Origin of the sequence: Gordonia aichiensis NBRC 108223 (genome assembly GCF_000332975.1) — a bacterium.
In the GTDB taxonomy this organism is placed as follows: domain Bacteria; phylum Actinomycetota; class Actinomycetes; order Mycobacteriales; family Mycobacteriaceae; genus Gordonia; species Gordonia aichiensis.
In genome coordinates, this window is sequence record NZ_BANR01000032.1 from 1 (window position 1) to 42,531 (window position 42,531).

Below are 42,531 nucleotides of genomic sequence, written 5' to 3' on the forward strand. Positions count from 1 at the left end.
CATCACACACTATCGAGTTCTCAAAGAACGCACACCCACCAGCGCCACCCCGAAAAGGGCTTGACCAGCAAGCTTGTTCCGTTTGGAGGATGTTAACCCCGTCTCCGGAGCAACTCTTCCAGCCTACCAGACGCTCTCTGCGGTCCGCAACTCCGTGTTGTTTCTCGTCGGGGAGTCATCTGGTTCCCGCCATCTCGCTCCAGGCGCACGAGGCACCCGGTGTGATTTCTCGGGGGTTGGTCTGCGCTGAACCCGGTTTCCCTTCCCCGGTACCTTCCCTCTCGGGAGGCCGTCCGGGGCGGCGCCGTGGCGCGCTGACTCGAAGAAAGTTACGCAACGAGTTCGCCCGGGTCAAATCGCCTGGTCAGCGCATGTCCTTTCAGCGTTTTCGCAGGTGAATGCAGGTCCTACCCGTGGTTGCGCTGCCGATTTCGAGCGTCAGACGCCACTTCGCATAGTGTGATCTGTGCCATTCCGGATCGTCGGCGGTTTCGCCCAGTTGCGCCAACCGTTGTGGACAGGCACCCCACCAGGCGTTTAGACCACACGCCGGTAGGCCCGGAACCCCATCCTTTCGGGCAGTGGGGAGGCCCGACAGGTCAGTTACCTGCGGAGTCGCCGCCTTCTAGCGTTCGAGTTATGTCCATGGTCGCTGAAACCAGAAGCGCAGGCATCCCCACTGCCGGCACCGTCAACGTTCGTCGAGGCGAGCTCGACGCGGTGGGGTTCCGACGGTGCGGCTCGCTGTCCTGGCGTCGAAGCACCGCACCTGATGGCAGCACGAGCGTCCAGATCCGTCACCGTCTCACCAGTGACCTGATCTCCGACGACGTCATGGTGTCGGCGCTGGTCGGCCTGGTCGAGGACGGCGCGCTGGTCGGCCAGTGGGAGTTCGAGGAGGCCGCGGTGGGACTCATCCGGTCATCCGCGTCCTCCGAAGCCGTCGCGTGGTCGTCCTTCTACGACAACTCTCTGCGCGACCTTGTCGCAGGTATTGCATCCTTCAGCCCGGTTCATCACCGGGCTCGCAGCCTGGTGTCCGGCAGCAGCGTCCTGGAGGTCGGTTGCTGCTTCGGCCTCTTCGCGCTCCAGTGCGCCGAAGCCGGACTCAGCGTCAGCGCCTGTGACATCTCGCGGGGTGCGATCAACCTCCTGCGAGCGGCGGCCGGCCGACGCGGGTCACAGGTCGACGCCGTCGTGGCCAACGCGGTCGACCTCCCGTTCGCCGACGACTCGGTGGACACCGTGACCCTGATCCACTTGCTGGAGCATCTGTCACGTGACGAAAGATCACAGGCGCTCGCCGAGGCTATGCGGGTAGCCCGGCAGCGTGTCGTCGTTGCCGTTCCCTACGAGGATGTACCGAGTCCGCACTTCGGGCACCTGACCTGCCTGCGCGAACGCGACCTCGTCGAGTGGGCGGCACACGTCGACCATGCGAGAGCGCGCATCCTCGACGATCATGGCGGCTGGTTGGTCCTGACGCCGCGGATACCGCGGGGCCGCTGAGAGACGCGACCGCGGCACGTCCCCTCGCCTGGCGACGGTCAGATCAGACCGCGCTTGCTTGCGATGTACACCGCGTCGGTACGTTTGCTGACCCCGAGCTTGCGGATGATGTTGCGGATGTGGAATTTCACCGTCGACTCGGAGATGAAGAGCGTCTCGCCGATCTTCTTGTTGCTCAGTCCGTCGGCCAACAGCCGGAGCACCTCACGTTCGCGCTCGGTCAACGCCTCAGGGCTCTCCCCTCCTCCCGACACCGTCCGCAGCACGATCGCGGCGCTGCGCGGATCGAATGCGCTACCCCCGCCGGACACGGCTTGAATCGCCCGCACCAGTTCGGTGGTGTCGACGTCCTTGACCACGTATCCGCGAGCCCCCGCCTTCACAGCGCGAACAACGAGATCATCGTCGAGGAACGTGGTGAGAACGAGACTGGCGACGTCGCCATGACGTCGAGCGATCTCGGTGATGAGTCGCAGACCCTCGTACTCGGTTCCCGCCGTCAACTTGAGGTCGACGACGACGACGTCTGGGCTGCACCGCGCGACCTCGGCGAGCGCGTGGTCGAACGAACCCGCTTCTCCCACAACGGATATCGTTTCTTCGCGCTCGAGCAGTGACCGAATGCCCGCTCGCAACAGGGCGTGATCGTCGACGAGCATGGTCCGGATGGAACCGGTGGTGACCTCGGCGGAATTCATCGGACAACCTCCTCGTGACGTGACCCCGGCATGGTCGGCGAACGACCTGTCGACGCTGATCCGGCGTCGGGCAGCACTGCGGCAATGCGTATCCCGCCGAGCCGCGAGCGGCGCACACGGAGCTCCCCGCCCAACTGACCCGCGCGAGTGGCCATGTTGGCCAAACCCCTGTGCCGACCGGCGAGATCGCCGAGCATCGCCGCGCGCATCACTCGTCGGAGATGCCCCGGGTCTCCCCCGCCGTCGTCGTCGATGGTGAGTCCGACATGGTCGTCCGCGTAGGTGAGGACGACGCGCGCCGTCCCGGCCTCGGCATGTACCGCGGTATTGAACAGCGCTTCGCCCGCGATCCGCAATACCGCGTGCTGCACGTCGTCGGGAACGTCGCGCGGGCGCCCGACCACCCGCACATCTGTGTCCAGATCGGCGGGCATGTGCATCGAACACAGCTCGTCGAGGACCTCGCCGAGACTCAGTCCCTCCACCGACGGCGACTGATTGAGTGCGTAGATGACTGATCGCAGCTGCTCGACCGCGTCGCGGGTCAGTTTTCCGGCCACTTCGAGACGCTCAGCCGTTGCCGCGTCGGAGTCCATCCGGCACACCTCGATTTGAACGCCTGCCGAGAGCACGGACTGCGTCACGGAATCGTGTAGTTCGCGCGCGATGCGTTCGCGCTCCTCCGTCACGAGTCGCTGGCGCATCACCGCCGACAACTCCCGTTGTGTCCGTTGGAGTTCGGCGTTTCGGACGGCGAGATCGGTCGCCTGTTCACGAGCCTTGGCGTAGGCGTCCTCCGCTCGTGCGAGCTGATGGCGACTCTCCTCGAGCAAGGAGGCATTGAGGAGGGCGACCATCGCCTGGCTGGCCAGAATGCGCATCACGACGAGGTCGGCGGAATCGACGACGTGATGATCGGGCGTCCAGGCCGAGAGTCCCCCGACGACGCGGCCATCGAGATGCACGGGCACATGCAGGTGGTGCTCAGCGACCACAGGGCGAGCCAGTTCGCCCATCTGATTGCGCAAGACGTCGTTGAGCCTGTTGAGCACCTCGTCGGGAAGGTGGCTCGGCGTGCGTGCGGCCTGCACGCCCTCGAACGCATAGATCGTTCCGTCGCCGTTCATCATCAGATGTCGCGGTCCCGTGCGCTCGAGTTCGCCGTCGCTCAGCGCGAAGACCACCCATTGCGCATCGAGGTGTTCACGCACGGCGCGAACCACTGAGAGCACCAGGTTCTCCGGTCCCTCTGCGGTCTGGACGAGCGCACGTGAGATGCGGTCGAGGGCGCCGACCACCCGCGTCAGGCGCTGCTCGACGCCCCGATACTGCGCGTAGTGCGAGCCCTTGACCGAATGCAACCCGACCAGCGAGTCCAGCTCCGGCGGGAATTGCTCGGATTCGTATCTGTCGGAGCGTGTACCGGTCACAGCGCCTCGCGATAGATCCGCGCGACGTCGTCGGCTGTCGGTTTGCGTGGGTTCGTCGTCATGCAGGCGTCGAGCAGCGCATTGCCGGTCAGTACGGAGACGTGTTCGTCGCGTACGCCGAGCGACCTGAGGTCACCGGGTAGTCCGACCCTGCGCGACAGCGACGCGACCTCGTCTGCGAGGCGTTCGGCGACCGAGTGCGGTGAGCCACCACGAATCCCCACCGCATCAGCGAGTTCGACATACGGCATCGGGTCGGCCTGCGCGTTGAACCTGATGACGTGTGGCAGCAGTACGGCGTTGATCGCGCCATGCGCAGCGTCGCACAGACCTCCGACGGGGTGGCTCATCGCGTGCGTCGCACCGAGGATCGCATTCGTGAACGCCATACCCGCCTCCAGCGCCGCGTATGCCATGTCGGTTCCGGCGTCGGGATCCGATGGGTCGTCGACGAACCTCTCGATACTGCGCCATGCCGTGCCGATCGAACTCAACGCGGCACGATCGCTGAGGCGGTTGTGCGCGAGCGACGCGTAGGCCTCGAGACAGTGAGCGATGGCATCCATGCCCGACTGCGCCGCGACGTCGGCGGGCAGCGACGCCAGAGTACGCGGATCGACCACCGAGACGTCGGGCACGAGCCCACGACCGATGATGGTCACCTTGGTCATCCGGTCGACATCATTGACGATGCAGAACTGCGAGACGTCCGAACCGCTCCCCGCCGTCGTCGGTGCCGCGATCAACGGAGGCAACGGCCGCCTGGCGCGATCGATCCCCTCGTACTCGAGGATGTGTCCACCGTTCGCGGCCAGAATCGCGATTCCCTTGGCGGCGTCGATCACCGATCCACCGCCCAGCGCGACGATGCCGTCGGCGCTGGTCTCCTCGTAGCGCGTGAAGCCCGCAACGATCTCGGGAGCACGTGGGTTCGCCGAGACACCGGTGAACGACGACACCGAGAGCCGCTCAGCGTGAAGTGCCTGTGCCAGTTGCGAATACCACGGTGTCGCGACCAATCCGCGGTCGGAGACGATCAACAGGCGGCGCATACCCAGGCCGGCTGCGGCTCGCGGCACCTCGGCGAGCGACCCACGCCCGATGATGATCTCGGGGGTATGGAACTTGGCGACGTGGACGCCCTCGGCTCTCCCGGCCGACCTCGCTCGTTCCTGCACCGGGTCACGGTCGCGGGGTGCCGCAACCCGACCGGCCTCGGCGACATCAGTCCGCACGCGGATCACCTGCCCATCGCAGCGTGTCGGAACGGCAGAGCACTACTCGGCTCCTCGGCACCGCACCGATCATCGCAGTGGTCGCTTTCGCGTGAATCCTACGCGCGATGGCACCGCTCACGCGCCGGAAGCCGCGACCGAGACCTGCTCCAACTCGGCCAGATCATGTACGACGTTCACGCGATCGCAGTACGTGGCGTACGCGGGCAGATCGCACGAACCCAGACCCCAGGAGTACGACGGCTCGGGCGTCAGCCAGATGGTCTCGCGCGCGCGACGGGAGATCTCCTCGAACGCAGCAAGATTGGGGTCCCGGCCATTGTTGCGGCCATCACCGAGCACGATGACCGTCGTGCGCCTCGTGACTGCGCCACCGTATTCGTCGAGAAACGTCTGCAGTGCGTTCCCGTAGTCGGAATCGGCGTCGACGTCGAGGACGCCACCCGCCGGCAGTCCGGACACCACCAGCGACAACGCCTCCTCCGCCGGGTGTTCGGCGAACAGGTCGGTGATCTCGACGAGGTCGGACACGAAGGCGAACGAACGCACGTGCGCGACCATGCTCTGCAGTCCGTGCACGAGTTGCAGGGTGAACCGTGTCGTGGCCCGCACCGACAGCGACACGTCGGCGAGGATGAGCAGACTCGGCCTGTCCTCGACCTTCGCGACCGTGACAGGGCGGAACGGAACGCCGTCGAACCGGAGATTGGCACGCATGGTCCGGGCCGCGTCGACCGTCCCTCTCGCCGCGACCTTGCGTCGCGAGCGCGGGGCGCCGTGCAGGCTGCGGATCAGTCGTCGGACGGATTCCTCGAGACTGGCACGCTCCTGCTCGCCGATCGCGTCGCGTACCGTCGCCGTGATCTCGCGGTCCTCGAGTGCGTGATCGGTCGCCATCAGTTGCTCGAGGTGATCGCGCAGCTTCTCCGGCAGCCCGTCGAGCAGTCCTGCGAGAGCACTGCGCAGTGCCGCCAGCTCGTCCGGATCGGGTTGCTCTGCGTTGAACGCGTCGGGATCGTCGAGCCAGTCGAGCAAGGCCATCTCCTGGGCGACCGACAACTCGGCGTCGAGCTGGGTGGCGTTGCCGCTCACCAACTCTCCCGGCCTGCCCGGGTTGTGCAGGCGTGACACCGTGAGTTGCACCCGCGCGGCCTGCTCGGAGTTCGGCACCGAGTCGGACGAGAGAACGATCTCGTCGGTCAACGACGCCATATCGAGCTTGTTGGACTCCTGGTGCAGGTTGTACTGCTCGGCCAGATCCTCTGGATCGAAGTACTGCCGGATGTTCGACGGCGGTCCGTGGCTGTGCCCCTGCGCCGGGGTTTTGCTGACCTCATCCGAGAGCGTGTACTCCTCGAGCTCGCCCTCGTCGGACAGGTCGTCGTGGGTGTGCGAATGTCCCTGCCCACCATCGTCTTCCACCACCGGGCGCAGCGCGAAGAACCGGTCGAAGACCCTGTCGAAGGTCGCCTCGTCCCGACGATCCTTGATCAGGCACGCCAGCAGCGCGGACCGCAGCAGTTCACGATCGTCGAGAATCTCGGCCGTGGCGGTCGCGGCCATCGCGTCCATCGCCTCCGAGACCCCGATGCGCACGCCGTGTAGTCGCAGCAGACGGATGAACCGGTGTACGGCGCCTTCCATGATCGACTCCCCCGCTAGACCGGACGCTTACGTGCGCCCCGCGCCTTGAACGATCGGCTTCCCTGCGACGCGCTCACGGCACGTGTACCCGCGTCGCTCTTCGAGCCGGGCGAGCCGTAGTAGTCGTCGCTGTGGCGCCCCGGTTCGTCCTTGGCCGCCCGACGCGCCTTGCCGGAGTTGGTCGATGCGCTCTCCTGATCGGCGTGATCATGATCGTGCGAGTGGCCCGGCCCGTGAGAATGGCCGTGCGAGTGATCATGCGAATGCCCATGGGAGTGAAGATGATCGGGTACCTCGGCATTCGGGTCAACGAGGCGCGGTAACGCGTCGAGCGCGCGGGTGAGGTCGCGGTCGTACTTCACCACGACGTTTGCCGTCTGCGACAAGACATCCGCACTGAGCTCGTCGGCTCCGAGCACCGCCAGCGTGCGCGCCCAGTCGATGGCCTCGGAAATGCTCGGCGCCTTGCGCAGATCGAGATCCCGCAGCCCGCGGACGATATCGACGAGTTTGGCGGCCAGGGTATCCGCGAGTCCGGTGTCCTTGGATCTGATGATGTCGAGTTCACGCGCGGCGTCGGGATAGTCGAGCGACAGGTGCAGGCAGCGTCGCTTGAGTGCTGCCGACAGATCCCGGGTGTTGTTGGAGGTCAACACGATCATGGGCTGATGCGTCGCCACGAAGGTACCGATCTCGGGCACCGACACCTGGTACTCGGCGAGCAACTCGAGCAAGACAGCTTCGAGCGCTTCATCGGCGCGGTCGACCTCGTCGATCAACAGCACGACGGGCGTCTCGGACCGCACGGCCTCGAGCAGCGGCCGCGGGGCGAGGAAGCGCTCGGAGAAGAACACGCTTTCCTCCGCACCGATGCGATCAACCGCCTCGGACAAGGAATCGGCGTCGGCGACGACCTGACTGATCTTCTCGCGTAGTACCTGTGTGTAGAGGAGCTGCTTGCCGTAGTCCCACTCGTAGAGGGCCGTCGTCTCGTCCTGGCCCTCATAGCACTGCAGCCGCAGCAACTCTCGACCTGTGACGTCGGCGAGCGTCTTCGCCAACTGGGTCTTCCCGACACCGGCGGGCCCCTCGAGCAGTACGGGTTTGCCGAGTCTGGACTGCAAGAACACCGTGGTCGCCAGGCGTTCGTCGGCGAGGTAGCCGGCGTCGGCGAAACGCGCACGCACGTCATCGACGTCGGCGAAGTATGAGGGATCTGCGGGACTGTCGCCCGTGGCGGATGTGGTGTCGTCTGTCGCGGCGTAGTGCACGGACATCGGCGTCTCCTGTGCTGAGAGGGTGGGATCGGTCACGGGACGTGCGTCGTCTGGTCTGGAATGGAGCCGGATGGCGAATCCCGCTATAGGGCAGCGGAATCCGCCATCCGGGGTCATACGCGCACGGGTGCCCGTGCGGGGTTCTCCCGAGCTACGGCAGCAGCTCGTCGAGGTCGCCGAGCATGCAGTGCTCGACGACCGGGCGGACCGTCTCGAACGTGCACTCCTTGGGGTTACCCGGGGTGCAGGCGTCGCCGAGGACGTGGTTGGTCAGCGCATCGATCGTCGCGGCATCGGTCGTGATGTCGGGTCGACCCTCGTAGTACTTGGTCGGGCCCTGGCCCAGCCGGTTCTTCGGATACGAGTCCTGCTTCACATCGGCGAAACGCTCGACGATGCCGACGTCACGGAGCAGACGGATCGCGGCCTCGAGCGCGGCATCGGCGGCCTGCACCTTCGTCATGCCGTGCGTGTCCACACCCATCGCCGCGGCCATATCGGCGTAGCGCTCGTACATCACGGGCATGTTGAAGGCCCACACACGCGGCAGCGCGATGGCGTTGTTCAAGCCGTGGTGCGTATCGAAAAACGCCGACACCGCGTGGCTGATCGAGTGGATGATGCCGAGTCCGCCGGAGTTGAATGCCTGGGCCGCGATGTACTGCGCGTACATCATTCCCTCGCGGCCCTTCAGGTCGACACCGTTCCAGGTGGCTTCGCGAAGGTTCTCCGCGGTCATCTTGACCGCATAGAGCGCGTTGCCCATCGACGGAGGGAAGTTCAGTCGCGAGACGTACGGCTCAGAGGCGTGCGCGAGAACGTCGAATCCGCACTGAGCGGTGAAGGCAACCGGGCAATCGTAGTAGAGCACCGGGTCGTCGATCGCCAGGGTCGTGACGGCCGCATCGTCGAAGGCAACATACTTGTGCGGCTTCTCCGGATCGGTGGTGGTATCGGTGATGACGTAGGCCCACGACGTCTCCGAACCCGTTCCGGCAGTGGTGGACACGGCGATGTGCGGCGGGTTCTTGGGGTTCTCGCTCTTGTTGAAACCCTCGAACTCGTTGACGCTGCGGCCGTCGTGCGCAACCGAGATGCGCGCACCCTTGCAAGCGTCGTGCGCCGAGCCACCGCCGATCGAGATGAACGAGTCACACTGCTCGGAGTTGTACAGCGAGACCGCATCCATGACGTTGTAGTCCTTGGGGTTGGACTCGACCTGGTCATAGAGCACGACCTCGAGTCCGTGGTACTTGCACGACTCGACGATCTTGTGGACCGTGTCGCTACCGCGGAGGCCGGTCGTCATGATGAGCGTCTTCTTGAAGCCCAGTTTGAGCGCCTCGGGTCCGATCATCTCGTGCGCGCCGGGACCCATCATGGCGCGCGGGAACGGGTGGAACTCCTTGATGGGGAACGGCTTGAGTAGTTCGTCTACCTGCATTTTCGACCTGACCTTCTCGATGCTGCCGACGCACACGTCGTCGGGAGTGGGTGAGCGATCGAGACGTTACGCGCGTCACAGTGGGCATCAGAAGTGGTTTGCGACCGAACCGTCCGATACAGCCTCGAGTACTGACCTCGGGTCGGGTGAGCACCTGTCCGGTCGGGTAGGTACTCACCCGCGATGTCAGTCGACCCGCACGCCACCCGATGCGGTCCGGCGCCCAGAGCGTTGGCGTGACTTCGCACGGGTCAGAGCTTCGGGCTCGAACCCCCAGGGCAACTCGAGCCGATGAGCCGCGAGCAGTTGCGCGTCAGCGAGAATGGCGTCAACCGAGTCGTCGGCGACGATGCGCCCGCCGTCGACAATGACCGCGCGGTCGCACAGTTGTGCCGCATAGGGCAGGTCATGTGTCACCACGAGCATGGTCGTATCGAGTCCGAGCAGCGTGTCGGCGAGTTCGCGTCGGGCCACCGGGTCGAGATTCGCCGACGGCTCGTCGAGCACCAGAATGTCTGGGCGGCACGCTAATACGGTAGCCAGAGCACCTCGACGACGCTGTCCGCCGGACAGGTGGTGTGGGCTGCGGTCTGCGTGCTGAGTCATCGACACCGCCGCGAGCGCTTCGGCAACGCGGTTCGCGAGCTCAGGCTGCATGACACCGAAATTGGCGGGCCCGAACGCGACATCCTCCGCGAGGGTCGGCATGAACAACTGATCGTCGGGATCCTGGAACACCAGACCCACCCGCCGACGCACATCCCGCAGCGTCGACTTCCCCACCGGCGAGCCGTGGATCGACACCGACCCCGACGTGGGCAGCAGGACGCCGTTGAGCTGCAGCATCAGCGTCGTCTTTCCCGCTCCGTTCGGTCCGAGGAGCGCGACGCGCTCGCCCTCTGCCACCGAGAGGTCGACGCCGTCAAGCGCGAGATGGCCGTCGGGATAGGCGAATCGGAGTCCACGGATGTCGATGGCGTTCATCGCACCCCCCACGCCGTGGCTGCCACGACCACCGCAGCCGCTGCGGGAAGTGAGACGAGTGCCCACTGCGCAGGCGTCGCGCGCGCCGAGGTCGCCACTCCCGGCATCTCGGGGATGGTGCCGGTGAATCCGCGTGACATCATCGCCAGATGGACGCGCTCGCCCCGCTCGTAGGAGCGTAAGAAGACCGATCCGACGCTGACGGCAACGGCTTTGGCCTGGTGCAACATCCGAGGAGAGTCCCCGCGGGCTGCTCGCGCGATCTGCATACGCTTGACCTCGGCGGACAGCAGGTCGACGTATCGCAGCATCATCACGAAGACAGGCGTGATGGTGCGCGGGACGCCGAGTCTGCTCAACGCGACCGGCAGCTCACGCGCGGGCGTCGTCGCGGCGAAAGTCAGCGACGCCGCGACCCCGAGCGTGCCCTTGATGACGATCCCCCACGCCGCGTACAGGCCTGCGACCGAGAGCGACATCCCGACGACGTCGATCCGTCGGCCGCCCTCGGCGAATGGCAGGAGCACCGCGAGCACGACGAAGGGGGCTTCGATCAGCATCCGTGGCACGATCCAGGCGACGGGAACCCGTGCGAGTCGCCAGACGCCGAGCAGGATCAGGGCGAAGACGAGGTACGGCCAGAACATCTCGCGTGGCGTGGCAACGACCGCGAAGACGAACACCACCAGACAGACCAGTTTGACCTCGGTAGGTGCACGGTGCACGCGCGAGGTGACGTCGCGGTAGAGCGGATGTGCGTGCCCGGCTCCCATGCTCAGTCGCCCGCCGGGACAGAATCCGGAACCGCAGCATCGTTGTCAGGCCCGCGACGACCACGTGCGATCAGCCAGAAGGCGCCGACCGCGAGCGCGAGGGTGACGATGACCCCGATGATGCCTGCGATGCCGTTGGTGTACTGCGCGCCCTTCACTGCGTACTCGGCGAGCGGCGACGACGACATCGCATGGTCGGTGGCGTGCTGTGCGATGCACGACCCCGTCAGTTCCTCGGTGCCGTTGACGGTGACGGTCTGGCAGCCCTGCTGCGTCGCGGAGTCGAGACCATCGGGCGAACTGCTTGCGATGTAGGACACGACGCCCGCGATCAACAGGGCGATCACGCCGAACCCGATGAGGAAAGTGCGCCGCCGCACATGGCGGCGCGGCTGCTGGGAAGCGGCGATACTCATACGGACACCTCGATCTTGTCTGCGCCGACGTGGGTGCGACGGAGGAGATACACCAGGTCGGGACGGGCGCGAGCCACGGCCACCACCGTCACCGCGGTGATGAGCCCTTCACCGATCCCGATCAGGACATGGGTGCCCCACATGTAGCCCGCCACCGTCGACAGCGAGGTCGTCGCAGCACCTCCTATCGCATATTCGATAACGAAACCTGTTGCAGCAGCGACTGTTCCACACAGTGCCGAAACGAAGGCAACGACGGCGAGACCGGGCAGCCTGTCGCGTCGCGCTCGCACCAGGCGATAGAGCACCACTGCGACGCCGTAACCGACGAACGTGGAGATCAGCGCCATGTTCGTGATGTTGGCGCCCAGTGCGGTGACCCCGCCATCGGCGAAGAGCAGGCACTGGACAACGAGCACGATCGCGATGCACAGAGCGCCGGTGTACGGGCCGACCAGAATCGCCGCGAGCGCACCGCCGAGGAGGTGACCGCTCACGCCGGGCAGGATCGGAAAGTTGATCATCTGCACGGCGAAGATGAACGCTGCAACAAGTCCGGCCATCGGTACGGCCTTCTCGTCGAGGTCGGCGCGAGCGCGCCACGCGCAGAACGCGAGTCCAGCGATGGCAACGACTCCGAACAGAATCGACGTCTGCGCGTTGATGATTCCGTCACTCATATGCATGGCGACGACAGTGGTGGACATGAACTGGTGTCCCTTCTGCGGTGTACGCGAATGCGGCCGCGGCGACTCGCGGTCACACGATGAGAGGAACGATAGGACCGGCTCCCATATCTGTCCACTTATTCAGATGTTGAAGCCGTCAGACTATCCGAAGGGTCAGGTGTGACCCTGACCACAGCGGAACGGGCTGTATCCGGTTGGCCGGTGGCCTACGACGGTGGATTGTGACCGGCGCCGATCCAGTGCAGTAGATCGTGCACCGTCTCGTCGGCGAGACGATAGCTCACCGATCGCCCGACACGCGTCGACGTGACCCATCCCTGATGACGCAGCACGCGCAGCGCCTGTGACACCGCCGTCTCGGTGCGCCCCACCTCTGCGGCGATATCGCCGACGATGATGCCCGGGTGACGATGCAGGAGCAGCAGGATCTCGAGCCGATGAGGGTCCGACAGCAGATCGAATCGCGTCGACCACTCGGCGATATCGACGTCGCCTGCCCCGTGGGCGTGACCGTGCGGGTGTGCGCTCGGAGTATCGGACGACTGGTCCCCGGGTGTGGCGTCGGGCATCGCCGCTACCCCGACACCCGTTCGATCACGCCACCGAGACTCCGCAGATTCTCGACGAAGTGCGGGTAGCCGCGGTCGATGTGCTCGACGTCGTGCACTTCTGTCACACCGTCGGCGACCAGGCCGGCCAGCACCAGGCCGGCCCCGGCGCGGATGTCCGAACTCCATACGGGCGCGCTGGAGAGCTTCTCGACGCCGCGGATGACCGCGTGATGCCCGTCGGTACGCGCATCCGCACCGAGGCGGACCATCTCCTCGACGAAACGGAAGCGCGCCTCGAAGACGTTCTCGGTGATCACCGACATCCCGTCGGCGATCGACGCCCAGCCGATCGCCATCGGCTGCAGGTCGGTCGGAAAACCGGGGAAGGGCAGTGTGGAGACGTTCACGGCGGTGGGCCTGCGATCGTGGCTGACACGGAAACCGTTCGGATGTGTTTCGACGCGGGCGCCGGTATCGACGAGTTTGTTCAGCACCAACTGCAGGTGGTGGGGGTTGACGCCGTTGACCGTCACATCGCCACGGGTCATCACTGCAGCGATTCCCCACGTCGCGCCGACGATCCGGTCGCCGACGACCCGGTGCGTGGTCGGATGCAGCCGCTCGACCCCGGTGACGGTCAACGTCGATGTGCCTGCACCCTCGATGCGCGCGCCCATCTGCTGCAGCATGACGCACAGGTCGACGATCTCGGGCTCCCGCGCGGCGTTGTCGATGACCGTCTCCCCCTCGGCGAGCACTGCAGCCATCAGGATGTTCTCGGTGGCACCGACGGAGGGGAACTCCAGCGCAATCGGAGCACCGACCAGCGCATCGGCCTCGGCGACAACACACCCGTGCTCGATCGAGCTGTGAGCACCGAGTGCTCGCAGCCCGGCCTGGTGCATGTCGAGAGGGCGGGAACCGATCGCATCACCACCCGGTAGTGCGACGACTGCCCGCCGACACCGCGCCATCAATGGTCCGAGAACACACACCGACGCCCGGAACTGCTTCACCGCGTCGAAGTCGGCGTGGTACTTCGGCTCCGCGGGTGCCTCGATCGTCACAGTCTCACCGTTGATCTCGACGACGGCCCCGAGCCCGCGCAGTACGTCTGCCATGAGCGGAACGTCGGCGATCTCAGGCGAATTGGTCAACGTCGTGGTGCCCTCGGCGAGCAAGGAGGCTGCCATCAGTTTGAGGACACTGTTCTTGGCCCCACCGACCGACACCTCGCCATGCAGGCGCGCTCCCCCGGACACCAGAAACCGATCACTCACGTCAGATACCTTATCCGCCCCCGTCCGTCTCCCGTGCCCGAGGTGTACTGCGGACCACAACGCCGCGCTGCGGTTACATTTGGGTCATGGCCGTGCATCTGACCCGCATATACACCCGAACCGGCGACGACGGCACCACCGGCCTGAGCGACTTCTCGCGTGTGTCCAAGACGGATCCGCGCGTCGTCGCCTACGCAGACTGCGACGAGGCCAACACCTGTATCGGCGCCGCGCTCGCACTCGGTGACGACGTCCCCGACGACATTGCTGCCGTGCTCACGACCATCCAGAACGACCTCTTCGACGCAGGCGCCGACCTGTCGACCCCGGTTGTCGAGGATCCGAAGTACCCTCCGCTGCGCATCGAGCAGGGATACATCGATGCGCTCGAAACCTGGTGCGACGCGTTCGGAGCCGACCTACCAGCACTCGATTCCTTCGTCCTACCCGGTGGTACACCGTTTGCCGCGCTGCTCCACCAGGCTCGCGCCGTGACCCGTCGAGCCGAGCGCTCGGCCTGGGCTGCCGTCGACGCCGACCCGGAGAGGACGTCCGCTCTGCCCGCACGGTATCTGAACCGATTGTCGGATCTGTTGTTCATCTTGTCCCGCGTGGCCAATCGCGGTCCGAGCGGAGCCGGAGACATCACCTGGCGACCCGGCGGGGATCGACACCGCCCGTGACCCCAGCGGCGCTACCGCCACCGTTGAACTCAAGCGCTTCGTCGACGTTGAGACCGTTGCGGAGCACCTGCCTCGAGCCACGCCTGAAAAGCGGTCACACCATCAGGGGTCAGCGCCAGTTCGTACTCACGGGGCTCGTCATGGTCGCGATGCTCCCGTACGTGCACGATCGTCATACCGTCGAGGATCACGCCCTCGCTGCCCGCAGGGCACCGTCGGCTGACGATCTCGATGCTGTGGCGGGCGAGATTGCGGGATGGCCCCGGGCGAAGTGAACTGAGACGGAAGTACCGGAGCGAGTCGTCGCCGTAGTGGACGGTGCCGTGACGCCAACCCTCATCGACGTCGGCGGGCAGATCACGCATGAGCGCGGGCATGCCTGCGCTCCGCAACTGCTGTAGCCGGTAGCCCAGCAGGCCGCAGACGACCAGCGCTACCACAAGCAGAATCAGCAGGACGACCACAACGGTCACGCGGCGTACCTCCCTCGCGTGGGTTCCATCACCGAGATGTCGGCGGGCTGTCGACGGGGCTGTTCCGGCGATGGCTGTCTCCAGCATGCCAGTCGACCGTATGACGCATCCAGCCACCCGCGATGTGCGGGTGGCTGGATGACGACAACCGAGTCGCGGTGACGACTCGCATTCAGTTGTGAACCAAGGGAACTCGGACGCGTGCAACACTCGTCCACGACGCCGGTTCGGTCTCGATCAGGCGATCTGCTCGGCGGCGCGCAGCCGAGCGTGTGCGCGGTTGTACTCCGGCGTTCCCGGCTCGGCCGAATCGAGCGCGGACTTCTCCGCGTTGACGTCGACGCCGTCGGCCCATTCGGCAGCCTCTGCAAGGATCGTCACCGACGCTCCGGTCACCGAGATGAAACCGCCCTCGACGGCGGCCGCCTTGCGTGTTCCGCTCTCCTCGACGATGACCACGAACCCGCCGGGCACGAGCTGCCCGAGCAGCGGCTCGTGATTGGCCAGCACACCCATCTCGCCGACCGTGGTCTGCGCGATGACGAACGTGGCCTCACCCGAGTACAGCTCGGCGTCGGCGGACACGACCTCGACGTGGAAGGACTTCTCAGCCATGGCGTACCGCTACTTTCCGGCGAGCTTGGCGGCGGCTGCCTCCACGTCGTCGAGGCCACCGCAGCTGTTGAACGCCTGCTCCGGGTAAGCGTCGAACTCGCCCTTGCAGATGCGGTCGAACGCCTCGATGGTGTCGGCGAGCGGCACGACCGATCCGGGCTGGCCGGTGAACTTCTCGGCGACAAGGAAGTTCTGGCCGAGGAACTTCTGGATACGACGTGCGCGCTGCACCGTCACCTTGTCCTCTTCGGACAGCTCGTCCATACCGAGGATGGCGATGATGTCCTGGAGCTCCTTGTACTTCTGCAGGATGCTCTTCACCTCGTTGGCGACGCGGAAGTGCTCGTCACCGACGATCGAGGCCTCGAGAATGCGCGAGGTCGAGGTCAGCGGATCCACAGCGGGGTAGATACCGAGCTGCGAGATCGGACGCGAGAGCTCGGTCGTCGCATCGAGATGCGCGAACGTCGTGGCGGGCGCGGGGTCGGTGTAGTCGTCCGCGGGCACGTAGATCGCCTGCAGCGAGGTGATCGAGCGACCCTTGGTCGAGGTGATGCGCTCCTGCAGCTCACCCATCTCGTCGGCCAGCGTCGGCTGGTATCCCACCGCAGACGGCATACGACCGAGCAGGGTCGAGACCTCGGAGCCTGCCTGGGTGAATCGGAAGATGTTGTCGATGAACAGAAGCACGTCCTGGTGCTTCACGTCGCGGAAGTACTCGGCCATGGTGAGGGCCGAGAGGGCGACGCGCATACGCGTGCCCGGCGGCTCGTCCATCTGGCCGAAGACGAGGGCCGTGTCCTGGAGGACGCCCATCTCTTCCATTTCCATGATGAGGTCGGTTCCCTCACGGGTCCGCTCACCCACGCCCGCGAACACCGAGGTACCGGAGAACTCACGGGCGATACGGGTGATCATCTCCTGGATGAGAACGGTCTTGCCCACGCCGGCGCCGCCGAACAGGCCGATCTTGCCGCCCTTGACGTACGGGGTCAGCAGGTCGATGACCTTGATGCCGGTCTCGAGGATTTCGGTCTTGCCCTCGAGCTCGTCGAAGGCCGGCGGCTTGCGGTGGATACCCCACTGCTCGCCGTCGCGACCGAGGCCGGGGCTGTCGAGGCAGTCACCGAGGGCGTTGAACACGTGGCCCTTGACCTGGTCGCCGACAGGCACGCGGATCGGATAGCCCGAGTCGGTCACGATCGCGCCGCGGACGAGGCCGTCGGTGGGCTGCATCGAGATGGTGCGCACCAGGTTGTCGCCGAGGTGCTGTGCGACCTCGAGGGTCAGCGTCTTGGCGACAGCCTCGAGTGTCACCTCGGTGTGCAGGGCGTTGAACAGGTCTGGGATCGAGCCGCGGGGGAACTCGACGTCGACGACGGGGCCGATGATGCGGACAACGCGGCCCTCGGTGGTCCCCGCCGACTGCGACGAGGGTGTCTCTACAGTTGCGGTCATGATGCTTGGGTCACTTCCTTTTGATCGAAGTTTGGGTGGGATCGGCGTCAGTTGGCGAGGGCGCTCGATCCGCCGACGATCTCGCTGATTTCCTGGGTGATCTGGGCCTGGCGGAGCTGGTTGGCCTCACGCGACAACGTCTTGGACAGTTCCTCGGCGTTGTCTGTCGCTGCCTTCATCGCCGTGCGACGTGCGGCCGACTCGGATGCGGCCGAGTCCAGTAGCGCCGCGTAGACGCGCGTGGCGACATACTTCGGCAACAGCGCCTCGAGCAGAGTCTCTGCGCTCGGTTCGAAGCTGTAGTTGCGCGACTCGTCGTCGACCTCGACCTCCCCGTGATCGGGATTGTCGTTCTCGGTCACCACCAGCGGTGCCATGCGACGAACTTCCGGCGTCTGGGTGAGCATCGTGACGAACCGGGTGTAGACGATGTGCAATTCGTCGACGCCCTCGATGGTTCCCTCGCCGTCCGGCAGATCGATGCTCTCCCCCGACCCCGCCACGAAGAGGTCGACAAGGAAGTTGCTCGCCTGCGCAGCGTCCGCGTACTCGGGCGACTGTGAGAATCCGGTCCACGACGTCGCGACATCCATGCCGCGGAAGGTGAAGTAGTTCACGCCCTTGGTGCCCATGACGAAGAGCACCGGTTCCTTGCCCTCCTCACGGATGAGCGAGATGAGCTCGCGCGATGACCGCAACACGTTCGCGTTGTAACCGCCGGCCATGCCGCGGTCGCTGGTGATCACCAGAATCGCGGCGCGCTTGGGATTCTCGCGCTCCTTGAGCAGCGGATGGTCGAGCGACCCGGCGCTGCTGGCCAGCTCGGAGAGCACCTTGGTCATCTCTTCCGAGTACGGCTTCGCTGCCGCCACCCGGGCCTGAGCCTTGGTGATACGCGACGTCGCGATCAGCTCCTGCGCCTTGGTGATCTTCTTCGTCGACTGGACCGACCGGATGCGTGAGCGCAGCTCACGAATGCTGGCCATGAGCCCTCACCCCTTCTTCCTTGGCACGGATACGCCCGATGCGGGCACGGACGGACACGCGATCACTTCCGGATCTTGATCTGTTCTTGCTCGACGTCGTCGGCGTCCATCGCGGCTGCCTCTGCCTCGTTGACGACGCGCTTGCCATCGTGGGTGAGGTAGCTGTTCTTGAACTTGTTGGTCTCGGCGACGAGTGCCTCTGCCTGGTCGTCGGTGAGCACCTGGCCGCCCGCGATCGAGTCGTAGACGCCGGTCGCGTTGTGGTGCAGGTGGCTGAGCAGCTGGGTCTCGAAGTTCCGGACGTCGTCGACCGGCACCGAGTCGTAGTGGCCCTCACCGCAGAGGTAGATCGAAACGATCTCGTCCTCGACCGAGTAGGGGCTGTACTGATCCTGCTTGAGCATCTCGACCCACCGGGCACCGCGCTCGAGCTGCGCCTTCGACGCTGCGTCGAGGTCGGAGGCGAAGGCGGCGAAGGCTTCCAGTTCGCGGAACTGCGCGAGCTCGAGACGCAGCGAGCCGGAGACCTTCTTGAGGCCCTTCGTCTGAGCGGCACCACCAACGCGCGAGACCGACGTACCGACGTTGATCGCGGGACGAACGCCCTTGTTGAACAGGTCGGACTCGAGAAAGACCTGACCGTCGGTGATCGAGATGACGTTGGTCGGAATGAACGCCGACACGTCGTTGGCCTTGGTCTCGATGATCGGCAGCGCGGTCATCGAGCCGCCACCGAGCTCGTCGGAGAGCTTCGCCGCGCGCTCGAGCAGACGCGAGTGCAGGTAGAAGACGTCACCGGGGTAAGCCTCGCGGCCCGGCGGACGACGCAGCAGCAGCGAGATGGCGCGGTAGGCCTCGGCCTGCTTGGTGAGGTCGTCGAAGACCACGAGAACGTGCTTGCCCTGGTACATCCAGTGCTGGCCGAGTGCCGAACCGGTGTACGGTGCCAGCCACTTGAAGCCTGCCGAGTCAGAAGCGGGTGCGGCGACGATGGTGGTGTACTCCATTGCGCCGGCCTCTTCGAGTGCCGTCTTCACGCCCGCGATGGTCGAGCCCTTCTGACCGATCGCGACGTAGATACACCGAACCTGCTTGCTCGGGTCGCCGGTTGCCCAGTTGTCCTTCTGGTTCAGGATCGCGTCGACACACACGGCGGTCTTACCGGTCTTGCGGTCGCCGATGATGAGCTGACGCTGTCCGCGACCGATCGCGGTCATGGCGTCGATGGCCTTGATGCCGGTCGCCAGCGATTCCTCGACGGGCTGACGCTCGAGCACGGTGGCAGCCTGGAGTTCGAGGACACGGTTGTCCTCGGCCTCGATGTCGCCGAGCCCGTCGATCGGAGCGCCCAGCGGGTCCACGACGCGACCGAGGAACTTGTCGCCGACGGGCACCGAGAGCACCTCACCGGTGCGGCTGACCTGGCCGCCTTCTTCGAGATCCTCGTAGTCACCGAGGATGACCGCGCCGATCTCGTCCTCATCGAGGTTCAGTGCCACACCCTGGATGCCGCCGGGGAACTGCAACAGCTCGTTGGCCATTGCGCCCGGAAGGCCGCTGACGTGGGCGATGCCGTCAGCCGTGTCGGTGATCGTGCCGACCTCGTCGCGCGAGGCTTCGGCTTCGAACGACGAGACGTACTGCTCGATCGCTCCCTTAATCTCGTCTGCTGAGATCGTCAACTCCGCCATGGGTTCTCGTCTTTCTTGATGTCGGTCGGTGTGAGTGAGTCGTGGTGGTGAGGTGTCGTTCGCGACTGCGAGACGCGGCTACCTCGGCAGTGTCTCCGCTGCTTTTGCCAGGCGTGTCGCGATGTCGGCCTCGATGACCTCGTCTCCGACACCGATACGCAGTCCGCCGATGATCGACGGGTCGATCTCGGTCTGCACCGAGATCTTGCGGTGGTAGATCTCGGCGAGCACGCCACCGAGACGTTGCTTCTGAGCATCGCTCAATTCGGCTGCAGACACCACATGGGCGACGGTTTCGCCACGCATGGCCGCTGCCAATTGCGCGAGTTGGTCGACAGCGGACTCCGCGGGCTGTCCGTGGAGAAGGCTGATCGTCTGGGTGAGCAGGTGCGCGGTGTAATTGCCGATCTGGCTCCCCAGCAGCCCGGTGAGCAGGCCGTTGCGCTTCTCCGCGGGCTTGGTGAAGTCGGTCAGCAGCGAGGCGAGAGTCGGGTTCGCCTCGAGAAGACGGCTCACCCGGAACAGTTCATCCTCGACCTGCTCGATCTGCCCGTCACGCTCGGCCGCAGTGAGTACCACCAGAGCGTTCTGCCTGCGCAACGCGACCAGGATGTCGTTGGGCTGCGACCAGTGCTGTGCAACGGCGGACGCAACGACCTCGACCGCGATCGGCGATGCCTTGCCGTCGAACAGACTGTGCACCAACTGCTTCTTGAGCGCCGGGAAATCCTCGTCCTCGGTGAACTTCTTCCGCAGCACCGGGTGGTGCTGGAGGAAGTCGATGATCTGGGTGAGATCCTCGCTGGCCGCGAGCAGTTCCTGCGGAGTCTTGCCTTCAGTGTTGGTGCTGAACTCGCGGGCGACGGCGCGTGCCGCGTCACGGCTGGCGGCGTGCATCGAGTGCAGCCCGATCAGTTCGCTGGAACTCGGGACTCCGGTCGAGGGCTGTCCGCCCCGCGACATGGCTGCGAGCTCGTCGATGACCCGATCGACGGTCTCCGACTGGTTGGTCGGGTCGGCGAGGTGATCGCGCACGATCTTGCCTGCGCCATCGACCGCGGTGAGCCCGAGCTCGCTACGCAACTGACGAACCATCGACGTGCGCGTCAACTCACCCTGCGCCTTGCCGTGCTCGGAGATGCGCTTGACCTCGACGTCGGCCTGCTTGTGCAGGTCGTCGGCGATGCCCTTGGCATCTTCGATCGCGCCCTCGTGGAGTTGTTTGGCCTCGACCTTGGCCTGCTCGATCGAGCGCTCGTGTGCCACCTTGGCGTCCTCGAGGCGGGCCTTGGCCGCATCACTCTCGGCCACCTGCTGGTCGACGACGTCCTGTGCGCTCTTCACGGTCTTCCGCAAGAACGGCACGACGAACTTCCACAACAGCGCAATGATGAGCAGAAAGCCGACAAGCTGTCCGATAAATACGTCCACTGCTACTTCACCGTCTCAGTCTCTGGCGAGGCGGTCGTCGCCCCTGAACTTTGCACGCCGGCACCCTGTGTGCCGAGAACGCGGTCAGCAAGCGTCCGCGACAGTGAGTCGACGTCGCGCTTGGCCTCGGTCACGGCGTTGTCGGCCTCGACCTTGAGGTCTGCGGAGATCTTCGCGAGAGCGGCGTCGGCTTCATCCGTCGCACGCCGCTTCGCATCCGACAACTCCTCGTTCCCCTTGGCCCGCGCTTCGTCCCGGATTCCGGTCGCGTCGGCGCGGGCTTCCTTCATTCGGGCCTGATACTCCCGGTCGGCGTCCTCGTAGCTCGCCGCAGCGGCATTGTTGTCCTCAGCAGTCTTCGCGACCCGTGCCTGCCGTTCGTCGAGCACCTTGACGATCGGTGGCACGATCCACGCGCGGATCACGATCAGCACGACGACGAAGATCAGCAGACACGCGAAGAACGTGCCATTGGGGATCAAGAAGTTCTCTGCGGCGAGATTCATGGTTCAGATGTCCCTTGTTGTTCGAGGAACCCGACTAAAACCGGGAAGATCAGGACTGGCCGGAAATCGGGGTGGCGAACACGAACAGCGCCATGAACGCGAGGTTGATGAAGTACGCGGCCTCGACCAGACCGACGGTGATGAAGAACGGAGTGAACAGACGGCCCTGTGCCTCCGGCTGACGTGCGATGCCGGAGATCAAGGCGGAACCGGCGATACCGTCACCGACGCCGGCACCGATCGCGCCGCCACCCATGATGAGGCCGCCACCGATCAACGCGCCCAGACCAATCAGATTCGGATCCATTGAGAACTTTCCTTTCGGGTGATACTGGCAATCGGATTGCCAGGTCTAAGGTCCGACCGACGCGGTGCCGGCCGGGGTCGGACTTGCTAGTGGTCTTCGTCCGTCTCCATGGCCTGGCTGAAGTACAGCACGGTCAGCAGGGAGAAGATGAATGCCTGGATGAGGCCGACGAACAGGTCGAACGACTTCCAGATCGCGTTCGGCGCCCACATGACATACGCCGGGAACAGCGCGATCAACGCGACCATGATGCTGCCTGCGAACATGTTGCCGAAAAGACGGAGAGAGAGCGAGACGGGCTTCGCGATCTCCTCGATGATGTTGATCGGGGCCAGGAATGCGACGTGGCCCTTGACCAGACGCTTGAAGTGACCGATCGGTCCGCGACGTCGGATTCCGGCAGCCATGTACCAGACGAAAACGAACAACGCGAGGGCGTAGCAGAAGTTGACATCGCTGGCCGCAGGCGCGAACACCTCGGCGCTCTTGCCCTCGGAGTCGGCGTACTGCAACGGCAGTACCGACAGCCAGTTCGCGATGAGGATGAACGTGAAGAGAGTGACTGCAAGAGGTAGGACGAAGCCGCCGACCTTCATGCCCATCGAGTTCTCGATCTGGCTACGCATCTGCGTGGTGACGGCCTCGAAGAACAGCTGCACCGAGTTAGGGCGCTTGGACGTCATCCGCGAGCGCACGAAGAACGCGAGCGCGATCACGATCACTGCCGCGATGGCGGTGGCGATGATCGTGTCGATGTTCCACGTCATGCCCAGCCATTCCACCTGCTTGTGGTGGCCGACCTCGATCTGGGCCTCGGCCAGCACGAGGGTGTCGGCGCCGTAAGTCGATGCGATCATAGCTGCTTACGAAGTCCTTTCATCACCGGAATCACCGTGTTCAGCACCAGGACAACCTGGCCGAGAGCGAGTCCGAACATCACGCCCAGCCCTTCGGGCCGGAACAGGAAAGCCGCCGCCAACGCGAGCACAGTGATGGCTCCGAGGCGTGCGGCAGAGTTGACGGCGAGCAGTTTCTTTCGTGGATTCTCTTCGGCGGCAACACGTTCGACGGAAATCATGACCATCTTGGTGTTGATGAAGACGGCGACCACACCGATCGCGAAGAACAACGGGAACAGCCAGCTCCCGAGGAAAACCGCGATGACCGCGACGACGACGGTGAGCACACCGGCGATGATTGCCGGACGGCGAAGGCCTGTCGGCGCGGGCGGGTAATACACGGGAGCCGAGTCAGGGGCGGACGTCGCCATTGCCTCTCCTCACGTGAAACACCTCATGCCTAGGGCATCAGGCAACGAGCGTGCGTCTTCGCGGCTGACCGCCGAGCGTACGCTCTGCATTTGCAGTGACCTTATCAACACGATTTCCCACGGTCACCGGGGGGTGTCCCCGCAGAATGTGTCGACCTCCCGAGGCTGGGAGCACGCCGCACCGCCGGTGCGAAATATGCGTCCCCCTCAAGTACTACAGCTGATAGTACACGATTTTACTGTCTGGTTACCTATCCGCCCGTCCGGGAGGCACCTGCCCCCTCGGATGACGTATGACCTGGACAGAAGGCCCCTCCCCCGGTTCCTACGTCATCGCAGGGCGCGCGCGGTCCGCACTTCGGCGATCCGTCGCTGCAACCGGGGTGCCATCGTCGCCAACATGGCGACGACGAGCCCTGCTGCGAATGCGGGCACCACCACCGACACCGGGAAGATCGTGCTGGCAGCCACGGAGAAGGCGAGAATCCCTACCCAGAGATAGATGATGAGTGCGACGCGCCGCTGCGAGTGCCCGAGTTCGAGCAGTCGGTGATGAAGGTGCAGTTTGTCCGGGGTATAGAACCCGACACCTGCGCGGGTGCGTCGCACCACCGCCATCAACATGTCGAGCATCGGTATGAAGACGACGGCCGCCACCAGGATCAACGGCGACAGCAGGGTGAACACGTCGGCGGGACCGTAGGCGTTCACCGCGATACGTCCCGACGCACTCGTCGACGCCGCGGCCAGCATCAAACCGATGAGCATCGCGCCCGAATCTCCCATGAAGATCCTGGCCGGGGAGAAATTGTGGGGAAGAAATCCCAGGCACGCACCCGCAAGTGCGACCGAGATCAGTGCGGGCGGGTAGTAGCTGACGTCGCCACCCTGGTCGCGCAGCAGGCCGAGCGAGAACATGCAGATCGCCGACGCCGAGATGAGACCGAGTCCGGCTGCGAGTCCGTCGAGTCCGTCGATGAAATTGACGGCATTGATCGTGGCGACGGTGATCACGACAGTCAGGAGCCCTGACTGGAACGGGTCGAGGACAATGGTCCCGATGTTCCCGAACGGAACCGGCACCTGCAGCCAGCTCACCCCCATCACGACCATGACGCCCGCCGCAGTGAGCTGTCCGACGAACTTGGTCAACGCGTCGAGGCCCCACCGGTCGTCGATGATCCCGACGATGACGATGACGGCTCCCGCGGTCACCACGGCGCCCATGTCGTTGGTATAGGCGAATCCCCGATTGAGTGCGGGGAGATTTGCAGCCAGAACAATCGCTGCCACCACTCCCGCGAACATCCCGACGCCGCCGAGGCGCGGTGTCGGAATGGTGTGCACGTCTCGTACGCGCGGGACCGCGACAGCGCCCACCCGAATAGCGACGACCCGCACGAGGGACGTCAGCAAGTACGTGATCGCGGCTGCAGTCAGTCCGACCAGCAACAACTCGCGAAGCGGAACACCGGCGCCGCCGGAACCGGACTCGGCCGACAGCACGTCCGCGACGACCATGCTCCCACCGGTGACGGGCTCGAGCATCAGTCGACCAGGCTGGCCGGATCGACGTCGAGCACCTCGGCGACCTCTGCCGTGGTCACGGCACCTTCGCGCAGGACACGTGGTGACGCACCGGTGATGTCGACGATGGTCGACGGTTGCCCCTTGGGGGCACGCCCACCGTCGAGGTAGACCGATACCGAATCGCCCAGTTGTTCGAGCGCCTCGTCGCAGGTGATCGCGGGCGGTCGACCGGACACATTGGCGCTCGAGACCGCCATCGGCCCCACAGCGCGCAACACCTCGATGGCAACCGGATGCAGCGGCATCCTCAACATCACGGTGCCCGACGTGTCGCCGAGATCCCAGGCGAGCGACGGAGCCTGCTCGACGACGAGGCTCACACTGCCCGGCCAGAAAGCCTCGACGAGGCTGCGCGCGGCGGCCGACACCGACAGGACGAGTCCGTCGATGGAATGCCAGGAACCGACCAGCACCGGCACCGGCATGTCACGACCGCGGTGTTTGGCGGCAAGGAGATCTGTGACGGCCTCGGCGTCGAACGCGTTGCACCCGATGCCGTAGACCGTATCCGTCGGCGTGACGATCAGCCGGCCGGCCTTGGCGGCACCCACGGCCGCCTGGATGCCCGCGGAACGGGTCTCCTCGTCAGTGCAATCGAAAACGGTGCTCACGTGTTCATCCTTTCACGACGCTCGCCCACCATCGGCTCACGGCCGACGACGCGCGGTCACGAACCGGGGGCGTCCGGCCAGGTCACGCCGCGCCAGAATGTCGTCGAATGCGCCGGCAGCCCCGAGGGTCCCCACGACCAGAGACGACGTCGAATCGTCGTGCTCGATGCCGAGCCGCCCGCCGGGCGCCAGGAGCCGGGCCGCGAGGTCGGACAGCGGCGTGATCACACTCATACCGTCCTCTCCGGCGAATACAGCCTCGGCCGGGTCTGCGTCGACCTCGGGTGAGACATCGGTGTCCGAGGGTACGTACGGAGGATTGGCCACGATGAGGTCGAGCGAGCCGTCGGGGATGTGGTCGCGCAGTTGAGCGTGATCGGCGACATCGGCGCCCAGAACCGCCACGCGATCGCCGACGCCGAGATTGGCGACGTTACGCCGAAGCCACAGCAGAGCCGACGTCGACTTCTCGACGGCAACCACACGCGCAGCGGGCACCGACACCGCTATCGCGATCGCGAGCGCCCCGCTGCCGCTGCACAGGTCTGCGACCAGGGGATGCGAGGCACCCGTGAGAGAGTCGACGGCCCACTCGAGCATCAGCTCTGTCTCCGGGCGGGGCACGAACACCCCGGGGCCGACGGCTACCTCGATCGGACCGAAGGCGGCGCGACCGACGATGTGCTGCAGCGGAATCCGACGCGCGCGCTGTGCCACCAACTCGCGGTATCGCTGCCGCGCACCGTCGTCGAGTTCATCGCGGAACGCCAGGGAACCGCGATCGACGTCGAGGACATGCGCCAGCAACCATTCCGCATCGCCGCGCGCCGAGTCGATTCCAGCGTCAGCGAGCAGCACTGACGCCGCGGCCACCTCCGAGGTGACCGACGTCATCTGATCACTTCTCACGACATCGGCCTCACTCGGCCTCGAGACGTGCCTGACGATCGGCGGCCACAAGTGCGTCGAGTAACGCATCCATGTCGCCGCTGAGCACGGCGTCGAGGTTGTTCGCCTTGTAACCGATCCGGTGATCGGTGATCCGGTTCTCCGGAAAGTTGTAGGTACGAATGCGTTCGGAACGATCAACGGTGCGGATCTGCGCCGCCCGTCCTTCGGCGGCCGTTGCCTCGGCCTCCTCCTCGGCCGCAGACTGCAACCGCGCGGCCAGGACCTGCATGGCACGCGCCTTGTTCTGCAGCTGCGATCGCTCGTTCTGGCACGTCACGACGATTCCCGTCGGCAGATGAGTGATCCGGACGGCCGAGTCGGTGGTGTTGACCCCCTGCCCGCCCTTGCCCGAAGAGCGGTAGACGTCGATCCGCAGATCGGACTCGTCGATCTCGACCTCCTCGACCTCCTCGGGCTCCGGATAGATCAGGACGCCAGCAGCTGACGTGTGAATGCGGCCCTGCGACTCGGTCACGGGAACCCGCTGCACACGATGCACGCCGCCCTCGAACTTCAACCGCGACCACACACCGTCGCGCGAGGGTTCGCGCCCCTTGATCGAGAGCGTGGCCTCTTTGTATCCGCCGAGATCCGATTCCGTGACGCCGAGCACCTGCGCCTTCCACCCGTGGCGCTCGCAGTACTTCAGATACATCCGTGCGAGGTCGGAGGCGAACAACGCCGACTCTTCGCCACCGGCCCCGGATTTGATCTCCAGCACGACATCGTCGGAGTCATGCGGGTCGCGTGGTGCCAGCAGATCGGTCAGCGTGGCGTCCAGCTCATCAACCGACGCCTGTAGTCCTGGAATCTCCTCGGCGAACGCGGCGTCGTCGGCGGCCAGCTCCTGCGCCGCGGCGAGGTCGTCGCGCGCACTCACCAGCCTCGTGTAGGTCGCCATGATGGGGGCCAGCTGCGCGAACCGCTTGCCGACGCGACGTGCGGTTGCCGGGTCGTCGTGCAATGCGGGATCGGAGAGCTGCTGCTCAAGGCCCGCATGCTCAGCGAGGATGTCGTCGATGGCCCCATTGTTGGCGCCGCCTCCCGCGTCGCGCGTGTGTGCGCCTTTATGCACCGCTCATTCTCCTCATCGCATCGTCACTCCGCAGCCCGCTGGTCGTTGCACATCGCGGCACATACACGTCTTCGCAAACACAAACGACGCCCGACCCGGTCTGTGTGACCGGGCGGGCGTCGTCGGGAAAGCTACTTGGCGTCTGCGTTCTTGGTGCGCTTGCCGTAGCGCTTTTCGAAGCGCGCAACACGACCGCCGGTGTCGAGGATCTTCTGCTTGCCCGTGTAGAACGGGTGGCACTGCGAGCAGACTTCGACGTTGATCCGACCGTTCTCGGCGGTGCTACGGGTCTCGAAGGTGTTGCCACAGCCGCAGACGACCGTGGTCACGTGGTAATCGGGGTGAATGCCCTGCTTCATCTCTGGTGTCCCTTTCTCGTGGTCGCCGGGTCACCGCCGCGATTCGGCGGTGTGAACCGGTACCGGACTCGACCGATCAGTATGCCATCACGCCGGGTCCGCACGGAAATCGTGGCCTCGCGGCCGCGATACTGTCCGAGGAAACCCACTCGGCCTACTGTCTGCCACCCGCCTCAACACAGGCCCTCCCGCATTCATTCCCCCGACCACAGGCGCATCTACAGGTGAGCCTTGCTTTACTTAGGGTTACCTCGGTTATAGTCCTCGAGGGTCGAATCGGCCCCGAAGCCGACCGACCGTGCCGATCGCTTGTCGGCGACTGCTCCCCAGCGGATCGAGGCCGACGACGACATCACCCCCCACCTCTCTCACGAAGACGCCGATGACATGCACACAACGCATACCCACCCCGACCGTCCGCTCACCAGACGAAGGTCGGCGAAGCCCGCCCGCACGCCGACGTGGAATCGAAAGAACCCCTACCCGGCGACGGTGATCGCCAACACGGTCATCTCGGGGGCGGGTTCGGCGAAGGAGATCCGGCACCTGGTGATCTCGCTGGGCGACAGCGGCATCACCTACGAACCCGGCGATTCGCTGAGCGTGGTGCCACGCAATGATCCCGCGCTCGTCGATCACATCATCGAAAGACTCGGCGTCGCCCCCGACACCCCGGTCGCTGATCGCACCGAACAGCGCCCGCTACGGGATGTGCTACTCAACCGCTACGAGCTAGCTTCTGCCACAACGTATCTCGTCGACTACATCGCCGCGCGTTGCGGTGATGCCGAACTCACCGGTCTGGCCTCGACCGGCGATCGCACGGCCATCGACGCGTGGCTGCGAGGTAAAGACGTCCTCGACCTCCTCAACGTCGATGCGTCGCTGAGCATCAGCCCCGACGAGTTGCTGGCCGAACTGCAACCACTGGCGCATCGCGTCTACTCCATCTCGTCGAGTCCTCGTGCACACCCGGGCACCATTCATCTCACGATGTCGACCGTCCGCTACCGCTCGGGCGGGCGTGATCGCGGCGGCGTGTGCTCGACGCACCTCGCCGACCGGATCGCCGACGCCGATACGGTCGGAATCTTCGTGACCCCCAACAGGTACTTCCGACTGCCGGCCGACGACGCAAAGGTCATCATGGTCGGTCCGGGCACCGGGGTCGCACCGTTTCGTGCATTCCTGCACGAGCGAGCCGAACGCGGCGCATCGGGCCAGAACTGGCTGTTCTTCGGCGATCAGCGCGAGCAATACGACCACATCTACCGCGACGAGCTGGAGCGGTTCGTGTCCGACGGACTCCTCGACCATCTCGACGTCGCATTTTCCCGCGACCAGCAGCACAAGGTTTATGTGCAGGACAGGATGCGCGCCCGAGGAGCCGAGCTCTTCCGCTGGCTCGACGACGGCGCGTACCTGTTCGTCTGCGGCGACGCTGGGCGCATGGCGCCCGACGTCGAGGGCGCACTGCTCGACATCATCGCCGAACACGGCGGGCATAACCCGGACGAGGCGCGCGACATCCTGTCCCGACTCAAGAAGGACAAGCGATACGTGCGTGACGTCTACTGACCTCTTGCCGATCCGGGCGCGTGGGTCCGGCGGCCGGGAGGTCGTGTTCGACGACCCGCTGCGCACCACACGAACAACGTTGGTAGACAACGACACCCGTAGAGATGAGATGGCGGGACGCGGTGGTCCAGCAATGGACGTGAGCACGGCATGAGAGCGACATGCCCCCACTGTGCTGTAATGGCATTATGCATTTCAACCATTACGGACGGGATGCCGTAGCGCTGGCCGTCGATCTGGCCAACCGCCCTCCCACCGATCCGGACGAACTCGTCGCCAGGTGTGACGCAGCCGGATTCGTGTTCGACTCCGACGACATCGGCCTCGACGACCTACGCAAGACCGTCGACTACCTCGAACACTGGCGTGACGTCGCCCGAGCCACCGACGAGCAGACCCGCGCAGATCTCCTGAACGAATTGCTCGTACGCCATGCAGCAGCCCCTCGACTCACCAACCACGCCGGCTCCGGATGGCATCTGCACTTTCGCGATGACGATGTCGCGGGCTGGCAACAGATCTGTGTGTTGATCTCTGCCGCCACCGCTTTGCATCTCACCGGCCGTGGAATCGACCGCATGGGGGCATGCGAACTCGACGAATGCACTCACGTCTTCGCCGACACGTCGCGCAACGGACGGCAGCGCTACTGCTCGCCCGCATGTGCGAACCGGGCCGCAGTGCGCCGCCATCGCGCCGGACACACCCGAGCGGGCCGAGGCGGGCACACAACGACGAGATAGTCAGTCGTCTTGCGGTCAGTCGTCTTGCGGTCAGTCGTCTTGCGGTCAGTCGTCTTTCATGGCGCCGGGGGCATTGGACTGCACCTGCAGCAAGAACTCGTAGTTGTTCTTGGTCTTCTTGAGCTGGCTGATCAACAAATCGATCGCCTGTTGCGAATCGAGTCCGCTCAAGACCCGACGCAGCTTGTGCATGATGCCGAACTCCTCGGCCGACATCAGCAGTTCATCCTTACGGGTGCTCGACTGATTGACGTCGACGGCCGGGAACACACGACGATCAGCGATCTTGCGATCGAGCTTGAGCTCGGCGTTACTGGTGCCCTTGAACTCCTCGAAGATCACCGTGTCGCCGGTCGAGCCGGTCTCCACCAACGCTGAGGCGATGATGGTCAGCGAGCCGCCGTTCTCGATGTTGCGGGCGGCGCCCAGGAATCGCTTCGGCGGATAGAGGGCCGTCGAATCGACACCACCGGACAGGATGCGACCCGACGCGGGTGAGGCGTTGTTGTACGCGCGGCCCAGGCGGGTGATCGAGTCGAGCAGCACCACGACGTCCTTGCCCTGCTCGACGAGTCGCTTGGCGCGCTCGATCGCGAGTTCGGACACCGAGGTGTGATCTGACGGCGGACGGTCGAAGGTCGAGGCGATGACCTCACCCTTGACCGAACGCTGCATGTCGGTGACTTCTTCAGGTCGCTCGTCAACAAGAACGACCATCAGGTGGCATTCGGGATTGTTGGTCGCGATCGCGTTGGCGATGTCCTGAAGAATCGTCGTCTTACCGGCCTTCGGCGGCGACACGATCAGGGCGCGCTGCCCCTTGCCGATCGGCATGATGAGGTCGATGACCCGGGTGTCGAGCTGTTCCTTACCCGTTTCGAGACGCAGTCGCTGATTCGGGTAGAGCGGAGTCAGTTTGTTGAAATCGGGACGCTTACGAGCGGCGTCGACATCCATGCCGTTGACCGAGTCGAGTCGTACCAGCGGATTGAACTTCTGGCGCTGATTCTGCTGCTCCCCCTCGCGCGGTACCTTGACCGCGCCGGTGATCGCGTCGCCTCGTCGCAATCCGTTCTTGCGCACGAGATTCATCGACACGTACACGTCGTTCGGGCCTGCGAGGTAACCGGAGGTGCGCACGAAGGCGTAGTTGTCGAGGACGTCGAGGATGCCTGCGACAGGCTGCAGCACGTCGTCCTCGGAGATCTGGGGCTCTCCTCCACCCGAACCGTCACGATCGCGCCCACGGCGGCGTTCGCGGAACCGACGACCTCGACGTCCGCGGCCACCGCCCTCGCCGTCGTCATCACGGTTGTTGTTGTCGCGATTGTTGTTCGGGCCCTGGTTCTTGTTGCTGCCCTGCTGGTTGCCCTCGCCCTGGTTGCCGCCACCGCCCTGGTTGCCGCCCTGCTGCGCTCCGTTGGAGCCGTTCGCGTTCGACCCGCCCTGGCCGCCATTGCGGTTACGGTTACGGTTGCGGTTGTTTCCGCCGCCCTGGTGTGACGAGTTGTCGTTGTCACCTCGAGCGTTGTCACCTCGAGCGTTGTCACCGCGGTCATTGTCGCCGCGAGCGTTCTCGCTGTGGTCAGTGGTGGGGCTCTCGCTCTTCGCGCGGGCGCTCTCGTTCTGCCCGCTCGGCTCCCCCGTCGCGCCATTCGCCGCGTTGTCGGCGGATGCCTCTGCGCGCGGCGCGGCACTGCTCTCGGAGGTGATCGTCATCTGCTCGGGCGCCGTCTCGGCGGAGGCAGGGTTCTTCGTGCGACGTACTGCGCCGCGGGTGGCCCTGGGGGCCTCGGCAGCAGATGTCTCCGCCTTCGCAGACGTCGCCGTGGGAGCGTCGGCAGCGGTAGCTGCCGCGCCCTGACGCTCTTTGATAGCGGCGATCAGATCGCCCTTGCGCATCCCGGACGTGCCCTTGATCCCCAGCTCACCTGCGAGTGAACGGAGTTCGGTCAGCACCATGCCGGAGAGTCCCGTGCGGGTCTTGGTCTTGGGTGCGCCTTTGTCGTCGGCGACGCTTGGCGCGGTGATCAGGTCCGTATCAGTCACGGATGTCCTTTCGTTCCTCCGCAGTCAGATGCTGCATGAGGTCGTGATGTCGCCTACTGAGGTGTCCGACGACGCCAGATCGGTTCGACGCCTCGTCAACCTTCAGAGGAAATGACCGCCGTCCGTTCTGAACCGGCGGACAGGATTGTGGTCCCGCTGCGGTGTGTCACTCCTGAACTGCTGTGCTCTGGACAACTGCTGCGCTCTCGACAACTGTTGTGCCCCCGAGAACATGTGGGCCCTCGAGCAACACTGCCGACTCGCGGATTGCGCGATGCCCCAGATCGGTGACTGCTCATATACGCACCCGGGAGCCGACCGGATGATGATCAGAGATCGTTGAGAAGCACGGCTGCACGAGCCTGCGCGGCTAGACCAGTTTATGATAACCCCCCAGGCATGGTACCGGCAACACGCCGAATCCGCATGAGGAGATTCAGCAGACCGCGACGCCGCCGGCGATCTCCAGTTGAGCAACACGAAATCCCTGCTCGGAGGCCAGTTCGCGGGTGGCGGCGTCAACCGACCGGGTGCCGAGAACCAGTACGCTCGGACCCGCACCGGACACCGTTGCGGCATATCCCCTGGTGCGGAGATCGGCAACGAGACGCGCTGTCTCCGGCATCGCAGCGGCGCGATAGGGCTGATGCAGCCTATCGTCGGTGGCAGCGAACAAGCAGCGGGGATCCGACGTCAACGCCACGACGGCGAGCGCCGCGCGGCTGACGTTGAAGATCGCGTCGGTGCGCGGCACAGAGTCGGGTAGCAGCCCACGCGTGTAGGACGTCGACGATTCAGTTGCCGGCACGAACACCGTGGCACCGATATCGGGATGAACATCGAGGCGGCGCGCGCCGTATGCCGGATGCTCTCCGGGTTCGATCCAGGTCACGACTGCTGAACCGAGGATGCTGGCGGCAGCGTTGTCCGGGTGACCTTCGAATGCGCTGGCCAGTTGCACCAGGTCCGCGTCGGAGATCCGACCGCCGAATCCTGCGGCGACAACGAGGGCCGACGCCGCCGCGAGCCCGGAGACCGCAGCCGACGCCGACGATCCGAGCCCACGCGAGTGTGGGATGGCGTTGACCGTCTTCAGATGCAGCCCGCCTGCCGACACGCCCGCATGTGCGAGGCCCGCGAGGAGCGCACGGACGACGAGGTGGTTGGCATCGCGCGGGACGTCGTCTGCAGACTCGCCCGCGACGTCGACGTCGATCCCTGCGGCCGTGGTGGAGACGATCACCTCGTCGTACAGGCCGAGCGAGATACCGAGGGAGTCGAACCCCGGGCCGAGGTTCGCACTCGAGGCGGGCACCCGCACTCTCGCCGAAAGTCCTTCCGGCAGTTGCCGATACACCGTATCCGGGCTGACCATTCGTCGGGCCGTCCCGGATTCAGGCGACGCCGAGCGCATCGGCGACCGCCACTGGATCGACCGGAATGGCCTCGACCTCGGGCATCCCGAGCAGCGCTGTGTCGGGATCCTTGAGGCCGTTGCCGGTCACCGTGCAGACGACGGTCTGCCCCGGCGTGATCCAGCCGTCGGCGTGGGCGGAGAGAAGGCCGGCAACGCTTGCCGCCGAGGCGGGTTCGACGAAGACCCCTTCCGTGCCCGCCACGAGTCGATACGCCTCGAGGAGCTTCTCGTCGGTGGCCGCACGGAACTGTCCGCCGGACTCCTCCTTGGCGGCCACCGCCTGATTCCAACTCGCGGGCGATCCGATGCGGATCGCCGTGGCGATCGTCTCCGGGTCCTTCACGGGCGCGCCGTTGACGAGCGGAGCGGCACCAGCTGCTTGAACTCCCAGCATCCGGGGCAGATCGCTGATGCCGTCGGCGTGGTACTCGCGGTAGCCCTTCCAGTACGCGGTGATGTTGCCGGCGTTCCCGACGGGCAACACGTGCACATCGGGCGCACGGCCGAGCACGTCGACGATCTCGAACGCTGCGGTCTTCTGCCCCTCGATGCGAGCCGGGTTGACCGAGTTGACCAGTTCGATCTCGGTGAACTCCGCGGTCGCCTTGCGTGCGAGTTCGAGACAGTCGTCGAAGTTGCCCTGCACCTGAATGATCTTGGCGCCGCTCATCACGGCCTGGGCGAGCTTGCCCATCGCGATCTTGCCCTCGGGGATGAGCACCGCGCAGGTGATCCCGGCACGGGTGGCGTAGGCGGCTGCCGACGCCGACGTGTTGCCGGTCGAGGCACACAGCACCGCGGTCTTGCCGTTGTTGACCGCATTGCTCACCGCCATGGTCATGCCACGGTCTTTGAACGAGCCGGTGGGGTTGAGGCCCTCCACCTTGAGGTAGACGTCGCAGCCGGTCAGCTCCGAGAGGTGGCGCGCAGGCACCAGTGGTGTCGCGCCCTCGAGGAGCGTCACCACCGTCCAGTCGTCACCGACGGGCAGTCGGGACCGGTACGCTTCGATCAGCCCCGGCCAGCCTGCATGCACGGCAGCGTGCGCGGGTGCGTTGGTGGCGTCAGTCATCGGTTCCTTCCAATCGAAGAACGCTCGACACCGTGGTCACGGAGTCCATGTCTTCAAGTGCTGCAACGCATTCCGACTGCGCTCTATCGGGTGCGCGGTGTGTCACGACAATGAGCCGCGCGTCGTCGCCCGCGCCCTCCTGGCGCACGGCGGCGATACTCACGGATCTCTTCGAGAATTCGTTGGCGACCTGCGAGAGTACACCGGGCTTGTCGGCGACTCGCATCGAGACGTAATACCGCGTCGGTACCTCGTCGATCGAGGCGATCGGCAACGAGGCATAGGTCGACTCCAGGGGACCGCGTCCGCCGTGGACCTTGTTGCGCGCGGCCATCACCATGTCGCCGAGCACGGCCGATGCCGTGGGCGCGCCGCCCGCTCCCTGCCCGTAGAACATGAGCCTGCCTGCGTTCTCTGCTTCCACCACGACGGCGTTGAACGCGCCGTTGACGGTCGCGAGCGGGTGCGACAGCGGGATGAGTGCGGGGTAGACGCGCGCGGAGACGCGCTGCGAACCGTCGTCGCCACGAACGCGCTCACAGATCGAGAGCAGTTTCACCGTGCAGTCGAACTTCCGTGCGGCAGCGAGGTCGTCCGGCGTCACGTGCGTGATGCCCTCGCGATAGACATCGGCAGCGGTTACGCGGGTGTGGAAGGCGATCGACGCAAGGATCGCGGCCTTCGCCGCCGCGTCATAGCCTTCGACGTCCGCAGTCGGATCTGCCTCCGCGTAACCGAGACGTCCTGCCTCTGCGAGCGTTTCGTCGTAGGCTGCACCGGTCTCGGCCATGGCCGAGAGGATGAAGTTGGTGGTGCCGTTGACGATTCCCGCGACCCGCTCGACGGTGTCGCCTGCGAGTGACTGCATCAGCGGACGCACCACTGGGATCGCACCGGCGACGGCAGCCTCGAAGTAGAGGTCAACCTTCGCCTGCGCTGCGGCGGTGGCGAGTTCGCCCGTGTACTCGGCAAGCAAAGCCTTGTTCGCCGTCACCACCGACTTGCCCGATTCCAGTGCGGTGCGGATCAATTCACGCGCGGGATCGATACCGCCCATGAGTTCGACGACGATGTCGACATCGTCGCGTGCGACCAGGCCCGCAGGATCGTCGGTGATCAATTCCTGCGCAATCTTGCGCGGACGGCTCAGATCGCGGACTGCCACGCCGCGCAGTTCGACCGGGGCGCCAACACGGGCGCGCAGATCCGCGGCGTTCTCCTCGATGATCCTGACCACCTCTGCGCCGACGTTGCCCATACCGAGCACCGCGATGCCGATCGTCTTCTTCTCGCTCATTCAGCTCACCTCCAGCCGCAAATAGTCGTCGAGAGTTTCGCGACGAAGGATCACCCTCGCCGTTCCGTCGGCCACCGCGACCACGGCAGGCCTCATCACCATGTTGTATCGACTCGACATCGAGTAGCAGTAAGCGCCAGTCGCCGCGACCGCGATGAGGTCCCCGGGGCCCAGATCGCCGGGCAACCAACAGTCACGAATGACGATATCGCCACTCTCGCAGTGCTTTCCGACGACGCGGCTGACGACCGGCTCGGCGTCGGACACTCGAGAGACCAACCGGACGTCGTATTCGGCCTGGTACAGCACAGTGCGGATGTTGTCGCTCATGCCGCCGTCGACGGACACGTAGCGGCGTACCGATCCACCACCGAGTTCGATGTCCTTGATGGTTCCCACCCGGTACAGCGTGATGGTGCCGGGGCCTGCTATCGCACGTCCGGGCTCGACGGCGATGGTCGGCATCGGTAACCCCACCGCTTCCGACTCGCGACGAACGATGCCCGCCAGGGTCTCGGCGACGTCGGAGACAGGCAGCGGATCCTCGTCCGGTAGGTACGAGATACCCAGTCCCCCGCCCAGATCGACAATCGACATCTGCGACGTCTTGTCGACACCGAACTCGGCGACGACATCGCGCAGCAGCCCGAGGACGCGGTGTGCCGCGAGCTCGAAGCCGTCCATGTCGAAGATCTGCGAGCCGATGTGGCTGTGCAGTCCCACGAGGCGGAGATTGTCGGTGGCGAACACCGCACGAACCGCATCCATGGCGACGCCGCCCGACAACGCGAATCCGAATTTCTGGTCCTCGTGTGCCGTAGCGATGAATTCATGGGTGTGCGCTTCGACGCCCACGGTCACGCGGATGAGGACGTCGGCCACCACGCCGCGTTCGCCCGCGAGCCTGTCGAGCCGTTCGATCTCGATCATCGAATCCAGCACGATGTGCCCAACACCGGCGTCGAGTGCCGCACCCAACTCGTCGATGCTCTTGTTGTTGCCGTGCAGCGCGATTCGCTCCGCAGGGAAACCCGCGTGCAGCGCAATCGCGAGCTCACCGCCGGAGCAGACATCCAGGGAGAGTCCCTCTTGATCCACCCAGCGAGCGATCTCGCTGCACAGAAACGCTTTCGAGGCGTAGTGCACCCGACCGTACGGGCCGAAGGCGGCCATCATGTCACGGCATCGGGAGCGGAAATCGTCCTCGTCGAGCACAAACAGTGGCGTGCCGAATGTCTCTGCCAGCTCCCCTACGCCGACGCCCGCGATGGTCAGCTCACCGGATTCGGCGCGTACAGCGTTGCGTGGGAAGACGTTTGCCGGAATTCTGGCCACCGCGGCTGGGTCGCTGGGCTGCTGCGCCAGGTGTGGCGCGGCGGCGATCTCCGCGTGGCGCGGTCCGGCCGGATGCGCGTTCACATCCGCTCCTGGGCGCTGACGCCGATGAGGTCGAGTCCGTTGCGCAGCACCTGACGGGTTGCGGCGCAGAGCGCGAGCCTCGCACCATGAATGTCGCCGGGCTCCTCGTCGCCCTGCGGCAGCACGCGATTGTGTGCGTAGAAGCGGTGGTAGGCCCCGGCGAGGGACTCCAGATATCGCGAGATGCGATGCGGTTCACGCAGTTGCGCGGCCGTCGCCACGACTTCGTCGAAGTCGCCGATCGTGCGGATCAGATCGCCTTCGGTGTCCGAGTCGAGGAGGTCGACGTGCTCGAGGCGCGGTTTCAGACCCAGCTCGTCGGCGTTGCGCGCGATAGCCGACAACCGGGCGTGCGCGTACTGCACGTAGTACACCGGATTGTCGTTGGACTGCTTGGCCAGCAGGTCGAGATCGATATCGATGTTGACGTCGATCGACGAGCGGATCAGCGCGTAGCGCGCTGCGTCGACCCCGACCGCGTCGACGAGGTCGTCGAGTGTGATGACGGTGCCCGCACGCTTGCTCATCCGTACCGGTACGCCGTCACGGACGAGGTTGACCATCTGTCCGATGAGAACCTCGACGGTGTCGGGGTCGTCGCCCAGCGCAGCGGCGGCTGCCTTGAGGCGCTTGATGTAGCCGTGGTGGTCGGCACCGAGCATGTACATGCACAGGTTGAAGCCGCGATTGCGCTTGTCTCGGTAGTACGCGATGTCACCTGCGATGTAGGCGGCCTCGCCGTCGCTCTTGATGACGACGCGGTCTTTGTCGTCGCCGAAACTCGTCGTGCGCAGCCACCACGCGCCGTCAGACTCGTAGAGATTGCCGTTCGCGCGAAGTTCGGCGATGCACTCCTCCACCAGACCCGAGGTGAACATCGAGTTCTCGTGGGTGAAGACGTCGAAGTCGGTGCCGAACTCGTGAAGGCTCGACTTGATGTGGTCGAACATCAACTCAACGCCCACCGACCGGAACGTCTCACGACGTTGCTCCTGCGGCTGCGAGAAAACGTCGGGAACCGCCTCGATCACCTTGTTCGCGATCTCGACGATGTACTCACCGGCGTATCCGTCGTCGGGCGTCGGCTCACCGAGTGCGGATGCCTCCAGGGAGCGTGCGAACTTGTCGATCTGCGAGCCGTGGTCGTTGAAGTAGTACTCGCGGGTGACCTTTGCGCCGCGCGCTGCCAGCACTCGGCCGAGCGCGTCTCCGACGGCCGCCCATCGGGTACCGCCGAGGTGGATCGGCCCGGTCGGGTTGGCCGAGACGAACTCGAGGTTGATGGTCTTGTCGCTGAACTCGTCACCCTTGCCGTACTCGGTCGTCTGGGTGAGCACCGTCTCGATAACGCTGTTCTGCGCGGCGGCAGCCAGCCAGATGTTGACGAAACCAGGCCCCGCGACCTCGGCCTTCTCGATACCATCCGCAGCGGAGAACGCCTCCACGAGCCACCCTGCGAGTTCACGCGGGTTGACCCCCAGCTTCTTGCCGAGCTGGAGCGCGACGTTGGTTGAGTAATCGCCGTGATCGGCGTGGCGAGGACGCTCGACGACCACGGATTCGGGCACCAGAGACGTGTCGAGTCCGCGATCGGACACGACGGTCCGGGTCACGGTGCTCAACAATGCGGCGAGATCGGCGGGAGTCACAGGTCATCATCCTATTGGCCCCGCTTCGGCAAGCCACAACTGCCTGGTGAATCGTAGAGTTGTGAAGCGTGATCCCTGCGATACGACTCTGGAATGACAGCGACGGCCGGTCCCATGTCGAGCACGGCTCGATCTCGCTCGACGCGCACACTCTGCGGTCTGCCGAGGCGGCGACAACCACCGCTGCGTTCCAGGAAACCGCCGAGGGCGGTTCGTTTGCCTGGCACACCGCGCCGCGGCGTCAGTATGTGATCACGCTCGCCGGTGTGCTCGACTTCGTCACCCGCGACGCCGAGACGTTCCGCTTGGAGCCCGGCACAGTGCTGGTGGCCGAGGACACCGACGGCACCGGCCATCGATGGGAGTTGCTCGGCGACGTTCCGTGGAGACGCCTCTACGTGGGGCTTGCCGACGACGCGGAATCGGGGTTCCAGCCGGAGTGACAGCGTCCTACGGTGTCAGACGGACATAGGGCGCGGGATCGCCCGGTTGCTGATGTTGCGCGTGTTTCCATAGTTGATCGGTAAAGGTCACGCATACACCATGTCGAAGGGATCGAGGGTCACGATCATCGGCACGCCGCCTTTGCTGGTGTAGCTGCCGTCGACACCGAAACTGTCACTCAGCGCGAATTGACGTGCCCGCCAGTCGAATGCGAACACATCAGCATGCACACCCCTGCTGCCGAACGCCGAGTCGACGAACTGCTGTGATACAGGTCCGGAACTGTCGTCGTGGAACCGCAGAAGTCCCCCGTTGCCAGAGACTCCGCACAGTCCGGCGTCGGCGAAGAATGATCCGACCAAAGGCGGTTGCCATGTACCGCCGGACAGTCTCTGAAAGTTCCATTCCACGGCACGTTCCTCTCCACAGGATCAGCGCGGCCGCCAAGGCCGTCACGCCGACGTCGGTCCGGTAGCGCGACTCTACGTCGGACACGGATGTCACCGTACGAGCAACACGACGAGCGGGCAGCGATGCCGGGGCGGATACACGGATGGTAGGAGAGACGGTAGGAGAAAGGCGCCTGCGGCAGTCGCCTACACCACGATGGGCGCACTCCGACTGGATTCGGCGAGGATGTGACAGTGCGCCTGCGTGAATCTCTTTCAAGCCCGCCCAAAGGGTTCACGCGGTTGATCGAAGTTGCTCCAACACCGGTTGTACCGACAAATCCGCAGCTCACCGCACACTCTCGGGCGGCAACAGTGTCACGCCAGCAACGCAGACTCTCGCCCAAGCAGATCGAGTCGCTGGTACGCGACTACCGCGCCGGCGCCACCGCGAGCGACCTGGCTACCTCCTACGGCATCCACCGGCTGACGGTTGCCAAGCACATCCAACGCAGCGGAGAGCAGACCCGCAACTTGCGATCTTTCGAGGGTGCTCGACTCGAACGCCTCATCTCCGAGTATCAAGCTGGCCGCTCCACCGAAGCCCTTGGCCGACAGTACGGTGTCGCTGGCAGCACCGTCGCTCGCAACCTTCGACGTGCGGGAGTTCAGCTCCGGTAGGACCATCGGATGCCCGGTCGGCCGGTCGCAATGTCCACCGATCGAAAGGCGTTCTACGCTGGAAGTATGACCGAATCGTGGGCGTCGACTCCGGCCCGCAGGCGCAATATGCAGGCCAACCGACATCGAGACACTCAGCCGGAATTGCTGGTCAGACGGCTCTTGCACGCGCGAGGGCTCCGCTACCGTGTCGATGTCAGGCCGGTTCCCGAGCTGCGCCGTAGAGCTGACATCGTCTTTACAAGACAGCTCGTCGCCGTATTCATAGACGGCTGCTTCTGGCATGGCTGCCCCGACCACGGGTCGCGGGAATTCCATACGAACGCAAACTATTGGTCGGCAAAGATTGCTCGCAACGTCAACCGCGATGCTGACACGACGGCGCGGCTCATCGCCACAGGCTGGAAAGTTCTTCGATTCTGGGAACACTCTTCACCCACCGAAGTGGCCGACGAGATCGAACGTGCCGTGCGTGACGCCCGATGACCTGGCCGTTTGTTGACCAATGCGTGTCGATACACCGTCCGACGCGCGCCACACCGTATCGTCTGCCCCTAGGACGTGTGCCACCGTTGGCACGGTTGTCGGACCCTGACCGTAGAGTGTGCCGCGACCACCGACAGTGGCCGGAAAGGACGGCAGAACACCGATGAGCGGCGGCACTGTGAGAACACTACCGAAGCCTGGCGCAGACTCCACGACGAACAAGGTGCGAGTCGCGAGCTTCTTCGCGGGCATCGGCGGCTTCGACCTCGGCTTCGAGAACTCCGAGATGATGGAGACGGTGTGGCAATGCGAGAAGAAAGAATTCTGTCTCGACATCCTCGAAAAGCACTGGCCGAATGTTCCCCGAGCTACCGACATCCAGCAGGTGAAAGCAAATGACATCCCCGAAGCAGAAATCTGGGCAGGCGGCTTCCCGTGTCAAGACGTCAGCCTCGCACGCATGGGACCCCGAAGCGGGCTCCGAGGGAAGCAGTCAGGACTCTTCTACGACTTTGCGGAGCTTATTAAAGAGCGCCGCCCCAAAGTTGTTGTCCTCGAAAACGTTGCGGCTCTCCTCTCTTCCCACGAAGGACGAGATTTTGCGGTCATCATACGGACGCTGGCCGACATCGGGTATAGCGTTGCCTGGCGGGTACTTGACAGTCGACACTTCGGCGTCCCCCAAAGTCGCACAAGAGTCTTCATTGTCGGATCTCTTGGAGACCCAGCCGGTCCCGGACAGGTACTTTTTGAGCCCGAATGCGGCGACCGGGATTCTGAGAAGAGCCGACCGGATGGGAAGAAATCTGTTTCCCCCTTTGCGATCAGCGTTGGAAATCCTAAGCAAGGGTTCGTCAAAAAGCTAGCGCACTGCCTCTATGCGGAATCTGCTCGCCACACTGGAACAGACTGGTCACGAAACTACGTCTCGTACCCCGAGGGCCGCGTTCGCCGGCTTACTCCATTGGAGACAGAGCGGCTACAGGGCTTCCCTGATAACTGGACCATCCCCACGCACGATATGCCTAACGAGAACACGCTCGATTCGGCGCGATACCACGCGTGCGGCAACGCCGTCTCGGTGCCCGTCGCCGAGTGGATAGGACAGCGAATCGTTGATGTGATGGGCAAAGAGCTACTGGCGGGTCAGGTCGCCTCGGGAAACGAAACTCCCAAGTCGGCATAAAGCAATTCGAGGTATCTCGGATCAGGCCGATCGTTCTGCTCTACTGGGAGCCGACCGTGTGGGATAACACTCCGGTCGGCTCCCAGCATTTTCAGGCTATCGGCATCAAGCCGAGTAGCTAGCAGCGTGTGACGCATGTAGTAGGCGCCGTCTTCACACTGAAGTGTTACTACACCGGCATCGAA

42 protein-coding genes are annotated in these 42,531 nt (G+C 64.9%); 8 read left to right on the forward strand and 34 right to left on the reverse strand.

Annotation, left to right across the window (positions count from 1 at the left end):
• Positions 1–639 precede the first annotated feature (639 nt).
• Complete coding sequence (gene mftM, locus GOACH_RS20735) at positions 640–1,509, forward strand: mycofactocin oligosaccharide methyltransferase MftM (protein ID WP_040519335.1); 870 nt, start codon at positions 640–642, stop codon at positions 1,507–1,509.
• Positions 1,510–1,547: 38 nt separating this feature from the next.
• On the opposite strand, the gene GOACH_RS20740 is transcribed toward mftM, so the two are convergent.
• From GOACH_RS20740 to murA, 12 genes are all read right to left on the reverse strand, one after another.
• A complete protein-coding gene (locus GOACH_RS20740) occupies positions 1,548–2,207 on the reverse strand; it encodes a MadR family response regulator transcription factor (protein WP_005179363.1) in 660 nt (219 codons plus the stop codon).
• Positions 2,204–3,637, reverse strand: a complete 1,434-nt coding sequence (locus tag GOACH_RS20745) for a MadS family sensor histidine kinase (protein WP_005179365.1) — start codon at positions 3,635–3,637, stop codon at positions 2,204–2,206. The genes GOACH_RS20740 and GOACH_RS20745 overlap by 4 nt, the downstream gene beginning before the upstream one ends.
• On the reverse strand, positions 3,634–4,815 hold the full coding sequence (locus tag GOACH_RS20750; protein WP_052004089.1) for an iron-containing alcohol dehydrogenase: 1,182 nt from the start codon (positions 4,813–4,815) through the stop codon (positions 3,634–3,636). Before GOACH_RS20750 ends, GOACH_RS20745 begins: the two co-directional genes overlap by 4 nt.
• 174 nt (positions 4,816–4,989) lie before the next feature.
• Positions 4,990–6,516 (reverse strand): VWA domain-containing protein, encoded by a 1,527-nt coding sequence (locus GOACH_RS20755; RefSeq protein ID WP_005179370.1) that lies wholly within the window; start codon positions 6,514–6,516, stop codon positions 4,990–4,992.
• A gap of 14 nt (positions 6,517–6,530) precedes the next feature.
• Positions 6,531–7,793, reverse strand: coding sequence for an AAA family ATPase (locus GOACH_RS20760; RefSeq protein WP_005179372.1), 1,263 nt, complete (start codon positions 7,791–7,793; stop codon positions 6,531–6,533).
• A 151-nt stretch (positions 7,794–7,944) separates the two neighbouring features.
• On the reverse strand, positions 7,945–9,237 hold the full coding sequence (gene mdo / locus GOACH_RS20765; protein ID WP_005179374.1) for an NDMA-dependent methanol dehydrogenase: 1,293 nt from the start codon (positions 9,235–9,237) through the stop codon (positions 7,945–7,947).
• 186 nt (positions 9,238–9,423) lie between these two features.
• Positions 9,424–10,221, reverse strand: coding sequence for an energy-coupling factor ABC transporter ATP-binding protein (locus GOACH_RS20770; protein WP_005179376.1), 798 nt, complete (start codon positions 10,219–10,221; stop codon positions 9,424–9,426).
• Positions 10,218–10,994 carry a cobalt ECF transporter T component CbiQ gene (gene cbiQ / locus GOACH_RS20775; protein WP_005179378.1) on the reverse strand — a complete coding sequence of 259 codons (777 nt, stop codon included), beginning with the start codon at positions 10,992–10,994 and terminating at the stop codon, positions 10,218–10,220. Before cbiQ ends, GOACH_RS20770 begins: the two co-directional genes overlap by 4 nt.
• Before the next feature lie 2 nt (positions 10,995–10,996).
• Entirely contained in the window at positions 10,997–11,410 is a 414-nt protein-coding gene (locus GOACH_RS20780; protein ID WP_005179380.1) for a PDGLE domain-containing protein, read from the reverse strand.
• Positions 11,407–12,117, reverse strand: coding sequence for an energy-coupling factor ABC transporter permease (locus GOACH_RS20785; RefSeq protein ID WP_005179382.1), 711 nt, complete (start codon positions 12,115–12,117; stop codon positions 11,407–11,409). The genes GOACH_RS20780 and GOACH_RS20785 overlap by 4 nt, the downstream gene beginning before the upstream one ends.
• A gap of 188 nt (positions 12,118–12,305) precedes the next feature.
• A complete protein-coding gene (locus GOACH_RS20790; RefSeq protein ID WP_005179385.1) occupies positions 12,306–12,668 on the reverse strand; it encodes an ArsR/SmtB family transcription factor in 363 nt (120 codons plus the stop codon).
• Positions 12,669–12,673: 5 nt separating this feature from the next.
• Positions 12,674–13,930 (reverse strand): UDP-N-acetylglucosamine 1-carboxyvinyltransferase, encoded by a 1,257-nt coding sequence (gene murA / locus GOACH_RS20795; RefSeq protein ID WP_005179388.1) that lies wholly within the window; start codon positions 13,928–13,930, stop codon positions 12,674–12,676.
• Between the two features lie 86 nt (positions 13,931–14,016).
• Between murA and GOACH_RS20800 the strand changes: the two genes are divergently transcribed.
• Entirely contained in the window at positions 14,017–14,613 is a 597-nt protein-coding gene (locus GOACH_RS20800; RefSeq protein WP_005179390.1) for a cob(I)yrinic acid a,c-diamide adenosyltransferase, read from the forward strand.
• A 29-nt stretch (positions 14,614–14,642) separates the two neighbouring features.
• On the opposite strand, the gene GOACH_RS20805 is transcribed toward GOACH_RS20800, so the two are convergent.
• From GOACH_RS20805 to rpmE, 15 genes are all read right to left on the reverse strand, one after another.
• Complete coding sequence (locus tag GOACH_RS20805) at positions 14,643–15,086, reverse strand: DUF2550 domain-containing protein (RefSeq protein WP_005179392.1); 444 nt, start codon at positions 15,084–15,086, stop codon at positions 14,643–14,645.
• A 237-nt stretch (positions 15,087–15,323) separates the two neighbouring features.
• The gene (locus tag GOACH_RS20810; RefSeq protein ID WP_005179401.1) at positions 15,324–15,701 is read right to left on the reverse strand and encodes a F0F1 ATP synthase subunit epsilon; all 378 of its coding nucleotides are present in this window, start codon (positions 15,699–15,701) and stop codon (positions 15,324–15,326) included.
• A gap of 9 nt (positions 15,702–15,710) precedes the next feature.
• The gene (atpD, locus tag GOACH_RS20815) at positions 15,711–17,159 is read right to left on the reverse strand and encodes a F0F1 ATP synthase subunit beta (RefSeq protein WP_005179404.1); all 1,449 of its coding nucleotides are present in this window, start codon (positions 17,157–17,159) and stop codon (positions 15,711–15,713) included.
• A gap of 47 nt (positions 17,160–17,206) precedes the next feature.
• The gene (locus GOACH_RS20820) at positions 17,207–18,145 is read right to left on the reverse strand and encodes a F0F1 ATP synthase subunit gamma (RefSeq protein ID WP_005179406.1); all 939 of its coding nucleotides are present in this window, start codon (positions 18,143–18,145) and stop codon (positions 17,207–17,209) included.
• A gap of 62 nt (positions 18,146–18,207) precedes the next feature.
• Positions 18,208–19,836 (reverse strand): F0F1 ATP synthase subunit alpha, encoded by a 1,629-nt coding sequence (gene atpA, locus GOACH_RS20825; RefSeq protein ID WP_005179408.1) that lies wholly within the window; start codon positions 19,834–19,836, stop codon positions 18,208–18,210.
• A 78-nt stretch (positions 19,837–19,914) separates the two neighbouring features.
• A complete protein-coding gene (locus GOACH_RS20830; RefSeq protein ID WP_005179411.1) occupies positions 19,915–21,267 on the reverse strand; it encodes a F0F1 ATP synthase subunit B/delta in 1,353 nt (450 codons plus the stop codon).
• A gap of 2 nt (positions 21,268–21,269) precedes the next feature.
• Positions 21,270–21,773: a F0F1 ATP synthase subunit B gene (locus GOACH_RS20835; RefSeq protein ID WP_005179414.1), complete on the reverse strand. Its 504-nt coding sequence runs from the start codon at positions 21,771–21,773 to the stop codon at positions 21,270–21,272.
• Positions 21,774–21,822: 49 nt separating this feature from the next.
• The gene (locus tag GOACH_RS20840; protein ID WP_005179417.1) at positions 21,823–22,080 is read right to left on the reverse strand and encodes a F0F1 ATP synthase subunit C; all 258 of its coding nucleotides are present in this window, start codon (positions 22,078–22,080) and stop codon (positions 21,823–21,825) included.
• 86 nt (positions 22,081–22,166) lie between these two features.
• Entirely contained in the window at positions 22,167–22,937 is a 771-nt protein-coding gene (gene atpB, locus GOACH_RS20845) for a F0F1 ATP synthase subunit A (protein WP_005179420.1), read from the reverse strand.
• The gene (locus tag GOACH_RS20850) at positions 22,934–23,350 is read right to left on the reverse strand and encodes an ATP synthase subunit I (RefSeq protein WP_005179425.1); all 417 of its coding nucleotides are present in this window, start codon (positions 23,348–23,350) and stop codon (positions 22,934–22,936) included. Before GOACH_RS20850 ends, atpB begins: the two co-directional genes overlap by 4 nt.
• A gap of 330 nt (positions 23,351–23,680) precedes the next feature.
• Positions 23,681–24,898, reverse strand: a complete 1,218-nt coding sequence (locus GOACH_RS20855; protein WP_005179428.1) for an MraY family glycosyltransferase — start codon at positions 24,896–24,898, stop codon at positions 23,681–23,683.
• Positions 24,898–25,551, reverse strand: coding sequence for an L-threonylcarbamoyladenylate synthase (locus GOACH_RS20860; protein ID WP_005179432.1), 654 nt, complete (start codon positions 25,549–25,551; stop codon positions 24,898–24,900). Before GOACH_RS20860 ends, GOACH_RS20855 begins: the two co-directional genes overlap by 1 nt.
• 36 nt (positions 25,552–25,587) lie before the next feature.
• Positions 25,588–26,445 (reverse strand): peptide chain release factor N(5)-glutamine methyltransferase, encoded by an 858-nt coding sequence (prmC, locus tag GOACH_RS20865; protein ID WP_005179442.1) that lies wholly within the window; start codon positions 26,443–26,445, stop codon positions 25,588–25,590.
• Positions 26,446–26,470: 25 nt separating this feature from the next.
• Positions 26,471–27,577 (reverse strand): peptide chain release factor 1, encoded by a 1,107-nt coding sequence (gene prfA / locus GOACH_RS20870; protein WP_005179445.1) that lies wholly within the window; start codon positions 27,575–27,577, stop codon positions 26,471–26,473.
• A 131-nt stretch (positions 27,578–27,708) separates the two neighbouring features.
• Positions 27,709–27,936, reverse strand: a complete 228-nt coding sequence (gene rpmE / locus GOACH_RS20875) for a 50S ribosomal protein L31 (protein WP_005179448.1) — start codon at positions 27,934–27,936, stop codon at positions 27,709–27,711.
• Positions 27,937–28,245: 309 nt separating this feature from the next.
• On the opposite strand from rpmE, the gene GOACH_RS20880 reads away from it, so the two are divergent.
• Complete coding sequence (locus GOACH_RS20880; protein ID WP_005179454.1) at positions 28,246–29,514, forward strand: sulfite reductase subunit alpha; 1,269 nt, start codon at positions 28,246–28,248, stop codon at positions 29,512–29,514.
• Between the two features lie 188 nt (positions 29,515–29,702).
• On the forward strand, positions 29,703–30,257 hold the full coding sequence (locus GOACH_RS20885; protein WP_052004088.1) for a CGNR zinc finger domain-containing protein: 555 nt from the start codon (positions 29,703–29,705) through the stop codon (positions 30,255–30,257).
• A 45-nt stretch (positions 30,258–30,302) separates the two neighbouring features.
• On the opposite strand, the gene rho is transcribed toward GOACH_RS20885, so the two are convergent.
• From rho to argS, 6 genes are all read right to left on the reverse strand, one after another.
• Positions 30,303–32,306: a transcription termination factor Rho gene (rho, locus tag GOACH_RS20890; RefSeq protein WP_005179460.1), complete on the reverse strand. Its 2,004-nt coding sequence runs from the start codon at positions 32,304–32,306 to the stop codon at positions 30,303–30,305.
• 436 nt (positions 32,307–32,742) lie between these two features.
• Positions 32,743–33,720, reverse strand: a complete 978-nt coding sequence (gene thrB, locus GOACH_RS20895) for a homoserine kinase (protein WP_040519340.1) — start codon at positions 33,718–33,720, stop codon at positions 32,743–32,745.
• Complete coding sequence (gene thrC / locus GOACH_RS20900) at positions 33,701–34,795, reverse strand: threonine synthase (RefSeq protein ID WP_005179467.1); 1,095 nt, start codon at positions 34,793–34,795, stop codon at positions 33,701–33,703. The genes thrB and thrC overlap by 20 nt, the downstream gene beginning before the upstream one ends.
• Positions 34,788–36,092, reverse strand: a complete 1,305-nt coding sequence (locus tag GOACH_RS20905) for a homoserine dehydrogenase (protein ID WP_005179469.1) — start codon at positions 36,090–36,092, stop codon at positions 34,788–34,790. Before GOACH_RS20905 ends, thrC begins: the two co-directional genes overlap by 8 nt.
• Positions 36,093–37,511 carry a diaminopimelate decarboxylase gene (gene lysA, locus GOACH_RS20910; RefSeq protein ID WP_005179471.1) on the reverse strand — a complete coding sequence of 473 codons (1,419 nt, stop codon included), beginning with the start codon at positions 37,509–37,511 and terminating at the stop codon, positions 36,093–36,095.
• Positions 37,508–39,160 (reverse strand): arginine--tRNA ligase, encoded by a 1,653-nt coding sequence (argS, locus tag GOACH_RS20915; RefSeq protein WP_005179473.1) that lies wholly within the window; start codon positions 39,158–39,160, stop codon positions 37,508–37,510. The genes lysA and argS overlap by 4 nt, the downstream gene beginning before the upstream one ends.
• 68 nt (positions 39,161–39,228) lie before the next feature.
• Between argS and GOACH_RS20920 the strand changes: the two genes are divergently transcribed.
• Positions 39,229–39,603, forward strand: a complete 375-nt coding sequence (locus tag GOACH_RS20920; protein ID WP_005179474.1) for a cupin domain-containing protein — start codon at positions 39,229–39,231, stop codon at positions 39,601–39,603.
• A gap of 87 nt (positions 39,604–39,690) precedes the next feature.
• Here the strand turns inward: GOACH_RS20920 and GOACH_RS20925 are convergent, their stop codons facing one another.
• Positions 39,691–40,014, reverse strand: coding sequence for a hypothetical protein (locus tag GOACH_RS20925; protein ID WP_005179476.1), 324 nt, complete (start codon positions 40,012–40,014; stop codon positions 39,691–39,693).
• A 354-nt stretch (positions 40,015–40,368) separates the two neighbouring features.
• Between GOACH_RS20925 and GOACH_RS23870 the strand changes: the two genes are divergently transcribed.
• From GOACH_RS23870 to GOACH_RS20940, 3 genes are all read left to right on the forward strand, one after another.
• Positions 40,369–40,674: a helix-turn-helix domain-containing protein gene (locus tag GOACH_RS23870; RefSeq protein WP_005179477.1), complete on the forward strand. Its 306-nt coding sequence runs from the start codon at positions 40,369–40,371 to the stop codon at positions 40,672–40,674.
• 66 nt (positions 40,675–40,740) lie between these two features.
• Positions 40,741–41,160: a very short patch repair endonuclease gene (locus tag GOACH_RS23170; RefSeq protein ID WP_157227901.1), complete on the forward strand. Its 420-nt coding sequence runs from the start codon at positions 40,741–40,743 to the stop codon at positions 41,158–41,160.
• 163 nt (positions 41,161–41,323) lie between these two features.
• Complete coding sequence (locus GOACH_RS20940) at positions 41,324–42,346, forward strand: DNA cytosine methyltransferase (RefSeq protein WP_005179480.1); 1,023 nt, start codon at positions 41,324–41,326, stop codon at positions 42,344–42,346.
• Positions 42,347–42,531: the final 185 nt, after the last annotated feature.

Coding starts and splice junctions, on each gene's coding strand:
- mftM (WP_040519335.1), top strand. CDS start 640: ATGTCCATGGTCGCTGAAACCAGAAGCGCAGGCATCCCCACTGCCGGC.
- GOACH_RS20740 (WP_005179363.1), bottom strand. CDS start 2,207: ATGAATTCCGCCGAGGTCACCACCGGTTCCATCCGGACCATGCTCGTC.
- GOACH_RS20755 (WP_005179370.1), bottom strand. CDS start 6,516: ATGGAAGGCGCCGTACACCGGTTCATCCGTCTGCTGCGACTACACGGC.
- GOACH_RS20760 (WP_005179372.1), bottom strand. CDS start 7,793: ATGTCCGTGCACTACGCCGCGACAGACGACACCACATCCGCCACGGGC.
- mdo (WP_005179374.1), bottom strand. CDS start 9,237: ATGCAGGTAGACGAACTACTCAAGCCGTTCCCCATCAAGGAGTTCCAC.
- GOACH_RS20770 (WP_005179376.1), bottom strand. CDS start 10,221: ATGAACGCCATCGACATCCGTGGACTCCGATTCGCCTATCCCGACGGC.
- cbiQ (WP_005179378.1), bottom strand. CDS start 10,994: ATGGGAGCCGGGCACGCACATCCGCTCTACCGCGACGTCACCTCGCGC.
- GOACH_RS20780 (WP_005179380.1), bottom strand. CDS start 11,410: ATGAGTATCGCCGCTTCCCAGCAGCCGCGCCGCCATGTGCGGCGGCGC.
- GOACH_RS20785 (WP_005179382.1), bottom strand. CDS start 12,117: ATGTCCACCACTGTCGTCGCCATGCATATGAGTGACGGAATCATCAAC.
- GOACH_RS20790 (WP_005179385.1), bottom strand. CDS start 12,668: ATGCCCGACGCCACACCCGGGGACCAGTCGTCCGATACTCCGAGCGCA.
- GOACH_RS20800 (WP_005179390.1), top strand. CDS start 14,017: ATGGCCGTGCATCTGACCCGCATATACACCCGAACCGGCGACGACGGC.
- GOACH_RS20810 (WP_005179401.1), bottom strand. CDS start 15,701: ATGGCTGAGAAGTCCTTCCACGTCGAGGTCGTGTCCGCCGACGCCGAG.
- atpD (WP_005179404.1), bottom strand. CDS start 17,159: ATGACCGCAACTGTAGAGACACCCTCGTCGCAGTCGGCGGGGACCACC.
- GOACH_RS20820 (WP_005179406.1), bottom strand. CDS start 18,145: ATGGCCAGCATTCGTGAGCTGCGCTCACGCATCCGGTCGGTCCAGTCG.
- atpA (WP_005179408.1), bottom strand. CDS start 19,836: ATGGCGGAGTTGACGATCTCAGCAGACGAGATTAAGGGAGCGATCGAG.
- GOACH_RS20835 (WP_005179414.1), bottom strand. CDS start 21,773: ATGAATCTCGCCGCAGAGAACTTCTTGATCCCCAATGGCACGTTCTTC.
- GOACH_RS20840 (WP_005179417.1), bottom strand. CDS start 22,080: ATGGATCCGAATCTGATTGGTCTGGGCGCGTTGATCGGTGGCGGCCTC.
- atpB (WP_005179420.1), bottom strand. CDS start 22,937: ATGATCGCATCGACTTACGGCGCCGACACCCTCGTGCTGGCCGAGGCC.
- GOACH_RS20850 (WP_005179425.1), bottom strand. CDS start 23,350: ATGGCGACGTCCGCCCCTGACTCGGCTCCCGTGTATTACCCGCCCGCG.
- GOACH_RS20855 (WP_005179428.1), bottom strand. CDS start 24,898: ATGCTCGAGCCCGTCACCGGTGGGAGCATGGTCGTCGCGGACGTGCTG.
- prmC (WP_005179442.1), bottom strand. CDS start 26,445: ATGACGTCGGTCACCTCGGAGGTGGCCGCGGCGTCAGTGCTGCTCGCT.
- rpmE (WP_005179448.1), bottom strand. CDS start 27,936: ATGAAGCAGGGCATTCACCCCGATTACCACGTGACCACGGTCGTCTGC.
- GOACH_RS20885 (WP_052004088.1), top strand. CDS start 29,703: ATGCATTTCAACCATTACGGACGGGATGCCGTAGCGCTGGCCGTCGAT.
- thrB (WP_040519340.1), bottom strand. CDS start 33,720: ATGCGCTCGGCGTCGCCTGAATCCGGGACGGCCCGACGAATGGTCAGC.
- thrC (WP_005179467.1), bottom strand. CDS start 34,795: ATGACTGACGCCACCAACGCACCCGCGCACGCTGCCGTGCATGCAGGC.
- GOACH_RS20905 (WP_005179469.1), bottom strand. CDS start 36,092: ATGAGCGAGAAGAAGACGATCGGCATCGCGGTGCTCGGTATGGGCAAC.
- GOACH_RS23170 (WP_157227901.1), top strand. CDS start 40,741: ATGACCGAATCGTGGGCGTCGACTCCGGCCCGCAGGCGCAATATGCAG.
- GOACH_RS20940 (WP_005179480.1), top strand. CDS start 41,324: ATGAGCGGCGGCACTGTGAGAACACTACCGAAGCCTGGCGCAGACTCC.